This is a genomic window from Lysobacter sp. CA199 (genome assembly GCF_052078715.1).
Classification (GTDB): domain Bacteria; phylum Pseudomonadota; class Gammaproteobacteria; order Xanthomonadales; family Xanthomonadaceae; genus Lysobacter.
Map to the genome: position 1 here is coordinate 1 of NZ_JBQJIL010000009.1, position 57,671 is coordinate 57,671.

The following is a 57,671-nucleotide window of genomic DNA, read 5'->3' on the forward strand; positions in this document are numbered from 1 at the left end:
GACCAACTTGGTCGAAGGGATCAACAACAAGATCAAGGTGATTAAACGGGTGGCCTACGGCTTCCGCGATGACTCCTACTTCTTCCTGAAGATCCGGGCGGCTTTCCCCGGACTTGGGTGAAGAACCTTTTCTTTGGGGCGGCCCGGAGGGCGGCCGGGCCACAGCTGGCGGGGCTGAGGTCCGGGGTCGCGCGGCCTTCGCCACAGATTCGGCCGGGGCCGCGTGCGGTGTGTTGGAACCGCGCTAAACTGTCCGGCTTACGACTTAACGCGACCCGGACATGCTGCAGACCCTACGCGACAAGACCTCGGGCTGGATCGCCACCGTGATCCTCGGCCTGCTGATCATTCCCTTCGCCTTCGTCGGCATCGAGCAATATCTCGTGCAGCGCGTCGACAACGCCGTCGCGCGCATCGAGATCGCTCCGTCGTGGTGGCGTTCGGCGCCGTCGTGGTGGCCGGCGTCGATGCTGTGGAAGAAGGAATCGATCGAGCGCGGCGAATTCGACGAGCGCTTCCAGCGCGAACGCGACCGTCGCCGCGCGCAGGAAGGCGAGGCCTTCGATGCGCGCGAGTTCGAAAAGCCCGAGAGCAAGCGCGAAGTGCTCGACAGCCTGATCGACGAACGCGTGCGCAAGCTCGCCGCCGAAGTCGACGGCCTGACCGTCAGCGACGCACTGGTGGTCAAGACCATCCAGGGCGTGCCGGACTTCCAGGACGGCAGCGGCAAGTTCAGCCAGGACCGCTACATTCTCGGCCTGCAGATGCGCCAGCCGCCGCAGACGCCGGTCGAGTTCGAGCAGTTCGTGCGCGACCGCCTGATGGAAAGCCTGCTGACCGGCGGCGTGGGCCAGAGCAACTTCCTGACCCAGAACGAGATCGACCGTCTGGTCAAGCTGATGGGCGAAAAGCGCGACGTCAGCCTGGTGATGATGCCGGCGCCCGCGCCCGACACCAGCGAAGTCGCCGCCGCCGACATCCAGAAGTGGTACGACGGCCATTCCAAGGATTTCCGCGCGCCCGAAAGCGTGAACATCGAGTACGTCGAGCTCAACGGCGCGGCCATGCCGCCGCCGGCGCCGCCGACCGAAGAAGCGTTGCGTCAGCGCTACGAAAGCGAGAAGAGCAAATTCCTCGCCGCCGAGCAGCGCCTGATCTCGCACATCCAGATCAACGTGCCGGCCGGCGCCGACGCGGCCGCGCAGAAGGCCGCCGAGGACAAGGCCAAGCAGATCGCCACGCAGGCCAAGGCGACGGGCGCGGATTTCGCCGCGATCGCGCGCGCCAGCAGCGAAGACCTCGGTTCCAAGGCCGCCGGCGGCGATCTGGGCTGGATCAACAAGGGCGATATCCCGGGCGCGTTCGACGAGGCCGCGTTCAAGCTTCAGGCCGGTCAGATCAGCGACCCGGTCAAGGGCGACGGCGGTTGGCACGTGATCCAGGTGCGCGAGATCAAGAGCGGCCAGCAGCAGTCCTTCGAACTGGTCCGCGACACGCTGCTGCGCGAGGAAACCCAGACCGGCCGCGAGCGCGCGTTCAACGACTTCTCGGCCAAGTTGGTCGACATGGTCTACAAGAATCCGACCACCCTGGCCGAACCGGCCAAGGCGATGGGGCTGCCGTTGCTCAAGCTCGGCCCGATCACCCGCAACGCTGCGGCCAACACCGGCATCGGCGCCAGTCCGGCGGTGATCCGCGCCGCGTTCTCCGATGCGCGCATCCAGGACAATACAGTCAGCGATCCGATCGATATCGGTCAGGACCACAGCGTGTTGATCCGGGTGGTCTCGCACACGCCCGAACGCGCGCAGCCGCTGGCGCAGGCGCGCGACAAGGTGATCGCCGCGGTGCGCGCCGATCGCAGCGGCAAGGCCGCCGAGAAGGACGCCGACGCGCTGATCGCGCGAGTCAACGCGGGCGAAGATTTCGCCGCGGTAGCCGCGTCCAGGCAATTGCCGGCGCCGGAGAACATTCCGGCCGTCGCGCGCGGCATGCCGCTGCCGACGCCGGAAGTCAGCGAAGCGATCTTCGCGCTGAAGGCGCCGGCTGCCGGCAAGGTCGCCGGCGGCAAGTCCAAGCTCGACGACGGTCGCGTGGTGTTGTTCGCGGTCAACAAGGTCGTGCCGGGCAACAAGTCGGAGATTCCGGCCGCGCAGATGGACATGCTGCGCACGCAGATCGCGCAGATGGGCGGTTACGAGGAAAGCCGCGAGCTGACCTCGGCGCTGCGCAAGCGCGTGCAGATCAAGGTGATCGAAGAGAATCTGCGCTGATACCTGGCGTATCGGCATGCGAAAGGCCCGGCATTAGCCGGGCCTTTTCGTTTGCGGCCGAAGTGTTCGCCGCGGCATGCGCGTGGACGACGCACGGTTCGATCGCGCGGCCGGGGCCCGTTACCATGAGCCGATGAAAAGCAGATTGATCGCCGTCGGCGAACGCGCGCCGCGCTGGGTGGCCGAAGGTTTCGGCGAGTACCAGAAGCGCTTGTCGCATTGGTTGCCGTTGGAATTGGTCGAAATCGAACCCGGCCTGCGTGGCAAGGGCCGCGACGCGGTGCGCGCGACCCAGGACGAAGGCGCGCGCGTGCTCGCGGCCTTGCCGAAGAATGCCTGCGTGGTCGCGCTGGAAGGGCGTGGCCGTTCGTGGACGTCGGAGCAACTGGCGCAGCGCCTGGAGCACTGGCGCGGGCAGGGGCGCGATCTGGCGTTCCTGATCGGCGGCCCGGAAGGCCATGCGCCCGAGGTGCTCGCGCGCGCGGACGAACAATGGTCGCTGGGACCGCTGACCTTGCCGCACATGCTGGTGCGGCTGGTCGCGGCCGAGCAGTTGTATCGGGCCGCGGCGTTGCTGGCCAATCATCCATATCACCGGGCGTGACGTGGCGCGGTCGATCGCTGAAGCGGTTGGCACGCGCTGCTCGATGCGCAGATGCCGGGGCTGAGATGCCGTCATTCGCGCGGAGGCGGTAATCCTAGGCCTTACCGCGAGATGGCTCTGAAGTCTCTGGATCCCCGCCTTCGCGGGGATGACGAGCAATGAGCCTAGGCGAGGAGAGCGGGTAATGAGCCTGCGCGGGGAGGGAGGGCAATGGGCCTTCGCGGGGAGGACGAGCAAAAAGAAAGCCCGGGTCTGCACCCGGGCTTTTCAGTTCTACGCGCTGTAGAGGAGTTTATTGCTGGTCGAGCTTGAACTCGATCGGCACCCGGCCGCGGGCCTGCACGGGTTGGCCGTTGCTCATCGCCGGCTGGAAGGTCCAGCGCGACTTCACCACCCGGATCGCGGCCTGGTCGAGGATGCGGTGGCCGCTGCTGCGAACGACGAGGACGTCGAGCGGTTTGCCGTCGACGCCGACCAGGATTTCCAGCTCGACCACGCCGGTGAGGTTGTCGCGCACCGCTTGCGTCGGGTAGGTCGGCGGCGGGTTCTTGAGCGCCTGCAGGGTCGCGCCGCTGAGCACCTCTTGTCCGATGTTGCTCGGCGGGGTTTCGATGGTCGGCGTGACGGTCGCTACGCGGGTATCGATCTCCGACGGTGTGGTGTTCTCGACCACGATCTCCGGTTGCGGCTGGACCGTCGGCGCGGGCTGACGCACAGGGTCGCGCTTGATGATGAGCGGCTCGTCTTTCGGCGGCGGCTGATGGGTGATGATCCGCGGAGTCTCCTTTGGCGGAATGAAGACGACGGGAGGATCGGGATCGACCTGGTCCATGATCATCTTCGGCGCGCTCAACGGCGCCAACATCAGCATCAGCATCACGCCGTTGAACAAGATCGCCCCGGCATTGCCCGCGATGCGGGTTCCGTCCAGCGGCTGGTGGGTGTGAGAGGGGAGCGCGCGAACCATGGGCCTTCTCCTTGGGGTGTCTGCACAACACATGCAACGGCTGGAAACCGCCAACGGGGTCGAAGCTGAAGACGGCGCCGTGTCACAAGTTGCGCTGGCGGCGGCGCTGAACGCAAGCGGTTCTCGTTTGCGACTTTGGTCGGGGCCGGCCCGGACCCAAATGCCATCGCGATGTGCATTCGTGTTCGCGATGCGGCGATTTTTCCCTGGAGATTGCGTCGCGTCGCGGCGCGGGGCCGTGCCGTCGATCGCCATCGATACGTGCCCGATCGCTGAATGGATGGCAACGCATCGCGGCGAGTCATGCGTTTGGCCACTTGCATCCGGCGGATGGCAGTCGCTCCAGATCTTCAGGCACTGAGAATTTCGCCACGATCCGCACAGCCAGGCGCGCGACAGGCGTGCCAAAACGAAGGCCCGCTTGCGCGGGCCTCGTCTTGGCTTGCGATACCGGGACTTCAGTCGCCGGCCGGATCCTGGTCGGGGTCGCGTCCCAGGCCGCCCTCATCGGGGTTCGGCGGCTTGCGCGGATCGGGTTTGCGCGCGTCGTCCGGATCTCGCGGCTGCGGCTCGGGATAGCCGGGATGGCGTCCCGAGCGCGGATCCGGCGCCGGCGGCGCGGTTTTGTCCGGGCCGGCCACGATCACTTGCCCAGTTCGAACACCACGTCGAGGCTCATCGACAAGGTGTTCTCGCCGGGAGAGACCGAGGTATCGGCGGCGGCGCCGGCTTTCTCCATCCGCATGGCCATCATCGGCATTGGCATCGGCGGAGCGAAACGGCCGCCCTCGCTGACGCTGACGATGCGGCGCACCTTCATGCCCAGGGTCTTGGCGTACATCTCGGCCCGCGCCTGGGCTTTCTCGATCGCGCCGCGACGGGCTTCGTCGAAGGCGACTTCCTTGTCCTTGGTGTCCAGGTCGAAGGTCGGGCCGTTGATCTGGTTGGCGCCGGTGGCGACCAGCGAATCGAGGATCTTGCCGACCTTGGAAATGTCGCGGATCACGATGTTGACGTTGTTGTTGGCCTGGTAACCGGTGATCACCGGCGGCTGGTTCTCGACGTAGCGGTACTGCGGATTGAGATTGATGCCGCTGGTCTGGATGTCGCGTTCGGCGATGCCCGCGGCCTTGATCGCGGCGACGACCTTGGCCATCTGTTCGGCGTTGGAGCGCATCGCCGCGTTGGCGTCGGCGGCCTGGGTGACCACGCCGGTGGAGACGGTGGCGATGTTGGGCGTGCGCTTGGCTTCGGATTCGGCCGAGACCGAAAGCAGGGTGCCGTCGGTGGCGACGTAGGGCGTGGTCTGGGCGGACGCGGTCATGGCGGTTGCGGCTCCGAAGGCGAGGACGGCGGCGAGCGCCAGCGGGCGCAGCGAAAGACGGGAGAAAGCCTGAGACGAAAGCGAGGACGAGGACGACAACCGGGTCATGTGCAACTCCTTGAGGGACGAGGGCTAGGGTCTTGCTGAACCGGTTAACGAACCGTGATTCGGTGCGGGGTTTGCGCCGAACGGCGTCGGCTGGCGCTCAGTCAGCGCGGGTTATGCTTTCGCGCATGCTCTATCTAGCCTCCCAGTCGCCGCGGCGACGTGAATTGCTCGGCCGCCTCGGCCTGGATTTCGGCCTCCTCGATCTGGACCTGCCCGAACAACGCCAGCCCGGCGAGCCGGCGCTGGACTACGTGCGCCGGGTGGCGCGCGAAAAGGCCGGTGCCGGTCTGCTCAAGGTGGTCGCCAACCCGTCCGCGGTGGTGCTGGGAGCCGACACCGAGGTGGTGCTCGACGATGAGGTGTTCGGCAAGCCGCGCGATCTCGCCGATGCCGCGGCGATGTTGCGCAAATTGTCGGGCCGGACCCACCAGGTGATTTCCGCGGTGTCGCTGGTTTCGCCGTCGCGCGAGGCGCAGGCGGTGTCGGTCTCCGAGGTCGGTTTCGCCGAACTCGATCCGGCCACCATCGAGCGCTACCTCGCCACTGGCGAGTCGATGGGCAAGGCCGGGGGCTATGCCATCCAGGGCTTTGCCGAGGTGTTCGTCAGCCGGCTGACCGGCAGTTACTCCGGGGTCATGGGTCTGCCCTTGCACGAAACCGCGCGATTGTTGCGCGAATTCGGCCTGGACGTTTGATCGGCGCGGCGCGGTCCGCGCATGCGCGGTTTCGACCGCGTTGAACTTAAGCTACGCAGTCGATTCCATTACCGGGTATCGGCGGTCGGCCCGTCCGCTTCGCCGTTTGCCCAGACCTTCAACCGTTCCGCTTCTTCGCCTCCGCTCACCGCCGGACCATCGCTTAGGGATCAGCGCCGCCTCATGACTGAAGAAATCCTGGTCAACGTAACTCCGCGCGAAACCCGCGTCGCCGTGGTCGAGAACGGCATGCTGCAGGAACTGCACATCGAGCGCGGTTGGCGCCGGGGCGTGGTCGGCAACATCTACAAGGGGCGCGTGCAGCGGGTCATGCCGGGGATGCAGGCGGCGTTCGTCGAGATCGGGCTGGAGCGCGCCGCGTTCCTGCACGCGGCCGACATCGTCAAGCCCAACCAGAGCGGCGAAGGCGAGGGCGACGAAGCGCCGCTGCCGCCGACCCCGACTCGGCCGATCGCCGAGTTGCTGCGCGAAGGCCAGGAGATCGTGGTCCAGGTGGTCAAGGACCCGATCGGCAGCAAGGGCGCGCGCCTGACCACCCAACTGAGCATTCCCTCGCGCTATCTGGTGCTGCTGCCGCGCACGCGCGTGGTCGGCGTGTCGGCGCGGATCGAGGACGAGGGCGAGCGCGCGCGCTTGAAGTCGCTGGTGACCACGCTGGCCCCGGCCGGCGACAACCACGGTTACATCGTGCGCACCAACGCCGAGGGCCAACCTAAGGAGGCCTTGGCCGAGGATATCGCCTATCTGAGCCGGGCCTGGGCGCTGATCGCGGAGAAATCGCAGAGCAGCAAGATCGGCGAGCGCGTCTACGAGGACCTGAGCCTGCCGCTGCGCGCGGTGCGCGACCTGATCCGCCGCGATGTGGAGAAGGTCAAGGTCGACTCGCGCGAAACCTGCGAGCGCCTGCGCAGCTTCGCCGCGCAGTACATGCCCGGCTTGGCCGAGAAGATCGAGCACTACACCGGCGCGCGGCCGATTTTCGATCTGTACGGGGTCGAGGACGAGATCCAGCGCGCGCTTGATAAGGAGGTGCCGTTGAAGTCGGGCGGCTACCTGGTCATCGATCAGACCGAGGCGATGACCACCATCGACGTGAACACCGGTTCCTTCCTGGGTCAACGCAACCTGGAGGAAACCGTTTATCGCACTAACCTCGAGGCGGCTCAGTCGGTCGCCCGGCAACTACGGCTGCGCAATCTGGGCGGGATCATCATCATCGATTTCATCGACATGACCGATCTGGAGCACCGCCGGCAGGTGCTGCGGCAGTTGGAAAAGGCGCTGACCCGCGACCACGCCAAGACCACGGTCTACGAATTCTCGCCGCTGGGCCTGGTGGAGATGACCCGCAAGCGCACCACCGAGAGCCTGGAGCGCCAGCTCAGCGAGGCCTGCCACGAATGCGGCGGCCGCGGCACCTTGAAGACGCCGGAGACGGTGACCTACGAAATCTTCCGCGACATCGTGCGCCAGGTGCGCCAGTTCGACGCGGCGCGGTTGTTGGTGATCGCCTCGCCGAAGGTGGTCGCGCGGATCACCGACGAGGAGTCGGCGGCGGTGGCCGAGCTGGAGGAGTTCCTCGGCAAGTCGATCCGGTTCCAGGGAGACGATCAGTACGCGCAGGAGCAGTTCGATGTCGTGTTGCTTTAAAGCATCGCTTTTCGCCAACTCCCTTCTCCCGCCTGCGGGAGAAGGTGGTCCGAAGGGCCGGACGCCCCGCAGGAAGCACCCTTGGGGTGTGAGGGCGCGCGAAACGCAATCGCCGTCGCAGGCCGTCACCGCGCTCGCCTTCACCCCAACCCTCTCCCGTAAGCGGGAGAGGGAGCTGAGCCAGCGCTGATGCCCACCCCGCTGCGCCGCCGTTTGCGCATCGCCCGCCGTGGCGCCTTCTATGGCGTCGCGGTGGTGCTGGTGCTGGTGGCGTTGTTGTTGGCCGCGGCCAGCCAGGTGCTGCCGCTGGCCGAAAGCCATCCCGATCAAGTCGCCGCCTGGCTCAGCAAGCGCGCCGGCCGGCCGGTCGCGTTCGACAAGGTGGAAACCCAATGGACCCGGCGTGGCCCGTTGCTGCGCTTGGACGGTTTGCGCGTCGGCGAAGGCGCGCAGGCGTTCACCATCGGCGATGCTGAAATGCTGGTGTCGATCTACGCCGGCCTGTTGCCCGGGCAGGCGTTCTCCGAACTGCGGCTCAAGGGCTTGGACTTGACCTTGGAACGCGCCGACGACGGCCGTTGGAAGGCGCGCGGTCTGCCGGGCCAGGACGCCAGCACGCAGCGCGATCCGCTGTCGTCGCTGGAAGGCTTGGGCGAGTTGCAGGTGATCGACGCCAAGCTGGCGGTGATCGCGCCCAGCCTGGGCATCGATGCGCGGGTTCCCAAGATCGATCTGCGTCTGCGCGTGGACGGCGACCGCGTGCGCGCGGGCGCACGCGCCTGGCCGACGGTCGGCGTGGCTGGCGCGCCGTCGACGCCGCTCGACGTGGTGCTGGATTTCGATCGCAAGCGCGGCGACGGCCGCGCTTACGCCGGCGCCACCCGCGCCGATCTGGCGGGTTGGTCGCCGCTGCTCAAACTGGTCGGCATCCGGATCGAATCGGGGCAGGGCCGCGCCGAGGCCTGGGCCGATCTGCGCGGGCATCGCGTCGCCGGCGTGACGGTGTCGGCCGCGCTCGACCGGGTCGGGTTGCGCGGCGAGCGTCCGCTGCCGACACCGGCGGCCGCTCCGGTAAACGCCGCGGTCTCCACGCCCACCGCTGCCGCCGGAGCGACTTCGGCACCGGTTCCGGCACCCGCGGCTGTCGCCGGCGTTCTGCCGGGCGCCGCCGCCCGGATCGAATTCGAACACGTCGAAACGCTCTCCCATTGGCGCCTGACCGACAGCGGCTGGCGTCTGGATGCGCCGACGCTGCGCATCGGCAGCGGCGAGAACGTACAGAAGCTCGACGGCTTGGCCGTGGCCGGCGGCGAACATTACGCGCTGCGCGCCGATCGCATCGACGCCGGTCCGTTGATCGCGGTCGCCGCGCTCAGCGATGCGCTGCCCGAGCGCCTGCGCCATTGGTTCGAAACCGCCAAGCCGCGGGTGTCGTTGAGTTCGATCGCGCTCAACGGCCGTCGTAACGGGCCGATGTTCGCCAGTGCGCGCATCGAGGCGATGGGCTTCGACGCGGTGGGCACCTCGCCGGGCCTGAGCGGACTGGCCGGCGATCTGCAGGCCGACGGCGATGGCTTCACTCTCGATCTGGACCCGAATTCGCCGATGCGTTTCGACTGGCCGACCGGTTTCGGCGTGGTCCACACGATCAAGCTCGACGGCCGCATCGGCGGTTGGCGCGAAGGCAACGGTTGGCGGGTGGGCACCACCGCGTTGCGCCTGATCGGCGACGGCGGCGCGTTCGGCGTCAGAGCGCGCGGTGGCATGTGGTGGCAAGGCGACGGCACGCGGCCGTGGATCGACATCGCCGTCGATCTGGACGCGACCCAGGTGCCGGTCGCGAAGGGCTTCTGGATCCGTAACCAGATGTCGCCGAACCTGCTGCGCTGGCTCGATACCGCCCTGGTCGCCGGCCGGCTCGACAATGCCCGCGCGGTGATCTCCGGCGATCTGGACGAATGGCCGTTCAACCGCAACAACGGCCTGTTCCAGGCCAGTGCGCGCCTCAACGGCGCGGTGGTCAAGTTCCAGCCCGAATGGCCGGCGGTGGAAGCGCTGGATGCGGACGTGAATTTCGTCGCCGACGGTTTCACCGTCGAAGGCGCCGGCAAGATCGCCGGCGTGAGCATCGGCAAGATTCAAGCCGGCATCGATCATTACAAAGAAGGCTCGTTGAGCGTGAAAGCCGGCGCGGCCGCCGATGCGACCCAGTTGCTGGCCCTGCTCAAGCAAAGTCCGCTGCGCAAGGATCACGCCGATACGTTCGAGAATCTGCGTGCCAGCGGCGCGGCGACGGTCGGTTTCGGCATGCAATTGCCCTTGCGCCGCGGCGCGCAGACCCAGATCGCCGGCACCATCGACCTGGACAACGCCAAGCTCGGCGATCCGCGCTGGAAGCTCGCGTTCGAGCAAGTGCGCGGCCGCGCCGAGTACGGCCGCGGCGGTTTCCGCGCCGACGATCTGGCGGTCATGCACGAAGGCGCGCCGGGCAAGTTGTCGCTGCGCGCGGGCGAGAATTTCGTGCGCGATCGCGGCAATGCTTTCGAAGCCGGACTGGATGTGATGTCAGGCGCCGATGAACTGATCGCGCGCGGTCCCGACGAGTTGGCCTGGCTGAAGTCGTATCTGGACGGGCGTTCGTTGTGGACGGTGGGGATCTCGATCCCGAGGTCGTCCAGCGCCAGCGTGGTCGCCGCGCCGGGCTCGGCCCCGGCGTCGGTGGCATCCACCGCGACCCCGACGATCCTGCATCTGCAATCCAATCTCGTCGGCACCGCGATGACGCTGCCGCCGCCGTTGGACAAGGCCGCCGGCGTGTCGTTGCCGACCACCGTCGACACGCCCTTGCCGCTCGGCAGCGGCGATGTGCGGGTCGCGCTCGGCAACACCCTGGCGCTGCGCGCGCGCACCACCAACGGCAAGACCGGCGTACGCGTGCAACTGGGCAGCAACCGGGTCGACGAGGCGCCGCCGACCAGCGGCCTGATCGCCACCGGCCGCGCCAACACGCTCGAGGCGATCGATTGGATCGCGATCGCGCATGGCGGCGGATCCGGCGAGGGCGTGGCCTTGCAACGCATCGACGTCACCGCGCAACGCCTGCAATTGCTCGGCGGCGTGTTCCCGAATACGCGGGTGATCGTCGCGCCGGCCGCGCGCGGCGCCACCGCGGTGCGCGCCGAGGGCGCCGCGCTGGAAGGCGCGCTGATGGTGCCCGGCGGGGAGGGCGGCGCGATCGCCGGAAAGTTCGCGCGGTTGCACTGGCGTTCGGGCGCGACGCCGAACGCACCGGTCAACGCCGGCGCCAACGGCGTCAACGCGGCCACCGCCGCGGCCGCGAATACCGTGCAAGCCGCGGCGCAGCCGGCGCCGGATGCGGCGATGGACCCGGCCAAGATTCCGGCGTTGAATCTGGACATCGCCGATCTGCGTTTCGGCGACGCCGCGCTCGGCGCCGCCAGCCTGCGCACGCGGCCGACGCCGGCGGGTATGCGCATCGATCAATTCAGCGCGCGCGGCAACAAGCAATCGATCGAGGTCAGCGGCGATTGGACCGGACGCGGCGCGGCCGCGCGCACCCATCTGAGCGTCGCGCTCGACAGCGGCGACGTCGGCGGCTTGCTCGGCGGTTTCGGCCTGGGCGGTCAGATCGGCGGCGGCAAGGGCAAGGCCAAGCTCGATGCCGGCTGGCCCGGCAGCCCGGCGGGTTTCGCGTTGGGGACGCTGGAGGGCAGTTTGAGCCTGGACGTGCGCGACGGCCGCCTGATCGAGATCGATCCGGGCGCGGGCCGGATGCTCGGTTTGCTCAGCGTGGCCCAACTGCCGCGGCGCTTGACCCTGGACTTCCGCGACCTGTTCTCCAAGGGCTTCGCCTTCGATCGGGTCGGCGGCACGGTGCGCTTCGGCAACGGCAGCGCGCGCAGCGACGATCTGGTGATCGACGGCCCGGCCGCCAATATCTCCATCCGCGGCGCCACCGACCTGCGCGCGCAGAGTTACGACCAGACCATCGAAGTGCGGCCCAAGGCCGCCAACGTGCTGACCGCGGTCGGCGCGCTCGCCGCCGGGCCGATCGGCGCGGCGATCGGCGCGGCCGCCAATGCGGTGCTGCAGCGGCCGCTGGGCAGCCTGGCGTCCAAGACGTACCGGGTCACCGGGCCGTGGAAAGAACCCAAGGTCGAGGTGGTCACGCGTGAGCAGACCCGATTGACGCCGAAGACGCCGCCGCCGGAGGGCTGAGTCGGCTGCGGGGGGCATGCCCGCGGATCGGTCGGGTCTTGATTCACGCGGGCGGCTTGCGGCGGCGCGGCTTGCGCCGGTCGGGGCTGAAAGCCCCTCCCACAATAGATTTCGCCGCCACGAGGTATTTTGTGGGAGGGGCCTTCAGCCCCGACCGCGCGACCACCCGATCGCGGTGGCCCGCCGATTCCAACGCCATACACGGCTCGCGCCCCGATTGCGCAAGCCCAACCCATTGATCGGCCGCGCCGCCGCCACCATTTCCTTGTTCAGCCGCGTTATCGCGCCGCAGGTCCGGGAATCCGCCGGACAGGCGCGCGCCGGCCGCCTAAGATGACCCTTCCACGCCGCCACGGTTCCGACATGACCCTACCGATCCAGATCGCCGAATCCCGCCTTCTTCTGCCCGCCGGGCTCGACGCCGGCGGCCTGGAGCGCAGCTTCGGCACCTTGCTGGGGCCGGGCATCGATTTCGGCGATCTCTACTTCCAGCATTCGCGCCGCGAAAGCTGGAGCGTGGAGGACGGCATCGTCAAGGACGGTTCGCACTCGATCGAGCAGGGCGTCGGCGTGCGCGCGATCAGCGGCGAGAAAACCGGTTTCGCTTATTCCGACGAGATCAACAGCGACGCCTTGCTCGGCGCGGCCAAATCGGCGCGCGCGATCGCCCGCGAAGGCAACGCGCAGCAAACGCGTTCGCTGGTGCGCGGCGGTGGCCGTTCGCTGTATCCCAGCGACGATCCGATCGATTCGATCGCCAACGAAACCAAGGTCGAAGCACTGCGCAAGCTCGACAAACTGCTGCGCGCGGCCGATCCGCGGGTCCAGCAGGTGATGGTCAGCCTCAGCGGCGGCATCGACACCGTACTGGTCGCGCGCAGCGACGGCGTGCTCGCCGCCGACGTGCGCCCGCTGGTGCGCCTGAACGTGCAAGTCATCGTCGAACAGAACGGCCGCCGCGAGAGCGGTTACTCCGGCGGCGGCGGACGCTACAGCTACGCCGAACTGCTCGGCGGCGACAAGCCCGAGCGGCTTGCGCGCGAGGCGCTGCGTCAGGCGCTGGTGAATCTGGAGGCGATCGACGCGCCGGCCGGCGTGATGCCGGTGGTGCTCGGTTCGGGTTGGCCCGGCGTGCTGTTGCACGAAGCGGTCGGTCACGGCCTGGAAGGCGATTTCAATCGCAAGGGCACGTCGGTCTATGCCGGCCGCATGGGCCAGCGGGTGGCGTCCAAGGGCGTGACCATCGTCGACGACGGAACCTTGGAAGGCCGCCGCGGTTCGCTCAACGTCGACGACGAAGGCACGCCGACCAACTGCACCACGCTGATCGAAGACGGCGTGCTGGTCGGTTACATGCAGGACACCCTCAACGCGCGCCTGATGGGCATGGAGCCGACCGGCAACGGCCGCCGCGAATCCTTCGCGCACTTGCCGATGCCGCGCATGACCAACACCTACATGCTGGCCGGCACCCACGATCCGGAAGAGATGATCCGCTCGGTGAAAAAGGGCCTGTACGCGGTCAATTTCGGCGGCGGCCAGGTCGACATCACCAGCGGCAAATACGTGTTCTCGGCGACCGAGGCGTATCTGATCGAAGACGGCAGGATCACCGCGCCGGTCAAGGGCGCGACCTTGATCGGCAACGGCCCGGAGACCATGCAGAAGGTCAGCATGATCGGCCACGACCTGGCCCTGGACGAAGGCGTGGGCGTGTGCGGCAAGGACGGGCAGAGCGTTCCGGTCGGCGTGGGCCAGCCGTCGCTGTTGATCGATGGGTTGACGGTGGGCGGCACCAGCGCGTGATGCGGGGCCTCGGCTTTTCCCTTCTCCCGCTTGCGGGAGAAGGTGGCCCAAAGGGCCGGAAGAGGGCGCGCGGAGTAACGAATTACGGCGCGACCTTGTGTGCCCTCACCCCAACCCCGCCCCGGCCCGAACGCATAGCGTTCGGGCGTTCACGGACGCGCGAGCCAATGGCTCGCAAGCGGCGTGCGTTCACCCCGCAAGCGGGAGAGGGACTAAAGGCAGCAGGCGAAAATCATTCTTGTTCGTCGTCGAACTCGTCGTCGCCCGCTTCATTCGCCCCCAACATCACCGTACGCAACTCGCGATACAACTCGCGGAACGAATGCGGCGGCTTGTTGCGCTTGCGCTCTTCCAGCGTATTGCGCGCCAGTTGGCGCAGACGCTGGCGGTCGGCGGTCGGGTACTCGGTGAGGAAATCCGCCAGGGCGCTGTCGCCGTCGATGAGCAAGCGCTCGCGCCATTGCTCGATCCGATGCATCGCGGCGATCTCGCGCCGTGCGGTTTCGCCGTTTTCGTCCAGCGCATCGCGCAGCGCGTCCATCGCCGCTTCGTCCTCGCGGCGCATCTGCTTGGCCAGGAACGCCAGCTGGCGCTTGTGCGCGACGTGCGCAGTGATGCGCTTGCAGTCGCGGATGTGCGGCAACAGCGCTTCGGGCACCGGCAGCTTGGCCAGCTGGGCCTCGGTCAGCGACACCAGTTTTTCGCCCAGGGCCAACGTTTCCAGCGCTTCGCGCCGGTTCTGGCTCCGGCTGGGGCTCAGGAATTCGCCGGTTTCCTCGTCTCTGCCGCGCATCGCAAAACACCTCTATAGCCTGCAAACTGAACATTACGACGGCGGCGCCACGGCGCCGCACACCACTAGGATAAGCCATTGAACGCGTCAGCCCTCAGCCAGGCCGCTCCGGCCCATACATTCGCCGACCCCGAAGCGCGTCTGGACGCGCTGTCCGACCTGTCCCAGCGCCTGCTCGCGGCCGCGCGCGCGCGCGGCGCGACCCAGGCCGAGGTCTCGTGCTCGGAGGAGACCGGCCTCAACGTGAACGTGCGCATGGGCGAGGTGGAAACGGTCGAATCCACCCGCGATCGCGGCATCGCCGTGACCGTCTATTTCGGCCAGCGCAAGGGCAGCGCCAGCACCGCCGATCTGCGCGAAGAAAGCCTGGAATCCACGGTCGAACAGGCCTGCGCGATCGCCCGCTACACCGAGGACGACAGCGCCGCCGGCCTGGCCGAGGCGACCCTGATGGCCACCGATCTGCGCGATTTCGATACCTGGCACCCCTGGTACATCGACGCCGACCGCGCGATCGAACTGGCCCTGGCCAGCGAGGCGGCCGGCCGCGAATTCGACGCGCGCATCGAGAACTCCGACGGCGCCTCGGTCGGCACCGGCTGCAGCCTGGGCGTGTACGCCAACTCGCACGGCTTCGTGGGCCGCGAGCGCAGCAGCCACCACAGTCTGGGCTGCGCGCTGATCGCCGGTCGCGGCGACAGCATGCAGCGCGACGGCTGGTACACCTCGGCGTTGATCGCCGACGAACTCGAATCGGCAGCCAGCGTCGGCCGCAAGTCGGCCGAGCGCACGATCGCGCGACTGGCGCCGCGGCAATTGACCACCGGCGAATACCCGGTGCTGTTCGCCGCCGAAAGCGCGCGTTCGCTGGTCGGCCACCTGCTCGGCGCGATCAGCGGCGGCGCCTTGTACCGGCGCGCGAGTTTCCTGGTCGACAGCGTCGGCACGCAACTGTTTCCGTCGTGGTTCCGCATCGAGGAACAACCGTTTCTGCATCGCGGGCTGCGCTCGACCTCTTACGATGCCGAAGGCGTGGCCACGCGCGAATCGGCGCTGATCGAAGGCGGTGTGCTGCAGCATTACCTGCTCGGCAGTTACTCCGCGCGCAAGCTCGGCTTGCAGACCACCGGCAACGCCGGCGGCGTGCACAATCTGCAGGTCGCGGCCAACGCCGGCGACTTCGCCTCGATGCTGCAGCAGATCGGCCGCGGCCTGTTGGTCACCGAGCTGATGGGGCAGGGCGTCAACGCGGTCACCGGCGATTACTCGCGCGGCGCGGCCGGTTTCTGGATCGAGGACGGCGAAATCCAGTACCCCGTCGACGGCATCACCATCGCCGGCAATCTGCGCACGATGTTCCAGGCCATCGAAGCGGTCGGCACCGACGTGGATTACCGCTCGCATGTGCGCACCGGTTCGATCCTGGTCGGCCGTATGACGGTGGCGGGCGAAAGCGCGGAAGATTGATCGTGCGTGGACGAGCGACGCGCGGTTCGATCGCGAACGCGTTCGGCCGATGAAGCTCCGTTCGATTTCTCGAAATGCGACATCGGCGCCTGAACGGGCGTCGATTGTTGTCAACCTGCGAGGTGCGCGTCCGTTTCCGGGGATATCTTATTGTCCCGGAGAACCCGATGAGCGCAAGCAAAGCCACTGCTGCCAATCGTTTCGGACTCGGCGCGCGCCCCGGCGAGATCGATGGCGGCGGCGACGGGCGTGAGATTCTGCTCGCGCAATTGCGGCAACCCGTATCGCTGAGCGCATTCGACGGTCTGCCCGGCAGTGCGGCGATCATGCGCAACGAGTACGAACTGCAACGGCTCAGGCGCGCAAGCGATGCGATGAGCACGCCGCAGGCCGCCGCCGCGCCGGCCGGCACGGACGGCATGGCCGCCCCGGCGATGGACGCACGTCGCGGCAACGGCGAGGCTCAGCCCATGCCGGCCGTCGCCGATCCCGCCGCCGACAAACTCCGCGAGATGCGCAAGCAGCAGCTCAACGAATTCGGCGCGCGTTATCGCCATGCCGCGCGCACGCCGGCGCCGTTCGTCGAACGTCTGGCCCAGTTCTGGTCCAACCATTTCGCGGTGTCCATCGACAAGTCCAGCGCGAGCCGGTATGCGGCGTCGATGGAGCGCGAAGCGATCCGGCCGCACGTGACCGGACGTTTCGAAGACATGTTGTTCGCCGTGGAAACCCATCCGGCGATGCTGCGTTATCTCGACAACACGGTATCCATCGGCGATGCCTCGCGCGCGGCGCGCAAGGCCGAACTCACGAACCGTCGCAAGCGCGGGCTCAACGAGAACCTCGCGCGCGAGATCCTGGAACTGCATACCCTAGGCGTGGACGGCGGCTATCGCCAGAACGATGTGACCGAACTGGCGCGGGCGATCACCGGCTGGAGCACGCTGGGGCCGAACGAAACCCAATCCGACGATCCGTTCGCGTTCCGCGTCAACGCGCACGAACCCGGCGCGCGGCATGTGCTGGGCCGCGACTACGCCGAAGGCGGATTGGAGCAAGGGCGCGCGGTACTGGCCGACCTGGCCCGGCATCCGGCCACCGCGAAGCATCTGAGTTTCAAGCTGGCGCGCCATTTCGTCGCCGACGAACCGCCGCCGGCCTTGGTCGAGGCCATGGCCAAGGCGTACCTGCGCAGCGACGGCGACTTGCGCGCGCTCTACGCCAGCCTGGTCGAAAGCCCGCTGGCGTGGAAACCCGATGCGCGCAAGTTCAAGACGCCGAACGATTTCGTGATCTCGGCGCTGCGCGCGGGCGAACTGCCGGTGGACAGCGACGCGCGCGCCCTGGTCGCGCTGCTCGCCAATCTCGGCCAACCCATATTCACCCCGCGCTCGCCGGCCGGTTTTCCCGATACCACCGCCGATTGGAGCAGCCCCGACGGTTTGTTCAAGCGGATCCAGGCGGCGCAATTGTTCGCCGATCGCGTCGATGCGAGCGGTTCCACTCCGTACGAGCGCGCGGTATCGGTGCTCGGCAGCGAAACGGTCAGCGGCGATTTCGCGATCGGCCTGCGCCGCGCCGGCTCGGCCAGCGACGGCTATTCGTTGCTGTTCGCCAGTCCCGCATTCCAGTGGAGAGCGTGACCGATGGAGGGGAATGAAATGATCGACGCTCAACGACGTGGCCTGTTGGCGGCGTTCGGCGCGAGCGCGCTGTTGACCTTGTTCCCCGGCGTGACTCGCGCGGCCACCGGACACGACACCCGGTTCCTGCTGGTGCTGCTGCGCGGCGGACTCGACGGCCTGCATCTGTTGCCCGCGTTCGGCGATCCGGCCTATGCGGCGTTGCGCGGCGACGGTGCGATCGCCGATCCGATCCGCATCGACAGCCAGTTCGGCCTGCACCCGGCGATGCAGCAGGCGGCGGCGATGTATCGCGCCAAGCAGTTGTTGCCGATCGTCGCGATCGCGCCGCCGTACCGTCAGCGTTCGCATTTCGATGCGCAAGATTGCCTGGAGAACGGCACCGCCACGCCGAACGGCGCGCGCGACGGCTGGCTCGGCCGCTGCGTGCGCGCGCTGCCCGGCGATTCCGCGCTCGCGGTGGCGGCGGTGATGCCGTTGGCGCTGCGCGGCAGCGATCGCGCCAGCAACTGGTCGCCGCCGCTGTCGAAGAAGGTCGACCCGTTGTTGCTGCAGCAATTGCAGCCGCTGTACGCGGCCGATCCGCGGCTCAACGAACTGTTCGAGCGCTCGACCCAGACCGCGGCGATGCGGCGCGAAGGCAAGGGCGCGTTCGCGCTGCCAGAAGCGATGCGCGTGGCCGCGCAGCGCATGGCCGTGGCCGACGGTCCGCGCATCGGCTTCGTCGAGGACAGCGGCTGGGACACTCACCGCAACCAGGCGCCGCTGCTGCAGCGCAAATTGGCCCAGCTCGACGAGGGCCTGGCCAATGCGCGCGACGGATTCGGTGCGGCATGGTCGCGCACGGTGGTCGTGGTGGTCACCGAGTTCGGCCGCACCGCGGCGATCAACGGCACCGGCGGCACCGATCATGGCACCGGCGCCGTCGCTCTGTTGTGCGGCGGCGCGGTGGGCGGCGGCCGCATCGGCGGCGATTGGCCGGGGCTGGCGCCGGCGCAGCTCAACGAAGGCCGCGATGTGCGCGCCACCAGCGATCTGCGCGCCTTGTTCAAACGCGTGCTGATCGAACACGTCGGGCTGGCCGATGCGGCGGTGGAGTCGAAGGTGTTTCCCGGCAGCCGGGCGGTCGCGCCGATGCAGGGCCTGCGTCTGACCTGAACGCCGCTGCCCGGTGCTCGATACCGACGATGCGGTAGCGCATTGTCATGACCCTCGCGGGCGACCGGGACCGAAGCGTTTCCGACATATCCGAGCGCATCGCGTGGCCGGAATCGTGCCCTCCCTACGTGGACCGGGGGCGGTAAAACTTGCGCGTCGGCATTGTTATTCTGTGATGAATAAAGGTTTATGATGCCCGCAAGGGAGCCGGGCCACGGGCGCGGCTACTTGCACCGACACCATCCAACACGTAGGGGAAGCGTAATGAACGATATCAGTCAGGACGAGAAGACTTGGGGCATGCTGGCTCATCTGAGCACGTTGGTCGGTTTGCTCATTCCCTTGGGCTCGGTGCTGGGGCCGCTCGTAGTGTGGCTGATCAAGAAGGACACCATGCCCTTCGTCGCCGACCAGGGCAAAGAAGCGCTGAACTTCAACATCACCGTGCTGTTGGCGATCATCGTCAGCGTGGTGCTCAGCATCGTGCTGATCGGTTTCCTGCTGATGGCCGTGGTCGGCATCGGCTGGCTGGTGCTGACCATCATGGCTGCGCTCGCCGCGAACAAGGGTGAGGAATACCGTTATCCGTGGACGCTGCGTCTGGTCAAGTAAGACGCGCGCCATGACAAGAAAAAAGCGGGCTTCGGCCCGTTTTTTTTGTTTTGGAATAGCGCGCGACAATTGCGGAGCGCGGATCCGCCTCGTATTTCGGCAACGCGGTAACGCGTTGCTCACGCCAGACGTCGGACCTGCACAGCATTCGACGCGAATACGTGCGTCGCTTCGCTTCCGACTCAACGATCGCGTTCGATCGCCAGCCGTCCCAGCGCGCGCAGCGCGGCGGCGCGTTCGCCGAACGGCTCCAGCGCCTGCGTCATCGCCTGCGCGAGTTCGCTCAGCCGCGCGCGCGAATCGTCCAGGCCGATCAGCGCGGGGAAGGTCGATTTGTCCTGGGCGATGTCCTTGCCGGCGGTCTTGCCGAGGGTCTGGCTGTCGCCTTCGATATCCAGGATGTCGTCGCGCACCTGGAACGCCAGGCCCAGCGCCTGCGCGTAACGGTCCAGCGATTCCAGCGCGGACAGATCGGCGCCGCCGCACAAGGCGCCCATCCGCACCGACGCGCGGATCAGCGCGCCGGTCTTGAGCGAATGCAGGCGTTCCAGCGCGGCCACATCGAGCCGCACGCCGGCGCCGGTGGCGTCGATGTCGAGCGCCTGGCCGCCGCACATGCCGGCCACGCCCGCGGCCTGGGCCAGGGTGCGCAGCAGATCGACCCGGATCGGATCGGCGACCTGGGTGTCGGCGAGCACGCCGAAGGCCAGCGATTGCAGCGCGTCGCCGGCCAGGATCGCGGTGGCTTCGTCGAAGGCCACGTGCACGGTGGGTTGGCCGCGACGCAGTGCGTCGTCGTCCATCGCCGGCAGATCGTCGTGCACCAGCGAGTAGGCGTGGATGAATTCGACCGCCGCGGCCGGCGCGTCGAGCACCACCGGTGCGACTTCGAACAACGCGCCGCTGGCGTAGACCAGCAGCGGGCGCATGCGCTTGCCGCCGAGCAGCACCGCATGGCCCATGGCCTGATGCAGCCGGCGCGGTTCGGCGTCGGTGGCCGGCAGCGCGTGCGCGAGAGCGGCGTCGGCGCGTTCGCGCCACTCGCTGAGAATACGGTCGAGCATGAGCGGATCGGGCCTCGGTGAGCCGGACGGAGCGGGGCGGGCCATGGGTCAGCGCACGCTCGCGCAGGCTGTCGTGACACCGGCTGTCGCGGCGCGACCGGCGGACGGGTCAGGCATCGACTTCGCTGCCGGGCGGACCGGCATTGCCGAACGGTTCGGCGCTGCCCGGTTCCTGCGGGTCGGTGAGCAGGCGCACGCGCAACTCGGCCTGCTCCAGCGCGGTCTGGCAGCGGCGGTACAGCCCGACGCCGCGTTCGTAGGCAGCGAGGGAATCTTCCAGGCTCATCTCGCCGTGTTCCATTTTCTCGACCAACTGTTCGAGCGCGTCCAGCGATTGCTCGAAATCGGCGACCGGCGAGGCTTCTGTGGTGGCGGCTTCTGTGGTGGATTTACGGGCCATGGGAGAAGTGTGAGCCGGGGGGCGGGCGGGGTCAATGCGTGGACGCGGGCACGAATGCGACAGAGCGTCGCGGGGCTTGTGCCGTCGGTTGCGCGGGGCGCTGCGGTGGCGCGGTCGCGGCTCGCGCCGCTCCTACAGTCGGATTGCGCGGTTTCGGTCTCGCCTTGTAGGAGCGGCGCGAGCCGCGACCTCGTTCACGCGCACATGGCGCAAGCACCGATCGCTACGACACCCATTCCAATCGCGCCCCGCGTTCGCGCAGCCAGGCGTCCATCCGCGCCGAATACAGCAGATCGCCCGCCGCCAGCAGTTCGCCGTCCGACGACGAGAGCAGCGGCAAGCGCAGGCGCTCCCACGGCGGCACGCCCAGTTCCTGCAGCGCGTGCTTGAGCGCGTGACGGTGCGTGCGGCCGGGCAGGGCGATGCGTTCGCCTCCGCGCCGCGCGTGCGCCACGCAGGGCATGTCGAAAGCGTCGGCGCCGTCCAACCGCCATTGGCCGCCGTCGGGCAACGACAGCGGTTCGCGGCCGTCCCAGTCGTGGTTCCAGTCCTTGGGCAGGGCCGGACGCAACGGTTGTGCATGCAGCAGATCGCGCCAGGCGCGGATCACCGCGCCGTGCCAGACGAATTGCGCTTCGGCGTCGGCGCGAGCCGACAGCAGTTCCGATTCGATCCGCAGCACGCCCTGCGCCGGCAATGGCGGCAGATCGAGCGCGGCGATCCAGCGACGCAGCACGCGCGCGCGTCGCGCCTGCGGCAGCGCGAGCAGGGCCGAGCGCGACAAGGCCTGCGGATCCAGGCTGCGGGTCTGAGCGAGCGCGAGCGCATCGTCGGCGTCGAGCAAGCCGCTGGCCTGGCCGCTCAGTTCGGCCGACACGGCGAAGGCGGCATCGGCCTGCGGCCAGCGTTCGCGCAGCAGCGGCAACACCCGATGGCGCAGGAAATTGCGGTCGTAGCGCTGCTCTTGATTGCTGGGATCGTCGATCCAGCGCAAGCCATGCCGATGCGCGTAGGCCTCCAGCGCGGCGCGCGGCAGATCCAGCAACGGCCGCCATAACTGTCCGCGGCCGCAGTCGCGCCAGCGCCGCATCGCCGCCAATCCATCGGGACCGGAGCCGCGCAACAGCCGCAGCAGCAGGGTTTCGGCCTGATCGTCGCGGTGATGCGCCAGCGCCAGCACTTCGTTCTCGCCCAGGCCGGCCTCGAACGCGGCATGGCGCGCGCGCCGCGCCGCGGCCTCGGGGCCGTCGCCGCCGTCGCGCGCAACCGATACCGGCGAAACGCTCAGTTCCAGACCATGAGCGTCGCAGAATTCCCGGCAATGCCGCGCCCAATCGTCGGCCTGCGGGTGCAGTCCGTGATGGATATGCCAGGCCCGCAGCCCGCGTTCGCGGCGTCGCGGCGAGGCCGCCAAAGCGTGCAGCAGCACGGTCGAGTCCAGGCCGCCGCTGTAGCCCACCCACAGCGGCGCATCCGGCGCTTGCGCCAGGGCCCGGGTGATCGCATCGCTGTCTGATACGGACATGCGCGCATGTTGCCACGGCGGCGGGACGCAGCAACCCATGCGTGATGCTGCATCGGGCGCGGGCCGGCACTACCTTGATCCGCAATCGCCCCTCGCAGAGATTCCACCGTGTCCCGGCTTTTCGCCCCGCTTTCGCAACGATCCCTGACCCTGCGCAACCGCCTGGTGGTGTCGCCGATGTGCCAGTACTCGGCGGTCGACGGGCTGCCGAACAACTGGCATCTGGTGCATCTGGGCAGCCGCGCGGTCGGCGGCGCGGGCCTGGTCATGACCGAGGCCAGCGCGGTGTCGCCGGAGGGCCGCATTTCCGCTGCCGATACCGGTCTGTGGAACGCCTCGCAGGCCGAGGCCTGGCATCGGATCACCTGTTTCCTGCGTGCGCGCGAAGCCGTGGTCGGCGTGCAGCTCGGCCACGCCGGGCGCAAGGCCAGCGTCGAACCGCCGTGGTTGGGCGGCAACGCGGTGCTGCCGCAGGAGGGCGGCTGGTTGCCGGTGGCGCCGTCGCCGCTGGCGTTCCGCGAAGATTTCGCCGAGCCGCGCGAACTGCAGCCGATCGAGATCCGCACCGTGGTCGACGATTTCGCCGCCGCGGCGCAGCGCGCGCTGGATGCGTGTTTCCAACTCGTCGAGATCCATGCCGCGCACGGCTATTTGTTGCATCAGTTCCTCTCGCCGTTGTCGAACCGGCGTAAGGATCGTTACGGCGGCAGTTTCGAAAACCGCACGCGCTTGCTGCGCGAAGTGCTGGCCGCGGTGCGCGAGGTGTGGCCGGAGCGGTTGCCGTTGTGGCTGCGCATTTCGGCGACCGATTGGGCCGATGGCGGTTGGGATATCGAACAGAGCGTGGAGCTGGCGCGGGTCGTCAAGGCGCTGGGCGTGGATTTGATCGACGTGTCCAGCGGCGGCCTGGTGCCGCATGCGCGGATTCCGGCCGAGCCGAATTATCAGGTGCCGTTCTCCGCGCGCATTCGCCGCGAAGCCGGTATCGCCACCGGCGCGGTGGGCCTGATAACCCAGGCCGCGCAGGCCGAGAAGATCGTCGAGGCCGGCGAGGCCGACGTGGTGCTGCTTGCGCGCGAGTTGTTGCGCGACCCGTACTTCCCGCATCGCGCCGCGCGCGAGTTGGGCGCGGCGATGCATGTGCCGGAGCAGTATCAGCGGGCTTGGGGTTGATATCGCGATTGCGGGAAAAGCGTTGGGCCTGAAGGCCCTCCCACAAAAGACTTCGTGCTTTAAGGCTCTTTCGCAGAGTCTTCGTGCCCGAAGGGTTTCTCAGAACAGCGATCGAACGAAGCAGCAACCGACAGTCTGAAGTCTTTTGTGGGAGGGCATTCAGGCCCGACGCTTTGCTCCCCGGTCGCGTTGCCGCTTCACGATCTGGGTCGGCAAACCCCGATACGCATGTTCGCCGGAGGCCGCAGCGCGTCTAGCGCCAAGCCGGCGCTGTCCACAAGCAACGCATAGCGCCGCGCGAATCTGCCCGGCTCGCAAGCCGGATCGTGCGACTTGCCGCGCATCGCAACCAACAGCGCGATCAGCTCGCGCGTTTGCAATGCCTCCACCGGCTGCGCGAAGTAGCGCTTGGCCGCCGCATCGATGCCGCGTACCGGCGCGCCGTTTTCGTCGATGCCGAAGGACGCCTGTTCGAGCGCGTAATCGATGAGCTGCTCGCCGCTGCGTTCGCGGCTCAGCCGGATGCTGAGCGCGGCGTTGGTCAAATGCCAGAGCGATATCCGGCGTCGTTGCGGCAGCAATCGCATCTGCAGGTGGCTTGCGACGCGGTCGCGCAGCAGACGGCCCGCGAGCGCGCGCGTGTTGCCGTTGGGCTCGGTGAGGGTATCGATGACGAAACCGACCGGATTGCTCGGGCGTACTTCGATAGGGCCTGTGCCGCCGACCTCGAGCGTCCAGTACAACTGCCGCAGCGGCTCGGAGTAAGCGCGCTGCGCTTGCGGCAGCTGTTCGGGAATTCCGCGCAGCCCGTACCAGTACAAGCCGTAGATCAGCGCCAGCAGCAGGGTCGCGAGAACGACCAGCACCCCTGCGATGTATTTGAGCAGGACGTCCATGTCTGCGATGTCCGATTAGGTGCGCTCAAGCCGCCTCGTACGCCCCATATCCACGCAACCGCTCATACCGCCGCTGCAACAACTCATCGCTCGGCACGCCTTCCAGCGCATCGAGTTCGTTGAGCAGCACGGCCTTCAGACGCGTGGCCATCTGTTTGGGATTGCGATGCGCGCCGCCGATCGGCTCGCGCACGATCTTGTCGATCAGGCCCAACTCGAACAGGCGCTTGGCGGTCAGGCCGAGTTGTTCGGCCGCGTCCTTGGCTTTCTCGGCGGTCTTCCACAGGATCGAGGCGCAGCCTTCCGGGGTGATCACCGAGTAGGTGCTGTATTCGAGCATCAAGGTGCGGTCGCCCACGCCGATGGCGAGCGCGCCGCCGGAACCGCCTTCGCCGATCACGGTGCAGATCACCGGGATCTTGAGTTCGGCCATTTCCAGCAGGTTGCGCGCGATGGCTTCGGACTGGCCGCGTTCTTCGGCGTCGATGCCGGGCCAGGCGCCGGCGGTGTCGATGAAGGTCAGCAGCGGCAGGCGGAAACGTTCGGCCAGCTTCATCAGGCGCAACGCCTTGCGGTAGCCCTCCGGACGCGGCATGCCGAAGTTGCGCTTGATCTTGCTCTTGGTGTCGCGGCCCTTCTGGTGGCCGACGATCACCACGCTGCGCCCGGCGATGCGCGCCAGGCCGCCGACGATGGCGGTGTCGTTGGCGAAGGCGCGGTCGCCGGCCAGTTCCTGGAACTCGTCGCACGTCACCCGGATGTAGTCGAGCGTGTACGGCCGGGCCGGGTGGCGGGCCAATTGCGAGATCTGCCAGGACGACAGGTCGCGGAAGATCTGCGCGGTGCGCAGGCGCAGCTTATCCTGCAGGGCGTGGATTTCGGCGTCGATGTCGACCGCCGGGCCGCTGCTGGCGTGGCGCAGTTCCTGGATTTTGGCTTCCAGGTCGGCGATGGGCTGCTCGAAGTCGAGGTAATTCGGATTCATTCGGGGGCCGTGAGCCTTGGTCAACCGACAGTCTAGCCCAGTGGGGCGGACCGTACCGAGGGGGATGGCGGAGTCTGGAGGAGAGCTGGGTCAAATGGTTTCTCCCGCGTATGGGAGAAATCAGAGTGCTTGGGGATTTTGGCGCGGGACGATGTCGGCGATGCCGGATCCAGCGGGCCCTCACCCCAGCCCTCTTCCGCAAGCGGGAGAGGGAGAGGGAGCGAAGAGCGCGTGGGCAGCGAGCGACGTGCGAGCGCTGCGTTTGCTGAATTCAGGCCGATCAGCTCCTTCTCCCGCTTGCGGGAGAAGGTCGGGATGAGGGCGCTTTTGCTTAGTTAGCCCAGGGCTTGGACAGGCTCAGCTTGACCGCTTTCACGCCCGGCTGAGATCGAAGCATACCGACCAAGTCCGCATCCACCCGCACCGACTGCGGACCGTTGAGGTCGAGCATGCCGGCCGCGCCTTCGCGCAGCAGATCCAGGCGGATCGGGGTCGGGCCCGGGCGTTGCTTGGCCAGCAGCGCGTCCACGCGTTGCCAGGTGCCCGGCACGCGCAGGTCCAGGCGCAGCGCCAGGCGTTGCGCGTGTTTGGCGCAGACTTGCGCGTAATCCCAGCAACGCGCCGCGCGCAGGGCGAAGCCGCCGCTGAACGCGTCTTCGCGCAAGCCGCCCTGGATCACCAACAGGCGATCGCGCGCCAGCATCGAGGCGAACTCGCTGTAGGTTTCGGAGAAGAACGCGCACTCCAGGCGGCCGCGGCCGTCCTCGATCTGCACGAACATCTGGCTGTCGCCCTTCTTGCGGAATCCGACCACTTGTCCGGCGACGATCACTTCCAGTTCCGGGCGCCAGCCGCTGCGCGCGCTTTCCGGGCGTTTTTCCCAGATGCTTTCCAGCTCGCCCAGATCGGTGCCGACCAGGCTGCGCAATTCGTCGCGATACGGATCGAAGGGATGCCCGCTGAGGTAGTGGCCCAGGGTTTCGCGTTCGCCGTGCAGGATCTGGCTCAACGGCCATTCGTTGGCTTCGGGCAGATCCAGATGCAAGGCCGGCGCGGCGGTTTCGAAGCCGCCGAACAACGAGACCTGGCCGGCCGCGCGTTCCTTGGCCAACTGGTCGGTGACCTTGAGCACTTCGGGCAATTGCAGCATCAAGCTGGCGCGGTTGCGGCCCAGACCGTCGAGCGCACCGGCGTGGGTCAGCGCTTCCAGCGCACGGCGGTTGAGCTTGCCGGTGTCCACGCGCTTGCAGAAATCCAGCAGATCGGCGAACGGGCCGGCGCGGCGCGCCTCGACGATCGACTCGCACACGCCGCGGCCGACGCCCTTCACCGCGCCGATGCCGTAGCGGATGGTGTTGGCGTCGATCGCCTCGAACATGTATTCGGATTCATTGACGTGCGGCGGCAGCACGGTGATGCCCATGACCCGCGCTTCGTCGAGGAAGTTGACCACCTTGTCGGTGTTGTCCATGTCCGACGAACAGGTCGCGGCCATGAACTCGGCGCCGTAGTGGCGCTTGAGCCAACCGGTCTGGTACGCGACCAGCGCGTACGCGGCCGAGTGCGACTTGTTGAAGCCGTACTCGGCGAACTTCTCCATCAAGTCGAAGATCGGGCTGGCCTGCCTGGCCGGAATATTGCGCTCGGCGCAGCCGGCTTCGAACTTGGCGCGCTCCTTCGCCATTTCCTCCGGTTTCTTCTTGCCCATCGCGCGGCGCAGCATGTCCGCGCCGCCGAGCGTATAGCCGGCCAGGACCTGGGCGATCTGCATCACCTGTTCCTGGTAGACGATGACGCCGTAGGTCGGCGACAGCACCGGTTCCAGGCTGTCGTGCGGATAAGTGACTTCCGCGTTGCCGTGCTTACGGTCGACCCAGTCCTTGTCCATCCCCGAGCCCAGCGGGCCGGGACGGAACAACGCGGCCAGCGCGATGATGTCTTCGAAGGTGTCGGGCTTGGCGCGCTTGAGCAACTCGCGCATGCCGCGCGATTCGAACTGGAACACCGCGACGGTATCGCCGCGCGCGAACAGCTCGTAGGTGGGTTTGTCGTCGAGCTCCAGCGCGGTGATGTCGAGCGGGCTGCGCTCTTGTTCGTCTTTGCCTTCCTTCGCCCGGCGCTTGTTGATCGCCTTGACCGCCCAATCGATGATCGTCAGCGTGCGCAGGCCGAGGAAGTCGAACTTGACCAGGCCGACGGCTTCCACGTCGTCCTTGTCGAATTGGGTGACCGGGCTCTTGCCGCGGCCTTCGCCGTCGTGTTCGGCGAACAGCGGGCAGAAGTCCGACAGCGGGCTCGGCGCGATCACCACGCCGCCGGCGTGCTTGCCGGCGTTGCGGGTCAGGTCTTCGAGTTCGCGCGCCAGATCCAGCAGGTCGCGCACGTCGTCTTCGCTGCGGTAGCGCGCGATCAGATCGGCCGAGGCCAGCTCCGGATTCTTCGCCGCCGCTTCGGATTCGCCCAGCGCGTCGTCCAGGCTGATACCGAGCGTGAGCGGAATCAGCTTGGCGATGCCGTCGACGAAGCCGTACGGGTGGCCGAGCACGCGTCCGGCGTCGCGCACCACCGCCTTGGCGGCCATGGTGCCGTAGGTGATGATCTGCGAAACGCGGTCGCGGCCGTACTTGCGCGCGACGTAGTCGATGACTTCGTCGCGGCGGTCCATGCAGAAGTCGATGTCGAAGTCGGGCATCGACACGCGTTCGGGATTGAGGAATCGCTCGAACAGCAGGTCGTAGGGCAGCGGGTCCAGATCGGTGATGCCCAGCGCCCAGGCGACCAGCGAACCGGCGCCCGAACCGCGGCCCGGGCCCACGGGAATGTCGTGGTCCTTGGCCCAGTTGATGAAGTCCGCGACGATCAGGAAGTAACCGGGGAACCCCATCTTGATGATGACGTCCAGCTCGGTTTCCAGACGCGCGTCGTAGATCTCGCGGGTCTTGCCCGGCGCGATCGGATTTTTTTCCAGGCGCTTGATCAGGCCTTCGCGCGATTGCGCGCGCAGCCACGACTCGATGGTGTGATCGCTCGGCGTGGGAAACGCCGGCAGCGCGTATTCGCCGAGCTTGAGTTCGACGTTGCAGCGCTTGGCCAGCGCCAGCGCGTTGTCGATCGCGTCGGGCACGTCGGCGAACAGCGCGTGCATTTCCTCGCTGGACTTGAGGAACTGCTCGGCGCTGTAGTCGCGCGGACGCTTGGGGTCGTCGAGCACGCGGCCCGAGGCGATGCACACGCGCGCCTCGTGCGCCTCATAGCCTTCGGCGTCGATGAAGCGCGCGTCGTTGCTGGCGATCACCGGCAGGCCGCGCTTGCTGGAGGCCTGCAGGGCGAAGGCGTTGAAGGCGTCCTCGCCGTCGCGCTGGGAGCGGGTCAGTTCCAGATGCAGACGGTCGCCGAACACGCCCTGCCAGTCGACCAGCCAGGCGTGGGCGAGTTCATCGCGATTGCTCGCGGCCAGGCGGCCGGCCAGGCTGTGGCGGCCGGCGAGCGCGAACAGGCCTTGGTTGTCCTCGCGCAGCCATTCCGGACGCAACACCACGCCTTCGGTGCGGTGGCCTTCCATCCAGGCGCGGCTGAGCAGGCGCGACAGACTCAGGTAACCGCCGCGATCGCGGCACAGCAGGGTCAGGCGCGAAGCGGTTTCGTTGCCGTCGGCCAGATGCACGTCGGCGCCGAGGATCGGCTTGATGCCGGCGCCTTCGCAGGCTTTGTAGAACTTGACCGCGGCGAAAATATTGTCGACATCGGTCAACGCGACGGCGGGTTGGCCGAGCGCGACACAGCGCTTGACCAGATCGCCGATGCGGATCGTCGAGTCGGCCAGCGAGTACTCGCTGTGCAAGTGGAGATGAACGAATGGAGCGGACATGCGTACCGGTTCTGCGGCCGTGCCGATGGATACTCAAGCCGGGGACGGCTGGCGGCGTGCGAGCCGCATTGCAGGGTATCAGCCCGGCGGGCTGGGGCAAGCCTTGACAGCGCGGGAATGGCGGTCGCGGCGGAATCTCACCACGTTGCGAACAATCTTCGGGCGCTGTGGCTGACGGGGCCGCCACGGTGAGGGCGATGCATCAGGGGCGAGACGATCAGTGCGGGGCGTTCGCCATCGCCGCTCGCCGGTGCGTGCTTCGAGTCGTGGTGACGCGCGCCGTCGTGCGGTCGGATCCATGAGTGTTGCGGCAGTGCGCGGCGGCGCCGACAAGAGGGACGAGGTGGGCCGCAGTCGGCGATCGGAGCGGCCGATGCACGAAGGGAGTCCGCGGCGGAGCCTGCCTGCCGCGACAGACGAATTCCCGGCCGGCAGGGACCGGCCCGTCCGTCGTCGGTGAGGGTATTGCGGCGTGTGCGACATTTGTCGTATGTTTGCGACATCGGAAACAGGACCGCGCCCCGCCCATGATCCGCCCCTCGAACGCAGAGCTCGAACTGCTCAAATGCCTGTGGCGCCACGAAGCCTGCAGCGCGCGCGAACTGCATAACCACGTGGCGCCGTCGCTGGAGTGGTCGTACTCGTCCACCCGCAAGACGCTCGAACGCATGCTCGACAAGGGCCTGGTCGAGGAAACCAACTTGCACGGGCTCCACGTCTACCGCGCCGCGGTCGGCAAGGTCTCGACCCTGGCCGCGCTGAGCGCCGATTTCGCTCGCCGAGTGCTGGAGATCGACGGTCCGCTGCCGACCCAGGCCTTCGCCGACAGCCGTCTGCTCAGCGAGGACGAGATCGGAGAACTGGAGGCGCTGTTGCGCGGCGCGGAGCCGCACGATTCCAACCCGGACAAGCTCGCATGACGCTGCCCACGCCGAGCGCCTGGGCGCTGCACGCGGCCGCCTGCCTGCTGGCCGGCCTGTTGGCCTGGGCCGTGGGCGTGGGCCTGCACCGCGGGCTGCGCCTGTCGCACGCCGCGCGCGGTTACTGGCTGGGCGTGTGGGCGCTGGCTGCCGTGCCCGCGGTGTTGGCGATCGCATGGCAATGCGCGGCGCCGGCGCAAGCGGCCTGGCCGCTGCCGGTCGCGCTGCCGCTGCCGGCGATCGATGAATTGGCGGGAATGGCAACGGGCGCGTCGCAGGCGATGCGGACACCCGCCGCCAACCTGTGGATCTGGCTGGGGCCGGCGCTGGCGGCGTTGTATCTGAGCGGCGCGGCGATCGCTTCGCTGCGCTGGGCGCGCGGTGCGTTGGCGGTGGGCCGGATCGTGCGCGCCTCGGTTGCGTGCGATCCCGGTTCGCTGCCGGGCCCGCTCAGCGCGGCCGTGTATCGGCGCCTGCGCGGCCGTGGAGTTTCGTTGCGGGTGAGCGCTTTGCCGATCAGCCCGTTCGCGGTGGCGTGGCCGCGGCGCGCGATCGTGCTGCCGTCGGCGCTGCTCGCGCGGCTGAGCGATCGTCAGCTCAAGATGGTGCTGCGCCACGAGGCGGCGCATCTGGCTCAGCACGATCCGCAACGCGCCGCGTCGATGCGCCTGGTGGCGACGGTGTTCTGGTTCAATCCGTTTCTGGGTTGGATCGCCGATCGTGTGCAGTTGGCGGCCGAGTTGCGTTGCGACGCCGCGGCGATGGGCGCGGGCATCGGTGCGCGCCACGGCTATGCCCGCGCTTATTTGGAAACGGTGCGGTTGTCGGCCGCCGCGCCGATGCCGGCGCAGGTGGCGGCGTTCACTCGTCGCGATCCGGGCAATCACAAGCTGCGGATCGGCCACATGCTGCAAGGCGACACCCGCCGGCGCATGCCGGCGCCGCTGCGGCTTGCGTTGAGCGCGTTGGCGCTGTTGGCCGGCAGCGCATTCGCGGCGGTGCAACTCGGCGCGACCCAGCGCTCGGTTCCCGATGCATCGCCGGCGGTTTCGGCGATCGTGCAAGCCAAAGCGGCCGGCGACGAGATATCGCTGGACTCGGTCGACGCGGCGACGCCCGCGCGTACGATCGACTGGCGATTCCCGGTCGCCCAGCCGCGCATCATCAGCGCTTACGGCGCGCTCGGCGGTCCCTACGTGCGTCCGCATCGCGGTCTGGATTTCGCCGCCAAGCGCGGCACCCCGGTCTATGCGCCGGCCGACGCCACCGTCGTCGCGGCGACCGAGCGTTATCCCGGCGGCGCGCAATACGGCAAGGTGGTCGTGCTCGATCACGGTGGCGGTTGGCAGTCGTTGTACGCGCACCTGGACGGGTTCGACGTGACCGTCGGGCAACACGTGTCGGTCGGTACCCAGATCGGCCGCGCCGGCCGCAGCGGCAAGGTGACCGGGCCGCATCTGCATGTCGAAATGTTGTTCGACGGCCACCGTGTGGATCCGCAAACCTTGCTGCGATGAGCGGATAGCTTCTTCGCCGATGCCGATGCCGGCGCGCACGTCCGCGCCGCGCTGACCGCGCACATTTCATTCCCGCGTTTCCTGACACCCAGGAGGGCGGCGCTTGTCCGGCGCATGCCGCGGCCAGCGTCGGACGCGGCCACGTTTCGTCTCGACAAAGGAATCTGTCGCGTTCCATGACTATCGCCCGTATCGCCAATGCATTCGTTCCGAACGTTCGCGCCGCCAAGCCGCCGGGTCGCGCCTTGTTATGGGTCTGCATCCAGGCCGGCGTGATCGCCATGGCCATGGCCACGGCCGCGCGCACCGCCGCCGCGGCCGAGAACCCGCCCGCGCCGGTCGTCGATCTGCAGCAGGTGCAAGTGCGGGCCGAGCGCTACGATGCGCGCCGCGACGACACCGCCGCGCGCATGGTCGTGGCCAAGGACGAACTGCTGCGCTTCGGCGACAGTTCCCTGGCCGACGCGATCAAACGCCTGCCCGGGGTCAGCGTTTCCAGCGCCGCGCCGGGCGCGGCCGGCGCCATCAGTCTGCGCGGCATGGGCAAGGGCTATACCCAATTGCTCGTGGACGGACAGGCCGTGCCGCCCGGATTCGATCTGGGCTCGTTGTCGCCGGACATGGTCGAACGGATCGAAATCCTGCGCACGGCGACCGCCGACATGCGCGCCGAGGCGATCGCCGGCACCATCAACATCGTCCTGGCCAAGAGCGCGCGCGCCGATTCGCGCGAACTCAAGCTGAGCCTGGGCCAATCCGACGGCCAATCCACGCCCGGCATCCATTGGAGCCAGTCGCATCGCGGCGAGCACCGCGGCTACGCCTTGAACGCTTCATGGACGCGTCGCGAATTCGAAGTGCGGGAAACCGGAGTCGAAACCGGCCACGACGCGCGCGGCGTGCAGGAACTGCATCGCGACACCGATCTGCGCTTCAATGGATTCCGCGATGCCATGGCGCTGGCGCCCGGTTTCGACTTCACCTTGGACAACGGCGACACGCTGAACTGGCGCAGCGCCCTGGACGCGAGCAAGCTCAATCGCCGGGGCGATATCGCCTGGCGTACCCAGGCCGGACAGCAGTTGCAGCATGCGCGCTATCGCCAGATCACCGGCATGGAGGTCGCGCAGCTGCGCACGGAACTCGAATGGGGCCATCCGTTCGGCGAGTCGGCGAAGTTTACCGGCAAGCTCAATCTCGGCGGCAATCGCGAACGCTCGCGTTTCCGCGAGCAGGGTTACAGCGTCGACGGCGAACACAATCTCGACGACGTCACCGACGGCGCCTTGCGGGTTCGCAACATCGCGACCCACGGCAAGTACGCGTGGTCCGGCGGCGAGCGGCATACGCTGGAGGCCGGGTGGGAGGGCAGTCAGGACCGCCGGCGCGAATCGCGCGTGCAGCGCTTGCGCGGTTTCGACGGTGCGGCGGACAGCGTCAGCGATCTGTCGTTCGACGCGCGGATCCGGCGCATCGCGCTGTACGCGCAGGACGAGTGGACGGCGACGCCGCGCTGGTCGCTGTACCTGGGCGCGCGCTGGGAGCGCATCGAAACCTTCAGCGAAGGCGACCGTTTCGCCGCCATCCGCCATCGCGCCGGCGTGCTCTCGCCGGTGTTGCAGTCGCGCTGGAAGCTGTCGGGTTCCAAGGACCAGATACGCCTCGGGCTGAGCCGCAGTTATCGCGCGCCGGAACTGCGACTGTTGATTCCCCGGCCGTACACCTCGACCAATAACCGCGAACTCAATCCCGACCAGATCGGCAATCCGGCCTTGAAGCCCGAATTGGCCACCGGCCTGGATCTGGCCTACGAAAAGTACTGGGACGACGGCGCGATGTTCAGCCTGGGCGGGTATGCGCGCCGGATCGAAGCGGTGGTGCGCACGCAGACCGTCCGATCCGGCGATCGCTGGGTCGCCACGCCGGTCAACGGCGGCACCGCCACCGCCTGGGGCATCGAATTCGACAGCAAGTTCTCGCTCGCGCGATGGCTCGGCGTGCCCGGTTTCGACGTGAGTTTCAATCTGACCCGCAACTGGTCGCGCATGGACGACCTGCCCGGGCCCGACGATCGCATCGACAAGCAACCGCGGCTGATATCGAGCGTAGCCGCCGATTACCGCATCGACGATGCCTGGACGGTGGGCGCCAGTTACAGCTATCGCAGCGGCGGGCCGGTGCGCAGCGGACCGATGCAGATCGACAGCGAATCGGCGCGGCGCGAACTGGATATGTACGGCTTGCGGCGGCTGTCGCCCAAATCCAAGCTGCGCTTGAGCGCGGGCAATGTGTTGCGGCAACCGATCCTCACCGGTTCGCAGTATTTCGACGAGAACGGCAGCCAGCAGATCGAGCGCCGGCGGCCGTCGCACGCGAACCTGCGCGCGAGTCTGGAGATCGCGTTCTGAGGTTCACGGCTGCTGCGACGACCACGACCGCGCCGAGCCATGCGTCACTACCGGCGCGCGCGATCCGAGCCCCGCCCGCGATGCGGCTTTCGCGCATACGGCGAAAGCCACGCGGCGATCACGCCACCCGGAACACCGGCTCGGGCGTGCGACCGTTGACGTAGTGGCTGTCGCTGACCCGCGCGTGGTGTTGCAGCAGCGCCAACTCGGCCAGACGGTCGCGGACCCAGGCCGCGCGCTGTTGCACGGCGTCGCCGGGCGGATGCTCGATCCGGCGGTAGGCGCAGAAGTCGCGGAAATCCTCGGCTTCGGCAGCGAACGCAGGCCAGGTCAGCTCGATCAGCAGCACATCGTCGAGCAGGCCGAACAACGGCGTGCGATCGGGAATCAGACCCTCGTCCTCGTCGACGTAGGCGAACAAGCGATCCAGGCGCCGGCGCATCGCCGGTTCGCAGTCCCAGGCCGGATCGGCGGCCATCGCGCGCAGATCCTGCAGGCACTGCAGACGCTCGTCGATCGCGCGCCGCGCTTCGCTGGCCGGAAGCGAGGCCAGCCAGCCGGCGAGGCGTTGCAACCGGGTGGTGTCCACGCGCGCGGCATCGGGATGAAGTTCATGAACCAAGGCGTCGAAGGCGGCGATCGCCGCCGGGCCGACCGCCATCGCCGGTTCGTACGCAGGCGGATAGGGCAGCGCGCTGTCGCGTTCGAACGGGAAGGGTTCGGGCGTGGGCGTGGGGTGAGGCATGCGCATGGAGCACCTCGTGGCCGGCCGATGAGGCGGGGGCGGCGCGCGTCGCGGGCCGGAGGCGACGCGGGACCTGTGCGGGTCGATGTCGGAACTATGCGCCTGACCGAAGTGTGGGCGCGCCGGTATGAAGTCGTTGTGACCTGTGGCACGGGTTACGCGTTCAGCCGATCGAAGCGCGCGGCGGCGCGGAACTTCGCGGTCAGAACAGACTCAGGGTCTGCTCGGCGGTGCGCACTGGCGCGAAGCTGCGGCGGTGCTGCGGGCAGGGGCCGTGCAGGTTCAGCGCGGCCAGATGCGAAGGCGTGGAATAGCCCTTGTGCTGATCGAAGCCGTAGTGCGGGAAGCGTTCGTGCAGGCTGCGCATCAGGCGGTCGCGCGCGACCTTGGCCAGGATCGAAGCGGCCATGATCGCAGGCTCGATGGCGTCGCCGCCGATCAAGGCCTCGCCGCCGCAAGGCAGGCCCTTGGGCAGGTGATTGCCGTCCACGCGCACGAACTGCGCTTGCGGCGCCAGCGCCTGCACCGCGCGGCGCATGCCGAGCATGGTCGCCTGGAAGATGTTGACCCGGTCGATCTCCTCGACCTCGACGAACTCGATCCGCCAGGCCACGGCGCGCTCGATGATCAGCGGGTACAGCGCTTCGCGCCGGGCTTCGGTGAGCTTTTTGGAATCGTCCAGGCCGTCGATGCGGCGGCGCGGGTTCAAGATCACCGCCGCGACCGACACCGGTCCGGCCAGCGGGCCGCGGCCGGCCTCGTCCACGCCGGCGATCAGCCGCGGCTTGGCGCGCGGCTGGGGCGGGGCGGGGGCGATCAGCGAATCCACGGTGCGGGCGTTCTCTTCGGGCGGGCCCGGCCAGTGTAGGCCGGGCCCGCGGTTCGCGTCAGGCTCAGCCGGCGGCTTTTTGCCCGATCAGTTCGACCACCGCCTCGGCCGCGCGCGCCGAAGCGTCGCGCTTGAGCTCCAGATGGATGCGCTGGAACTTCGGCAGCAGCGCCGCGCTCGCGGCCGGGTCGCGCAGCCAGCGCAGCGTCGCCCCGGCCAGGTTTTCCGGCGTGCAGTCGTGCTGCATCAGTTCGGGCACCACCGGTTCGCCGGCCAGCACGTTGGGCAGCGCGTAGTGATCGACCTTGAGCATGCCCATGCGCTTGACCAAGGTGTAGGTCAGCGGGGCGATCTTGTAGGCCACCACCATCGGCCGTTTGGCCAGCATCGCCTCCAGGGTGGCGGTGCCGGAAGCCAGCAGAACCACGTCGCTGGCGACCATCACCGTGCGCGCGCCGCGATCGACGATGCGCAGCGCGCGTCGGACCCGCTCGCCGTCGGCATGGCCGGCCAGCACCCGTTCGAACGCCGCGCGCGCGGTGGCGCTGGCCATCGGCGCGACGATGCCGAGCTTGGGTTCGGCGGCCAGCAGGATCGCCGCGGCGGCGATGAAGTCGCCGGCCAGAGTTTCGATCTCGCCTACCCGTGAGCCCGGAAGCATCGCCAACACCGGCGCCTCGTCGTCCAGGCCCAGATTCATGCGCGCCGATTCGCGGTCGGGATGGATCGGCATTTCGTCGGCCAGCGGATGGCCGACGAAGCGCGCGTCCACGCCGTACTCGGCGTAGATCGGCGGTTCCATCGGGAACAGGCACAGCACGCGGTCGGCGCTGAGGCCGATCTTGCGCGCGCGTTTCTTGCGCCAGGCCCACACCGACGGACTGACGTAATGCACGGTGCGCACGCCGCGCTGTTTGAGCCAGCGCTCCACCCCGAGATTGAAGTCGGGTGCGTCGATGCCGATGAAGGCATCGGGTTTCCAATCCAGGATGCGCTGGCGCACATCGCGACGCAGGCGCAGCAGCCGCGGCAGGTGCTTGAGCACCTCGACCAGGCCCATCACCGCCAACTCGCCGGCATCGAACCAGGTCTCCATGCCGGCCGCGCGCATCTGCTCGCCGCCGATGCCGATGAACTCGGCGCCCGGATAACGGCGTTTGAGCTCTTCGATCAGGCCGGCGCCGAGCAGGTCGCCGGAGGCTTCGCCTGCGATCAGGGCGAAGCGCGGCGGCGGTGGAGGTCCGACGGGGAAAATTTCATCGATCGGGCGGGTCGTCGCGGCGTTCATAGGGCGCTGTAACGCTCCAGTGCTTGCTCGTATTGCGCGCGGTCGAAGACGAGGCGGGCGACGGGCGTCAGTGTGGGAAGCGAACTGTCCGCCGCATTGTGCTCCGACACGGGGCCAGCGTCGTCTTCGAACGTCACATCCTGCCAAATCGCGTGATCGGGGCCAAGTTTCAGGCGGCAGCAGATCACGTCGCAGTCGTCGCAACCGCAGTGGCGCCGGTATGGCGCCCGGGGTTTGCTGCCGAACTGATGGTTTGCCGCGATGCGGCCGAGGAACGCGTCGACCCCGCGGCCGCGTATCGCCTCAGCGCAGCAGCGGCCGCTCGCCGTTGCCGATGAAATCCAGCAGCGTGCGCACATCCACGCTGGTCGCGGCCTGTTCTTCCAACTTGATCCGCGCTTCGTCCAGCGGCGCGCCGGATACGTACAGCGTGCGGTAGGCGCGCTTGATCGCGCCGATCCGCTCGGCGTCGAATCCGCGCCGCTTGAGGCCTTCGCTATTGATGCCGCGCGGGCGGCCGTAGCCGTCCTGGGCGACCATGACGAACGGCGGCACATCGCCGTTGACCAGCGCGCCCATGCCGATGAAGGCGTGCGCGCCGATCCGGCAGAACTGATGGATGCCCGAGAAACCGCTCATGATCACCTGGTCTTCCACGACGACGTGGCCGGCCAGGGTCGAGTTGTTGGAGAACACGCAGCCGTTGCCGACCTGGCAATCGTGGGCGACATGGGTATACGCCAGCAGCCAGTTGCCGTCGCCGATGCGGGTGATGCCGCCGCCGTTGCCGGTGCCGCGGTTGACGGTGACGAACTCGCGGAACACGTTGCCCTCGCCGATATGCAACTGCGTGCGTTCGCCCGCGAACTTCTTGTCCTGCGGGTCGCCGCCGATCGCGCACTGCGCGTAGAAGCGGTTGTCGCGGCCGATCTTGGTCGGGCCGTGGACCACGCAATGCGGACCGAACACCGTGCCTTCGCCGACTTCGACTTCGCCGCCGATGTAGGTGAAAGCGCCGACCACGACTCCGTCGGCGAGTTTCGCGCCGGGCTCGACGAAGGCGCTGGGATGGATGCTCGCGCTCATCGAATCATTCCTTGGCCTCGGCGCACATGATGTCGGCGCAGGCGGCGATTTCGCCGTCGACACGGGCGACGCCGGTGTACATGGCCATGTTGCGGATCATGCGTTTGAGGGTGACTTCCAGTTCCAGCTTGTCGCCCGGGGTGACCATGCGCGAGAAACGCGCGCCGTCGATCTTGACCAGGTAGAACGAACGGCCGGCGGCGACGCCGCCGTGCGAGATCTGGGTCAGCAGGCCGCCGGCCTGGGCCAGCGCCTCGACCACCAGCACGCCGGGCATGACCGGGTTGCCGGGAAAGTGGCCGTTGAAGAAGGGCTCGTTGCAGCTCACGTTCTTGTAGGCGAGCACGCGCTTGTTGGGCTCGAGCTCCACCACCCGGTCGATCAGCAGAAACGGATAACGGTGCGGCAGCAGTTTCTGGATCGCCGGTATATCGAGCGGGAGTTGCAGGGTCTGGCTCATGTGCTGGTTCGTCCTGTGTCCATCTGTGTCGCGCGGGTCAGGCGCCGCGGCCTGCGTTCGGGCGCGTGTTCGTCGAAATCCGCGTTCCGTCGCGTCCCATCGAGGGTGGCGCGTGCTTGCGTCTATTGTCCCGCAGTTTCCCGTGCGGGTGTGGCGGGGCCGTATGGATCGCCCCGATGCGCCGCTCCCCACGGGCGTCGGGACCGGCCCCGACCGGCAAGGCCGGGCCGAAGCGAGCGTGGATCAGCTTTCGGTGTCGGGTTTGGGGTCGGCCGCGCGCGCGCCGCTGCGCCGTGCCAGTTGATCGAGTTGCTTGAAACGCACCGCGTTCTTGCGCCAACTGCGGCTGTCCATCAGCGGCGTGCCCGAGGAGTACTCGCCGGGTTCGTGGATCGAGTGGGTGACCAGGCTCATCGCGGTGATCGTCACCTTGTCGCACAGCTCCAGGTGGCCGAGCACGCCGGCGGCGCCGCCGATCAGGCAATAGCGGCCGATCTTGGCGCTGCCCGCGGCGGCCGAGCAGCCGGCCATGGCGCTGTGCGCGCCGATGTGGACGTTGTGGCCGATCTGGATCTGGTTATCCAGGCGCACGTCTTCCTCGAGCACGGTGTCCTCGATGGCGCCGCGATCGATGGTGGTATTGGCGCCGATCTCGCAGTCGTCGCCGATCGTCACCCCGCCCAGCTGAGGCACCTTGAGCCAGCGGCCGGCTTCCATGGCGAGGCCGAAGCCGTCGGCGCCGAGCACTGCGCCGGGGTGGATCAGCACCCGCTGGCCCAGACGCACGCGGGTCACCAGGGTCACCCGGGCGATCAGTTCGCTGCCGGCGCCGACCACGCAGTCCTCGCCGATCACGCACCCGGGGCCGATCATCGCTCCGGCCTCGATGCGGCTGCGCGCGCCGATGCTCACGAACGGGCCGATATGCGCGTCGGGCGAGACCTGGGCGCTGGGATCGATCACGGCCAAGGCGTGGATGCCCGGTGCGCGGACCGGCCTGGGATCGAACAGGGCGGAGATCTTGGCGAAAGCCGAATAAGGGTCGCGCGCGATCAGCGCGGTGCCGGCGTAACCGGTGGCGTCGTCCTCGCGCATCACCACCACCGTGGCCCGGCTGTCTGCCAGCTGCGCGCGGTACTTGGGATTGGCGAGGAACGCCAACTGGCCGGGAGCGGCCTTGGCCAGCGTGCCGACGCCATCGACTCGGGCGTCGGCGTCGCCATGCAGGCCGAGCGAGAATCGCTCGGCCAGTTCGCGTGCGCAGTAGGAGGGAGTGTCCACCGGTCGGGGCTGGGCAGCCGCGCTCAGAACGTGCCGCCGAAGGTGAACTGCAGACGCTCCAACTCGTCGCCGCGGTCGAGCTGGGTCTTGCCGTCGGCGCTGTAGATCGGGCCCTGCTTCTTGAACGGGAAGGCGTAGCTGATCGAGATCGGGCCCATCGGCGAGCGCCACATCATCGCGATACCGGTCGAGGCGCGCAGCTCGCCCGCGTCGAAGGCGTCGTAATCCTTGTAGACGTTGCCGAAGTCGACGAACGCCGAAATGCGCGCGGCCGGCGTATCGAGCAAGGTCGGGAAGTACATTTCCAGCGAGCCGGTGGTCTTGAACGAACCGCCCAGGGGCTGGCTGTAGCTGCCCTGGGTAGCCCTTTCGCGCGGACCCAGGGTGTTGTCGGTGAAGCCGCGCACCGAACGCACGCCGCCGGCGTAGAAGTTCTCGAAGAACGGCAGGCCGGTGGCGGTGATGGTTTCCGGCAGCATCGGGCCGTTCGGACCGTCGCGATCGATCACGCGGGTGGTGTCCTTGCCGTAGCTGTCGCCGTAACCCAGTTCGGCGCGGGTGTTGAGCACCAGGTGGCGCGACAGCGGCCAGAACTTGGAGAAGCTGTAGTTGAGCTTGTAGTACTCCACCGTCGAACCGGGCAGGGTCGCTTCCAGCCACACGCGCTGCTGGGTGCCGGCGGTCGGCGTCAACGCGTGGTTGAGGCTGTTGCGGCCCCAGCCGATCTGCGCGCGCCAGGCGTGGAAGGTGCGCGCCCCCAGGGCATCGAGGTAATCGATGATGCTTTGCGGAGTGAAGCCCTGGCTGACCAGGATCTCGTTGCTGTCGATGCCGATCAGGCCGGTCACCGAGTCGGTTTCGGTCAGCGGAATGCCGAGCACGACCTGACCGGTGCCGTTGGTGGTGGAGTACTGCGCGGTGTTGAAGTCGGAGTAGTCCAACTCGCGCCACGACAGGTTGTAGCCCAGCGACACGCCTTCGTCGGTGAAATACGGATTGGTGTAGGAGAAGTCGAAGCGGCGCTGGTAATAGCTGCGCTGCGCCTGCACCGACACGCGGTTGCCGCTGCCCAGGAAGTTGTTCTGCGACAACTGGATCTGCGTGGTCAGCTTGCCCAGCTGCGAATAGCCCAGGCCGAACACGAAGCTGCCCGAGGTGGTTTCCTTGAGGTTGTAGATCACATCGACCTGGTCGTTGCTGCCGGGCACCGGCTTGCTTTCGACGTCGACGGTTTCGAAATAACCCAGGCCCTGCAGACGGATCTTGGAGCGGTCGATCGCGGCCTGCGAGTACCAGCTGCCTTCGAACTGGCGCATTTCGCGGCGCAAGACTTCATCGCCGGTGCGGGTGTTGCCCTTGAAGATCACCCGGCGCACGTTGACGCGCGGGCCCGGCACCACCTGCATGTTGATGCCGACGGTCTTGTTTTCGCGGTTCACTTCCGGAATCGGATTGACCTGGGCGAAGGCGTAGCCGACGTTGCCCAGCGTGGCGGTGATCGATTCGGAGCTGATCTCGAGCAGGCGGCGCGAGAAGATCTGCTCGGGCTTGACGATGACCAGCTTCTCGATCTGCTCCTTGGGCAGGATCGTGTCGCCGGTGACCTGCACGGTGGAGACCTTGTACTGATCGCCCTCGGTGACGCCGGCCGACAGGAACATGTCCTGGCGGTCCGGGCTGATCGCGACCTGGGTCGAGTCGATGGCGAAATCGACGTAGCCGCGGTCGAGATAGAACGAGTTGAGCTTTTCCAGATCGCCGGAGAGTTTCTCGCGCGAGTACTGGTCGTCGCGGCGGTACCAGCTGAGCCAGTTGTGCTCGCGCGATTCCCAGCCGTTGAGGATGTCCTTCTGCTCGAACTTGTCGTTGCCGATCAGATTGATGTGGCGGATCTTGGCGGCCTTGCCTTCCTTGACGTTGATGGTCAGGTCGACGCGGTTGCGGTCCAGGCGGGAAACGGTCGGGGTGATCTCGACGTTGTACTTGCCGCGGTTGTTGTACTGCCTCGCCAAGTCCTGGGTGACCTTGTCCAGCGCCAGACGGTCGAAGGTTTCGCCTTCGGCAAGACCGATCTCCTTCAGGCCCTTGAGCAGATCCTCGGACTTGATGTCCTTGTTGCCGCTCAGGGTGAGTTTGTTGATCGCCGGACGCTCGGTCACGGTGACCACCAGGATGTTGTCCTGGCGTCCGAGCTGCACGTCTTCGAAGAAACCGGTCTTGTACAGCGCGCGGATGGCGTCGCCGGCCTTGGCCGTGTCCATCGTGTCGCCGCGCTCGATCGGCAGGTAGGTAAAGACGGTGCCGGCGGAAATGCGCTGCAGGCCGTCGATGCGGATATCGCTGACGGTGAACGAACCGGGGCCCGGCGCGTTCGGGGCGGCGCCCCCGAGGGAGAACGGATCGGCGGACTGCGCCAACGCCGGAATCGCCGGGGCCGAGGTCATTGCCGTGGCAAGGGCGAGGGCGAGCAGGCGGCGATTAGGAATTCGCGTCATCATTACGTCCGTTGGGGGCTGGTCTGCCAGCGCTCGCGGAGCGGGCTGGCGTGGGTCAAAGCGACAGGTTTGGCGGCTGGTGGTTGGAGCTAAAGCGTTCGATCGAGCGTCAGGCCGGCATCAGCGCACCAGGTTGTTCAAGATGTCGTTGTAGAACGCCAGGCCCATGAGGCTCGCGATCAACGCCAGGCCGACGAAATGCCCGGCCGCCATCACGCGCTCGCTGACCGGGCTGCCTTTGACCAGCTCGATAAGGTAATACAGCAGGTGTCCGCCGTCCAAGATCGGGATCGGCAGCAGGTTCAGGATTCCCAGGCTCAGCGACAGCATCGCCAGCAGCTGCAGATACCAGGCCGGACCGTTGCTGGCGTAGGCGTTGGCGGCGCGGCCGATGGTCACCGGGCCGGCCACGGTGTTCTGCAGCGAGACCCGGCCGGTGAACGCGCGGCCGATCATCGCGAACAGTTCGCGCGCCTGATGCACGCTTTCGCGCAGCGCCGCCGGAACCGCGTCGACCGGGCCGTAGCGCAGCACCGCGTCGCGCTGCGGCGGCTTGGATTGGGCCGGAGTCACGCCCAGACCCCAGAACTCCGCGCCGTTCTCGCGTTTCATGCGCCTGGGTTGGATTTCCAGGGCCAGACGGTCGCCGTTGCGGATCACTTCGATCATGGCCGGACCGCCGTGCTCGCCGAGCCGGTTGATCGCCGCGGGCAGGTCGTTCCAGTTGGCCAGCGGGACGCCGTCGAGCGCGGTGACGCGGTCGCCTTCGGCCAGCACGCCCCAGGCGGCGGAATCCGGGGTGATCCGGCCGGCCACGGCCGGGATCAGCTCGTGGCGCGCGCCCAGGCCGATGACCTCGACCGCGCGGCGTTCGTCGAAGGCGGCCGGCAGTTGCGAGAGGCGCAGGTGGCGGGTCAGTTCGCTGCCGTTTTCCGCGCGCACCTTGACCGCCACGTCCTCGCGATCGAGCGCGTACGGAATCAACGCCATTCGCACCTCGCTCCAGGTCGGAGTGGCGCGCTCGCCGATCTGCACGATGGTGTCGCCGCGACGCAGGCCGGACTCGGCGGCGATCGCGGTCGTGCTGCCGACCACCGGGGCGAAGTCGGGGCGGCCGATCACGAACATGCCCCACAAGAACGCCACGCACAGGATCAGATTGGCGACCGGGCCGGCGGCGACGATCGCCATGCGCTGCCACACCGACTTGCGGTTGAAAGCCTGCGGCGCCAGCGCTTCGCTGACTTCGTACTCGCGCTCGTCGAGCATCTTGACGTAGCCGCCGAGCGGGATCATGCCGATCGCGTAGACGGTGCCGTCCTTGCCGGTGCGCTCGTACAAGGCCTTGCCGAAGCCGACCGAGAAGCGCAGCACCTTGACCCCGCAACGGCGGGCGACCCAGAAATGGCCGAATTCGTGGAAGGTCACCAGCACGCCGATGCTGATGATGAGCCACCACAACGAGCCCAGGATTTCGCTCATGGCTGTATCAGGCTCTGTAGGCTTGGGCTGCGTGACCGATCGCCTGTTCGGCGTGGCGGCGGGCCTGGGCATCGGCCTCGCGCAACGCCGCCAGCGAACTGGCCGGGGTGGGCGGGAGCGCGGCGAGGGTGTCCTCGACCAGCGCGGGTATCGCTAGGAAACCCATGCGCCGCTGAAGAAAGGCTGAAACGGCCACTTCATTGGCGGCGTTCAGTACCGCCGGAGCGGTGCCGCCGGCGGCCAGGGCCTCGAAAGCCAGGCGCAGGCAGGGGAAGGCTTCCAGGTCGGGGCGTTCGAAATCGAGCCGGCCGTGCGCCAGCAGGTCCAATCCGGCCACGCCCGAGTCGATCCGCTGCGGCCAGCCGAAACCCACCGCCAGGGCGGTGCGCATGTCCGGCAGACCCAGTTGGGCGAGGGTCGAGCCGTCGACGAATTCGACCAGCGAATGCACCAGGCTTTGCGGGTGCACCAGCACTTCGATGCGCTCGCCGTCCACGCCGAACAGATGGTGGGCTTCGATGACTTCCAGGCCCTTGTTCATCAGGGTGGCCGAGTCGACCGAGATCTTCGGGCCCATCGACCACTTCGGGTGGGCGACGGCCTGCTCGGGCGTGACCTGGGTCAGGTCCGAACGTGTACGGCCGCGGAACGGACCGCCCGAGGCGGTCAGCAGGATCCGCTTCAAACCGGCCTGGACGGGGTTGTCGGAGGCCCGCGCGGCACCGTCATGCGCGGCGCCGTGGCCCTCGACCCGCGCTTGCGCGGCCGGCAGGCACTGGAAGATCGCGTTGTGCTCGCTGTCGATGGGCACGATGCAGGCGCCGGCTTCTTGCGCGGTCTGCATCAGCAGCTCGCCGGCCAGCACCAGGGATTCCTTGTTGGCCAGCAGCAGGCGCTTGCCGGCGCGCGCCGCGGCCAAGGTCGAAGACAGCCCCGCGGCGCCGACGATGGCCGCAACGACGGTGTCGCAGACCTCGGAGGACACCAATTCGACCAGGGCCTGCTCGCCGCAATGCGCCTGGGTGGCCAGGCCGCGTTCGCGCAGGCCCTCGCGCAGCGCGGGGTAGGCGGTTTCGTCGGCGATCACCGCGTGATCGGGGCGGTGCCGTTCGCACAGCGCCAGCAGCGCGTCGACCTTGCCGCCGGCGGCGAGCACGCTGGCGCGCAGCTGCGGCTGGTGGCGGGCGATCACGTCCAGCGCAGAGCTGCCGATCGAGCCGGTAGCGCCGAGCACCGCGACATTGCGGGCAGGGGCGGTCATGCGTGGGCTCCGCGCGCGCTCATCATCAAAACCCGAAAATCGCCTTGCCCAGCGCGAACACCGGCAACGCAGCGAGCACACCGTCGATACGGTCGAGAATGCCGCCGTGGCCCGGAATCAGATGCCCGGAATCCTTCACCCCGACGTGGCGCTTGAGCAGGCTTTCGAACAGATCGCCGACCACCGAGAACAGCACGGCGGCGAAGGACACCAGCGCCACCCACGGCAACTGCGACAGTTGCAGCGCAGGATGCTCGGGCAACAGCGCCAGACCCGCGCCACCGGTGACACCGACGGCGACGCCGGCGAACACGCCGCCGATCAGGCCTTCGACGGTCTTGTTCGGACTGACCCGCGGCGCGAGCTTGAGCATGCCGAACTTGCGTCCGGCGAAATACGCGCCGCTGTCGGCGGCCCAGACCACCGACAGCGCGGTCAGCAGCCACCAGTGGCCGTAGGCGCCCTCGGCATGGATCCATACCAGCGCGCACCAGGCCGGGATCACGCTCAGCGCGGCCGCGGCGAGCTTGAACATGCGCGCATAGGTGCGATGGTCGCTGGCGAAATTGAAGCGCTGCAGCCACAGCAGAGCCAGCAGCCACCAGATCACCCCGACCAGCGAGGCGATCTTGAACAACACCATCGGCGCCTGGGTCGCGCCCAGGCCGCCGGTGCGCGAGGCCCACACGATCGCCACCATCAGCGCCGCATGCACCACCAGCAGCACGGTGCGCGACAGGGTGTCGTCGATTTCGGCCAGATCGAACCACTCCCACAGCCCGATCAGGAAGATCACCGCGGCCAGCGCGGTGATCCAGGGCGTGGACAACAGCAGAATCGCCGCGATCGCGACAGGCGCCATGACCAGCGCGGCAAGCAGGCGGGTTCGGGTCATTCAACGGTCTCGTTGGGCTGGGCCGCGATCTGCGCCCCGGTCAGGCCGAAGCGGCGCTCGCGGCTGGCGAAATCGTCCAGCGCCTGCTGCAGCAAGGTCGCGTCCAGTTCCGGCCACAGCGCTTCGGTGAACCACAGTTCGGTATAGGCCAGCTGCCAGAGCAGGAAGTTGCTGATCCGGGTGTCGCCGCCGGTGCGGATGAACAGATCCGGCGCCGGCAGGTCCGACAGCGACATGCGCGAGGCCAGCAGGGTCTCGTCGACGTCGCGCGCGTCCAGGCGCCCGGCGGCCACGTCCTGGGCCAGCGAACGCGCGGCCTGGGCGATGTCCCAGCGGCCGCCATAGCTGGCGGCGATGCTCAGGTGCAGGGTGTCGTTGTTCTGGGTCTGGCGCTCGGCGGTGGCCATGCGTTCGCGGATCTTTTCCGAGAACCGGTCGCGTTCGCCGATGAAGCGCACGCGCACGCCGCGGCGGTCGAGTTCCTCGACTTCGCGGTCCAGCGCATTGAGGAACAGCTTCATCAGCGCGCCGACCTCGTCCTCGGGCCGGCCCCAGTTTTCGCTGGAGAACGCGAACAGGGTCAGCGCGCGGACGCCGCGGGCGATGCAGAAGTCGATGCAGATGTTGACCGCGCGCGCGCCGGCGCGGTGGCCGATGATGCGCGGTCGGCGGCGGCGCTCGGCCCAGCGTCCGTTGCCGTCCATGATGACGGCCAGGTGGCGCGGGATGCGTGCGGGCGCGGTATGGGCGGGCTCGGAAGGCATGGCGCCGATGATGGGGACCTCAGGCAACGGATGGGGCGATGGACGAGGGTGAAAGCCGCTGCGTCCATCGTGCGGCGCGGTGGTTGCGGCGGGCCGGTCGGGGGCAGTGCCCGTTGTGGACCCGCACGATACGCAGAAGTTCAGCGCGGCTGGAACCCGGGCGCATGCGCGCGGTCGCCGCGATGGCCTGCGTTCAGACCGCCATCAGTTCCTGTTCCTTGGCCTTGACCACGCCGTCGACGTCCTTGATCGCGCCGTCGGTGACCTTCTGGATGTCGCCTTCGAAGCCGCGAAACTCGTCTTCGGTGACCTTCTTGTCCTTGAGCAGTTCCTTGGCCTGATGGTTGGCGTCGCGGCGGATGTTGCGGATCGCGACCTTGGCGTCCTCGCTCTGGCTGTGGACGACCTTGGTCAGTTCCTTGCGGCGTTCTTCGGTCAGCGCCGGCAGGTTGATGCGGATCACGGTGCCGGCGGTGTTCGGGGTCAGGCCCAGGTCGGAGGCGAGGATGGCCTTCTCGACTGCGCTGACGATCTGCTTTTCCCACGGGGTGATGGTCAGGGTGCGCGCATCGCTGACCTGGACGCTGGCGACCTGGCCCAGCGGCATGTCGGAGCCGTGGTAGTTGACCTTGAGGTGGTCGACCAGCGCGGTCGAGGCGCGGCCGGTGCGGACCTTGGTGAGGTCGTGGCGGAAGGCTTCGACGCTCTTGGCCATGCGGTTCTGTGCGTCTTTCTTGATGTCGTTGAGCATCGCCGGCTCCGATCCTGTAGCGGTAATCGCGGGATTATATGGGCTCGGGCAGGTTTTGCGGACCACGAGCGCCGCCGTGACGGCGGATCGGGGCGCGATTGCGGCCCGATCAGCGCGATTTCGCCGGCCCGCGACGCAAGCGGCGCGGACGCGGGCAGGGGCGGCCTGCGTAGGCGTCGGTCACGTTTTGCGTGGGCAGGCGCGGGTTTGCGCAAGCGGGTGTCGGGCTCGGGCGGCGCCCGCGAGCGGTTTCGTTGCGCTGCAGCATGAGGCGCTGTCGCGGCGCCGTTCAGGGCCGATGGAGGCGGCTGTGTTCGCGCGGGTGGTCGTGCGGCTCGGTTTCGCGCTCGCATGCGTGGGGCTCGGCCGGGCGATGCGCTTGCGCGGGTTCGTCGTGGCCACGGTCATGCGCGCACGCCTCGTGCTCGTGCGCGTGCTCATCATGATCGCCGCGATCGTGGTGATGATCGTGCCCGTGCGCGTGGCCTCCGTGCGGCGCGCGATCGTGGCGGTCGTGCTCGCAGGCGCGGCCGTGTTCGACCTGCAAGGTCGGGTGATTGATGCCGAAGCGGTGGTCCAGTTCGCGATTGAGCCGGTCGATGAAGGCATCGTGGTCGCTGTCGTCGGGACGCACGATATGCGCGGTCATGGCGATCTCGCCCGCGCCCAGCGACCAGATGTGCAGATGATGGATCGCGACCACGCCCGGCTGCGCGCGCAGCAGCGTCTCCACCTCGCTGCGATCGATCCCGCGCGGTACCGCGTCCATCGCCGCGTTGAAACTCTCGCGCAACAGGCCGAACGCGCCGATCGCGACCACCGCGCCGATCAGCAGCGCGATCGCCGGATCCAGCCATTCCCAGCCGGTCAGCAACATGCCCGCGCCGGCCAGCACCGCGGCCAGCGACACCGCCGCATCGGCCATCAAATGCAGGAACGCGCCGCGCCGGTTGAGGTCGTGTTCGTGGCCGTCGCGCACCAGCCAGGCCGCGCCCAGGTTGACGACGATGCCGAGCGCGGCGACCACGATCACCGGCAAGGCGGGAATTTCCGGCGGCGCGCTGAAGCGGCGGATCGCCTCCCAGGCCAGCGCGCCGGAGAAACCGACCAATAGCAGCGCGTTGGCCAGCGGCGACAGCAAGGTCGCGCGGCGCCAGCCGTAAGTGTGGCGGTCGGTGGGAACGCGCTTGGCCAGCGCCGCCGCGCCCCAGGCCAGGCCTAGGCCGAGCACGTCGCCGAGGTTGTGCAGGGCATCGGACAGCAGCGCCAGCGAATTGGTCATGAAGCCGTAGCCGGCTTCCAGCGCGGTGTAGGCCAGGTTGATCAGGGTCACCGCGGCGAACGCGCGGGTGCCGCTGAGGCCGTGATGGTGGCCGTGATGGTGGCTGTGTGAGTGCATGGGCGAATGCTGTCACGGGCCCGCCCACGAACACTATTACAGGGGCTTGCGATGGGGTTTAAACCGCGACGGCGGTTGGCGAATCCCAATGGCGTGAAGCGGGAACAGGGAATGAGAGGAACAGGGAATGGCAGCCCGACAAACCCGTCCATTCCCTGTGCCCCTCATTCCCCAATCCCTGCTGCTTCCATGACTTCAGTCACGTTGACTACGCCTGTAGTCACAAGCATTCTGACTACAGCTGTAGCCATGAGAGACGAGATGAGCCGTAAATCGATAGGCGACCAGGAACTGGCGCTGCTGCACTACCTGGCCGAACAGGGCGAGGCCTCGGTCGGCGACGTCGCCAGCGGTTACGGCGAGCCGCGCGGGCTGGCCCGTTCGACCGTGCTGACCATGATGGAACGGCTGCGCGCCAAGGCCTATCTGCGCCGGCGGAAGGCCGGCGGGGTGTACCGCTATTCCACCGCGACCGAGCCCGACGACGTCAAGCGTTCGGCGGTCGCCAGTTTCGTCGCCAATACGCTGCAGGGATCGGTGTCGCCGTTCGTGGCCTGGATGTCCGAACGCGCCCAGGTCAGCGACGAGGAACTGGCCGAGCTGGAAAGCCTGGTCGCCGATCTGCAATCGCGCCGCAAGGAGAATTGAGATGAGTCTGGATTGGATCGGCGAGACGTTGTTGCCGCGTCTGCTCGCGGCCGGGGTGCAATCGCTGCTGGTGGTCGCCGCGGTGTGGGCGCTGTGTCGCTACCTGCGCTTGAGCGCGAGCGTGCGTTGCTGGCTGTGGTGGTTCGCATCCTTGCAACTGCTGGTCGGCGCGTTGTGGCCGACGCCGTTGAGTCTGCCGCTGCTGCCGGCCTCGTGGAATCAGGCCGCGATCGCCGAGCCGGCGTCGGCGCAATTGTCGGCGAGCGCGCAGTTGCCGTTCTTCGCCACCCGCGGCGATCTGGCGGCGTCGGCCGCGGCCGACCCGATATCGGCATCGGCGCTGGATTGGCTGTCGTGGCCGCTGGCGTTCGCGGCATTGTGGCTGTCGGGTTTCGCGCTGGTCGCTCTCGCCAGCGCGCGCGGCTACGCGTCGGCGCGCCGCCGGGTCGCCGATTCGCAGCCGTGCGAACAGCCGCATGTGCTGCACGCCTATCGCACGCTCGGCGATGCCCTCGGGCTGAGCCGTTTGCCGCCGCTGCGGCTGTCGGCGCAGATCGATTCGCCGCAACTGATCGGCCCGCCGGCGACGGTGCTGTTGCCGCGCGAGCGCATGGCGCAATTCAGCGCCGAGGATTTGGCGATGGCCTTGCATCACGAACTGGTCCACGTGCGCCGCCGCGATCTGTGGTGGGGCTGGGTGCCGGCGATGGTGCAGCATCTGTTCTTCTTTCATCCGCTGGCGCATGTGATCGCGCGCGAGTACTCGATCGCGCGCGAAGCGGCCTGCGATGCGGCCGTGCTCGAAAGCCGGCGCTACGCCGCGCAGGACTACGGCCGCTTGCTGCTGCGTCTGGGCGTCGCGCCGCGGCCGGCATCCGGCGTCGCCAGCGCGTCGCCGACTTACACCGCACTGAAGCGGCGTTTGCTCCTGCTGCAGAACGCGACCTCGTCTTCGCAATGGATCGCATTGGTGCTGACTGCGGCGGTCGTGCTGCTGGGGCTGGTGCCGTACCGGGTCACCGCGGCGGCCAGCGAGCGCGCGCCGAAGACCGAATCGCATTCGGTGTCGATCCATTCCTCGGATCGGCGCGGAGGCGAAACCCGCATCACCGAATTGAGCAACGGCGGCCAGCCGGCGGTGTGGGCGATCAAGGGCGATCAGTACTACCGCGTGCGCGACGACGGAAGCTACGAAGCCGTGCGCGACAGTGCGATCCGCGCGCGATTGCAGCAACGCATGCGCGACGCCAGACAGGCCGGAATCGATGCCGAACGCGCGGCCGCAACGGCCGAGTTGGCGGCACGCGAGGGCGAACGGGCGGGGCGCGAAGCCGAGCGGGCCGGTCGTGCCGCCGCGCTCGAAGCCGAACGCGCGGGGCGTACCGCCGAGCAGCACGCCGAGCGTCACGCCGAACATGCCGCTCGCACGGCCGAGATAGAAGCCGAGCGCGCCGGTCGTGCCGCCGAGATCGAAGCCGAACGCGCCGCGCGCGCCGCGGAAACGCAAGCCGAGCGAGCCGCCGCGCTCGAAGCCGGGCGCGAAGAAAGCGCGGCCGCTCGAGAGGCGGTACTGACAGCGCAGCGCGCCAACGAACACGGCCATCGCGCCGCCGAACAGGCGACCCGGCTGGCGGCGAGTCAGGCCCAGAGCGCGCGCCTGCAGGCCGAGCGCGCCGCGCGCGAGGCCGGGCTGCGGTCGCGCGAAGCCGCGCGCCGCGCGGCCCGCGAAGCCGAGGCGGCTCGCGACCAGGACCGCCGCGATGCCGAGCAAGCTCGCCGCGACGCCGAGCAGGCCCGACGCGACCGCGATCAGGACCGTCGCAATGCCGAACAAGCCCAGCGCAACCGGGCGCAGGCTCAGCGCGATGCCGAACAAGCGCGCCGCGATGCCAGGCAGCAGGCGCTCGATGCCGAGCAGGCCGGTCGCGATGCGCGCCAGCGCGCGATCGAGCAGGCCCGTCGCGCCCGCGAACAGGCCGCGGCCACGCCGTATCGTTATCAGTCGTCCAGGAACAGCGAAGAAACCAGGCTGTGGCTCGTGCAGATTCGGCGCAACGCATCGCAGGTGGCGAGTATCGCGATCGCGCACTCGCGCATCGATCGCGAGGCCACGGCGTCGGTCGTCGCCGCAGCCCGGGTGGTCGCCGAGCGCTGAGCGCGGGCGAGGCCGGCGGCATCACCGGTGGATGGCCGCAGCGGCAAGCGCATGGGCGGGCGCGCCGATGTTCGCGCGGCCAGCGGAAGTTCGAACCGCGCGGGTGTTTGGGCGTTGCGATAAAAGCGCCGCCGCGATCGTTCGGTTTACTCAGCGGCCACCGTGTCGCAGCGGGCGGATGAGCGCACGCGCATGCGGCGCGACCGCAGTAGTGCGCGTGCGTCAGCGTGTCGGATCGGTATCGCCCGCGTCGCCGCAGGCGCGGATTCAGCCGCGGCCTTGCACCAAGGTGCCGATGTTCTCGCCGCGCAGGATCTTCAGCAGCACGCCCGGCTGGCCCATGTCGAAGATGCGCAGCGGCAGCTCGCTGTCGCGGCACAAGGCGAACGCGGCGGTGTCCATCACCTGCAGATCGCGGCTGATGACCTCGTCGTAGCTGAGCTTGTCGAAGCGCACCGCGTCGGTGTGCTTCTTGGGGTCTTTGTCGTACACGCCGTCGACCTTGGTCGCCTTGAGCAGCAGGTCGGCGCCGATTTCGATCGCGCGCAGCGCCGCGCCCGAGTCGGTGGTGAAGAACGGGCTGCCGACGCCGGCGGCGAAGATCGCCAGACGGCCTTTTTCCAGATGGCGGATGGCGCGGCGGCGGATGTAGTCCTCGCACACGTCGTTGATCTTGATCGCGCTCATCACCCGCACCTTGGCGCCGAGCTTTTCCAGCGAATCCTGCATCGCCAGCGCGTTGATGACGGTGGCCAGCATGCCCATCTGGTCGCCGGTGACCCGGTCCATGCCGCCGGCCGCCAGGCCCGCGCCGCGGAAGATGTTGCCGCCGCCGATCACCAGCGCGATTTCGGCGCCGGCCTGCTGGACTTCGATGACTTCGCGCGCCAGTCGGCCGATGACCTTGGGGTCGATGCCGTAGTCCTCATCGCCCATCAACGCCTCGCCGGAGAGTTTCAACAGGACACGGCGATAGGCGAGCTGGGACATGGGGGATCTCGGGGGAGGCGGAAAGCGGGTGGAATTGTAGCTCAAGCGCCTACCGCTGAGGCACGCGACGGCGGCGATGGCGGCGTTGAAACATCCCGCGGACCCTGAATTCGCATGGCCGCGCGCCGGTGCCGCCGGCCGATGCGATGTCGACGGCGATCACGTTGTCGCGGTCGGACGGTATGATCCGCCCGCCGGTCCAGCCACTGGAACCGCCGCCGCGCCCCACCGGGCCGCGCACCACCCAAGGAGATGGAAAGTGTCGATCAAGAATCTCAATGAATTCGTCGAATCGTCCAAGCAGAAGGACCTCAGCCAGGACGTGTTCGAACTGGAAAGCTCGCACCTGCTGGAGGTCAAGCTCAACGGCCGGGTCTGGGCCAAGGCCGGCTCGATGGTCGCCTACCGCGGCGGCGTGAAGTTCGTGCGCCAGGGCATGATGGAGCAGGGCCTGGGCAATCTGCTCAAGAAAGCGATCAGCGGCGAAGGCACGCAGCTGATGAAGATGGAAGGCCAGGGCCGCGTCTACATCGCCGACGCCGGCAAGAAGATCACCCTGCTGCGCCTCAACGGCGAGTCGATCTTCGTCAACGGCAACGACGTGCTGGCCTATGAGGACGGCGTCGCCTCGGACATCAAGATGATGCGCAAGGTCTCCGGGATGATGTCCGGCGGCCTGTTCAACATCAAACTCAGCGGCAGCGGCGTGGTCGCGATCACCTCGCACTACGAGCCCTTGACCCTGGCGGTGACCCCGGACCAGCCGGTGTTCACCGATCCGAACGCCACCGTGGCCTGGTCGGGCGGACTGAGCCCGGACATCGTCACCGACATCTCGCTGGGCACCCTGTTCGGCCGCGGTTCGGGCGAGAGCGTCCAGCTCAAGTTCGCCGGCACCGGCTGGGTGGTGGTGCAGCCCTACGAGGAAGTGTATTTCCAGCAGCAGGGCTGACCTGTCTATGCCGCCTGCCTCGATTCGGAGGCGTCGGCGGTCGGGTGGCGAGGGCCGGAAGCGATTCCGGCCTTCGTCGTTTCCGGGGGCGGTGGTGTCAAAACCGACAGGTGCCATCTCGGCCTCCGGGCCGGCCGGTTCTATGATGGAAACGGCGAGATCCTCGCCGCCAAACCCAGGAAGGGTTCCATGAACATGTTGAGCAAGACGCTGTGCGCGCTGACCTTGTCCGGCCTGCTGCTGACGCTGCCGATCGCCCAGGCCGATCCGGTCGAGGGCTCGTTCTACACCGAGACCACTTGCGAGTATGTCGGCTGGGCCTTCGAGATCGTGCTGACCAAGTACCGGTACACCGGCGGGCAATGGACGGTGATCTCGCAGACCACGAGCTATTCGGAGTCCTGCCCGCCGATCGATTGACCGGCCGCGCGGCGGCGGATGAAGCTCCGCGCTTTTGCAGGGTCGAAATCCATGCCCGGTGCGAAAAGGAGGGCGGCGACAAGCGAATGTGCGCGCAGTCGTTCTGGCGGCGTCAGCAGCATTCTCGCATGAGCCGGCACGAGGCGAACGGCGCAGGAACACGGTGCGGGCTTGCCGGCCCATGAAATTCTTCTGCAACGGCGGGCTTTCGAAACGCCGGCCGACCGAAAGGCCGGCAACAAAAAAGCCACGGAAATCCGTGGCTTTTTCGTTGCCGCGATGAGAGGGGACGGCTTACGCCAGACCCGCCTGCTTCATGACTTCGGCGGCGAAGTCGTCGACCTGCTTCTCGATGCCTTCGCCGACGGCGATGCGCTGCATGCTGACCACATCGGCGCCGGCGGCCTTGACCACCTGCTCGACGGTCTGGTCGGTGTTGAGCACGTAGGGCTGGCCGTACAGGGTGACTTCGTTGACGATCTTGGCGATCTTGCCGCCGATGATCTTCTCCAGGATGTCGGCCGGCTTGGACTTGTCCTTGTCGGACATCTTGGCCAGTTCGATTTCCTTTTCCTTCTCGACGAAGGCGGCCGGAACGTCGCTGGCCTTGATGTGCGGCGGATTCATCGCCGCCACGTGCATGGCCAGACCGCGCGCCAGTTCGGCGTCGCCGCCCTTGAGCTCGATCAGCACGCCGATCTTGCCGCCGTGGACGTAGGCGGCGATGTTGTTGGCGCTGTCGATGCGGACCAGGCGACGGACCTGCAGGTTCTCGCCGACCTTGGCGATCACCGCGGCGCGGGTTTCCTCGATGGTCTCGCCCGACGGCAGCTTGGCGGCCTTCAGAGCTTCCACGTCGGCCGCACCCGAACTCAGCGCGGCCTGGGCCACGGCGTCGGTGAAGGTCAGGAAGTTGGCGTCCTTGGCGACGAAGTCGGTCTCGGAGTTGATCTCGACCAGCACGGCCTTGCCGCCGTCCTGAGCGACCGCGATGCGGCCTTCGGAGGCGACGCGGTCGGCCTTCTTGATCGCCTTGATGGCGCCCGACTTGCGCAGCCACTCGGCCGCCGCCTCGATGTCGCCGTTGGTTTCGGTCAGGGCCTTCTTGCACTCCATCATGCCGGCGCCGGTGCGCTCGCGGAGTTCCTTGACCAGGGAAGCGGTGATTTCAGCCATGTGAATTACCTCAGGTGTACGTGTTGCCCAAGTAGGAGCGGCGCAAGCCGCGACAAGCGAACAGGCCGAATGCCACGGAGGCGGCCGAAGCGATGAACCTTCGGCGAGCTTTTCGCATTGAGCGCGCGGGCTGCATGGACTTGGGCAGCAACGCTCGCGGACGTGGCGTTGGTTGGTCGCGGCTTGCGCCGCTCCTACAGGGGTCGGATGGTGCGTGTCGCAGCCGCGCACTATGGCGCGGCTGCGTTACGGGACGCTGACGGCCGCGATTACTCGGCGGCCGGAGCTTCGCCTTCGACCGCCGGAGCGGCTTCGGTCTTCGCGGCAGCAGCCGGAGCCGGGCCCTTCTTGGCCGGTGCGCGACCGCGCGGAGCGGCCTTGCGGTCGTCCTTCGCGGCGCCTTCGCCTTCGCCTTCGGCGAAGTCTTCCTCGCGCACGCCACCGACCTGCGGAGCCGCCGCCTTGCCTTCCAGCACGGCGTCGGCCGCGGCACGGGCGTACAGCTGCACGGCGCGGATGGCGTCGTCGTTGCCCGGGATGGCGTAGTCGACCAGGGCCGGATCGTAGTTGGTGTCGACCACGGCGACGACCGGGATGCCGAGCTTCTTGGCTTCCTTGATCGCGATGTCTTCATGGCCGATGTCGATCACGAACAGCGCGTCGGGCAGACGGTTCATGTCCTTGATGCCGCCCAGCGAGGCTTCCAGCTTGTCGCGCTCGCGGCGCAGGCCCAGCACTTCGTGCTTGACCATCTTCTGGAAGGTGCCGTCGGTTTCGCCGGCTTCCAGTTCCTTCAGGCGCGAGACCGACTGCTTGACGGTGCGGAAGTTGGTCAGCGTGCCGCCCAGCCAACGCTGGGTCATGTACGGCATGTTGCAACGCTCGGCCTCTTCCTTGATCGACTCGCGCGCCGAGCGCTTGGTGCCGATGAACAGGATGGTGCCGCGCTTCTGCGCGATGCCCGAGATGAAGTTCATCGCGTCGTTGAACAGCGGAACGGTCTTCTCGAGGTTGATGATGTGGATCTTGCCGCGGGCGCCGAAGATGTACTGGTCCATCTTGGGATTCCAGTAACGCGTCTGGTGACCGAAATGGACGCCGGCTTCCAGCATCTGGCGCATGGTGATCTGAGGCATTGCGAAACTCCGAGGAAAAGGAACCGACGCCGAATGAGTGATGGCGTTTCATCCGAAGCCGAAGCGTTCGGACGATGGTTCCGGGGTTGGGCCTCCCTGTCGCTTTCGTGACCGAACCGCTGGTCCTGTACTGAAGCCTTGGCTCCAGACTGGCACGCGGCACCCCGGCACGGGCTGTGGCGGCAGGTGTGTATTCGCCGGTGACGTCCGGCGTGGACGGCGATGCGGAGCGGGTCGAAAACGAACGGCCCATCCACAAAGCCGGCGGATTGTAGCCCGGGCGCGGGCTTGGAGCAATCGCTGGGGGGTCGAGGTCTATTGTGGGAGGGTCTTCAGGCCCGACGCCTTTTGCTCAGGTCGCCTGACTGCCTCGCTGCGGAGAGCGTCGGGCCTGAAGGCCCTCCCACAACAGACCTCGCGGCGCTGGAGGATCTGTCGTATCCGACCGGCAGGTTCAGCCTACGGCTTGGCGGGCAAGGAATCGTAGACCGAGCCCACGATCTGGGCCGGCGTGACCCAGTCCTGGCCCCACTTCGCGTCCAGGTCCTGGGTCGGTGCCGCGGCCAGGGTTTGCTCGCGGGTCTTGCCGGCGCGCTTGCGCCTGGCGACGCGTTCGCGCACGTCGACCAGCATGTCTCGCGCCGCTTTGAGATCGTTCCGCCCGCCGATCGGCCCATGACCGGCGACGATCCGGGTCTTGCCGTCCGCCAGGGTCAGCCCGCGGTCCAACGCCGCGATCAGGCCGTCGACCATCCCGCCGGTGCCGGTATCGATGATCGGGTACAGGCCGTTGAAGAAGCAGTCGCCCATGTGCAGCACGTTGGCCGCGGGGAAATGGACCAACAGATCGCCGTCGGTATGGGCCTGAGGCACATGGATCAAGCGCGCCTCGAGCGTCCCCAGGCGCAGCTTTCCGTCGCCCTGGAGCGTGAGACTTGGACGGGCTGCCATCGGCAGGGCCGGAATCGTGCGGTTCAAATGCTTGAGAAAGGTGTCTTCCGAGACCCGGCGCCAGGCGTTTTCGTGCGCGACCACCACCGCCCCGCGTTCGGCCAGGGCCTGGTTTCCGCCGACATGGTCCAGATGCCAATGAGTGTTGACCACGTAGCGCAGGGGTTTGCGGCCCTCCAGTGCCTTCATCAGGGCCGGCGCGGTCTTGGGCAGTTCGCTGTCGACCAGGATCGAGGCGTCCTCGGCCTGCGCCAGCAGGACCGTCGTGGCCGGTCCGCGCAGCACCGACAGGCCCGGGACCAGTTCGACGAAGGCCGGCTCGGTCGCGGCCGGCGGTTCGGCGCGCGCGGGCGAACCGGCCAGGACGGCCGAACCGCCCAGCAAACCGCCC

At 67.9% G+C, this 57,671-nt stretch carries 46 protein-coding genes (1 of these 46 running past the window's edge); 19 read left to right on the plus strand and 27 right to left on the minus strand.

Going from position 1 to position 57,671, the window contains the following annotated elements; translation table 11 throughout:
• From ACTOWJ_RS16935 to rlmH, 3 genes are all read left to right on the plus strand, one after another.
• Nucleotides 1-121, plus strand: a 121-nt coding sequence (locus tag ACTOWJ_RS16935; RefSeq protein WP_441336093.1) for a transposase, incomplete at its 5' end; no start/stop codon positions are given.
• 160 nt (nt 122-281) lie between these two features.
• Nucleotides 282-2,273, plus strand: a complete 1,992-nt coding sequence (locus ACTOWJ_RS16940; protein ID WP_441335798.1) for a SurA N-terminal domain-containing protein — start codon at nt 282-284, stop codon at nt 2,271-2,273.
• A gap of 133 nt (nt 2,274-2,406) precedes the next feature.
• Nucleotides 2,407-2,877, plus strand: a complete 471-nt coding sequence (gene rlmH, locus ACTOWJ_RS16945; RefSeq protein ID WP_441335799.1) for a 23S rRNA (pseudouridine(1915)-N(3))-methyltransferase RlmH — start codon at nt 2,407-2,409, stop codon at nt 2,875-2,877.
• Between the two features lie 292 nt (nt 2,878-3,169).
• Here rlmH and ACTOWJ_RS16950 read toward each other — a convergent pair whose 3' ends face one another.
• The 3 genes from ACTOWJ_RS16950 to ACTOWJ_RS16960 form a co-directional block, all read right to left on the minus strand.
• Nucleotides 3,170-3,844 (minus strand): energy transducer TonB, encoded by a 675-nt coding sequence (locus ACTOWJ_RS16950; protein WP_441335800.1) that lies wholly within the window; start codon nt 3,842-3,844, stop codon nt 3,170-3,172.
• 458 nt (nt 3,845-4,302) lie between these two features.
• On the minus strand, nt 4,303-4,491 hold the full coding sequence (locus ACTOWJ_RS16955) for a hypothetical protein (RefSeq protein WP_441335801.1): 189 nt from the start codon (nt 4,489-4,491) through the stop codon (nt 4,303-4,305).
• On the minus strand, nt 4,488-5,276 hold the full coding sequence (locus tag ACTOWJ_RS16960; protein WP_441335802.1) for an SIMPL domain-containing protein: 789 nt from the start codon (nt 5,274-5,276) through the stop codon (nt 4,488-4,490). Before ACTOWJ_RS16960 ends, ACTOWJ_RS16955 begins: the two co-directional genes overlap by 4 nt.
• A 125-nt stretch (nt 5,277-5,401) precedes the next feature.
• On the opposite strand from ACTOWJ_RS16960, the gene ACTOWJ_RS16965 reads away from it, so the two are divergent.
• From ACTOWJ_RS16965 to tldD, 4 genes are all read left to right on the plus strand, one after another.
• Nucleotides 5,402-5,971 carry a Maf family protein gene (locus ACTOWJ_RS16965; RefSeq protein ID WP_441335803.1) on the plus strand — a complete coding sequence of 190 codons (570 nt, stop codon included), beginning with the start codon at nt 5,402-5,404 and terminating at the stop codon, nt 5,969-5,971.
• Nucleotides 5,972-6,154: 183 nt separating this feature from the next.
• Nucleotides 6,155-7,642, plus strand: coding sequence for a ribonuclease G (gene rng / locus ACTOWJ_RS16970; protein ID WP_441335804.1), 1,488 nt, complete (start codon nt 6,155-6,157; stop codon nt 7,640-7,642).
• Between the two features lie 189 nt (nt 7,643-7,831).
• Complete coding sequence (locus tag ACTOWJ_RS16975; protein WP_441335805.1) at nt 7,832-11,881, plus strand: YhdP family protein; 4,050 nt, start codon at nt 7,832-7,834, stop codon at nt 11,879-11,881.
• A gap of 363 nt (nt 11,882-12,244) precedes the next feature.
• On the plus strand, nt 12,245-13,687 hold the full coding sequence (gene tldD / locus ACTOWJ_RS16980; RefSeq protein WP_441335806.1) for a metalloprotease TldD: 1,443 nt from the start codon (nt 12,245-12,247) through the stop codon (nt 13,685-13,687).
• A gap of 232 nt (nt 13,688-13,919) precedes the next feature.
• On the opposite strand, the gene yjgA is transcribed toward tldD, so the two are convergent.
• Complete coding sequence (gene yjgA / locus ACTOWJ_RS16985; protein ID WP_441335807.1) at nt 13,920-14,480, minus strand: ribosome biogenesis factor YjgA; 561 nt, start codon at nt 14,478-14,480, stop codon at nt 13,920-13,922.
• Nucleotides 14,481-14,558: 78 nt separating this feature from the next.
• Between yjgA and pmbA the strand changes: the two genes are divergently transcribed.
• The 4 genes from pmbA to ACTOWJ_RS17005 all read left to right on the plus strand — a co-directional run bounded on the left by pmbA (nt 14,559) and on the right by ACTOWJ_RS17005 (nt 19,360).
• The gene (gene pmbA, locus ACTOWJ_RS16990) at nt 14,559-15,947 is read left to right on the plus strand and encodes a metalloprotease PmbA (RefSeq protein ID WP_441335808.1); all 1,389 of its coding nucleotides are present in this window, start codon (nt 14,559-14,561) and stop codon (nt 15,945-15,947) included.
• A 167-nt stretch (nt 15,948-16,114) separates the two neighbouring features.
• Nucleotides 16,115-17,590, plus strand: coding sequence for a DUF1800 domain-containing protein (locus ACTOWJ_RS16995; protein WP_441335809.1), 1,476 nt, complete (start codon nt 16,115-16,117; stop codon nt 17,588-17,590).
• An 18-nt stretch (nt 17,591-17,608) separates the two neighbouring features.
• Entirely contained in the window at nt 17,609-18,748 is a 1,140-nt protein-coding gene (locus ACTOWJ_RS17000; protein ID WP_441335810.1) for a DUF1501 domain-containing protein, read from the plus strand.
• Between the two features lie 264 nt (nt 18,749-19,012).
• Complete coding sequence (locus tag ACTOWJ_RS17005; RefSeq protein ID WP_441335811.1) at nt 19,013-19,360, plus strand: DUF4870 domain-containing protein; 348 nt, start codon at nt 19,013-19,015, stop codon at nt 19,358-19,360.
• A 182-nt stretch (nt 19,361-19,542) separates the two neighbouring features.
• Here ACTOWJ_RS17005 and ispA read toward each other — a convergent pair whose 3' ends face one another.
• The 3 genes from ispA to tilS form a co-directional block, all read right to left on the minus strand.
• Nucleotides 19,543-20,424: a (2E,6E)-farnesyl diphosphate synthase gene (gene ispA, locus ACTOWJ_RS17010; protein ID WP_441335812.1), complete on the minus strand. Its 882-nt coding sequence runs from the start codon at nt 20,422-20,424 to the stop codon at nt 19,543-19,545.
• A gap of 109 nt (nt 20,425-20,533) precedes the next feature.
• Nucleotides 20,534-20,824, minus strand: a complete 291-nt coding sequence (locus tag ACTOWJ_RS17015) for an exodeoxyribonuclease VII small subunit (protein WP_441335813.1) — start codon at nt 20,822-20,824, stop codon at nt 20,534-20,536.
• Nucleotides 20,825-21,047: 223 nt separating this feature from the next.
• On the minus strand, nt 21,048-22,349 hold the full coding sequence (gene tilS / locus ACTOWJ_RS17020; protein WP_441335814.1) for a tRNA lysidine(34) synthetase TilS: 1,302 nt from the start codon (nt 22,347-22,349) through the stop codon (nt 21,048-21,050).
• A gap of 108 nt (nt 22,350-22,457) precedes the next feature.
• Here tilS and ACTOWJ_RS17025 point away from each other — a divergent pair, with 108 nt between their 5' ends.
• The gene (locus ACTOWJ_RS17025; RefSeq protein ID WP_441335815.1) at nt 22,458-23,522 is read left to right on the plus strand and encodes an NADH:flavin oxidoreductase/NADH oxidase; all 1,065 of its coding nucleotides are present in this window, start codon (nt 22,458-22,460) and stop codon (nt 23,520-23,522) included.
• A 197-nt stretch (nt 23,523-23,719) separates the two neighbouring features.
• On the opposite strand, the gene ACTOWJ_RS17030 is transcribed toward ACTOWJ_RS17025, so the two are convergent.
• The 3 genes from ACTOWJ_RS17030 to dnaE form a co-directional block, all read right to left on the minus strand.
• Nucleotides 23,720-24,418 carry a transglycosylase domain-containing protein gene (locus tag ACTOWJ_RS17030; RefSeq protein WP_441335816.1) on the minus strand — a complete coding sequence of 233 codons (699 nt, stop codon included), beginning with the start codon at nt 24,416-24,418 and terminating at the stop codon, nt 23,720-23,722.
• A gap of 25 nt (nt 24,419-24,443) precedes the next feature.
• A complete protein-coding gene (locus ACTOWJ_RS17035; RefSeq protein ID WP_441335817.1) occupies nt 24,444-25,403 on the minus strand; it encodes an acetyl-CoA carboxylase carboxyltransferase subunit alpha in 960 nt (319 codons plus the stop codon).
• A 331-nt stretch (nt 25,404-25,734) separates the two neighbouring features.
• Entirely contained in the window at nt 25,735-29,271 is a 3,537-nt protein-coding gene (dnaE, locus tag ACTOWJ_RS17040; RefSeq protein WP_441335818.1) for a DNA polymerase III subunit alpha, read from the minus strand.
• A 527-nt stretch (nt 29,272-29,798) separates the two neighbouring features.
• Here dnaE and ACTOWJ_RS17045 point away from each other — a divergent pair.
• The 3 genes from ACTOWJ_RS17045 to ACTOWJ_RS17055 all read left to right on the plus strand — a co-directional run bounded on the left by ACTOWJ_RS17045 (nt 29,799) and on the right by ACTOWJ_RS17055 (nt 34,116).
• The gene (locus tag ACTOWJ_RS17045; RefSeq protein WP_441335819.1) at nt 29,799-30,191 is read left to right on the plus strand and encodes a BlaI/MecI/CopY family transcriptional regulator; all 393 of its coding nucleotides are present in this window, start codon (nt 29,799-29,801) and stop codon (nt 30,189-30,191) included.
• Nucleotides 30,188-31,708, plus strand: a complete 1,521-nt coding sequence (locus ACTOWJ_RS17050) for a M23/M56 family metallopeptidase (protein ID WP_441335820.1) — start codon at nt 30,188-30,190, stop codon at nt 31,706-31,708. Before ACTOWJ_RS17045 ends, ACTOWJ_RS17050 begins: the two co-directional genes overlap by 4 nt.
• Nucleotides 31,709-31,884: 176 nt before the next feature.
• Nucleotides 31,885-34,116 carry a TonB-dependent receptor plug domain-containing protein gene (locus ACTOWJ_RS17055; RefSeq protein WP_441335821.1) on the plus strand — a complete coding sequence of 744 codons (2,232 nt, stop codon included), beginning with the start codon at nt 31,885-31,887 and terminating at the stop codon, nt 34,114-34,116.
• A gap of 118 nt (nt 34,117-34,234) precedes the next feature.
• Here the strand turns inward: ACTOWJ_RS17055 and ACTOWJ_RS17060 are convergent, their stop codons facing one another.
• The 13 genes from ACTOWJ_RS17060 to ACTOWJ_RS17120 form a co-directional block, all read right to left on the minus strand.
• Entirely contained in the window at nt 34,235-34,867 is a 633-nt protein-coding gene (locus ACTOWJ_RS17060) for a hypothetical protein (RefSeq protein WP_441335822.1), read from the minus strand.
• A 196-nt stretch (nt 34,868-35,063) separates the two neighbouring features.
• On the minus strand, nt 35,064-35,690 hold the full coding sequence (gene rnhB / locus ACTOWJ_RS17065; protein ID WP_441335823.1) for a ribonuclease HII: 627 nt from the start codon (nt 35,688-35,690) through the stop codon (nt 35,064-35,066).
• A 64-nt stretch (nt 35,691-35,754) separates the two neighbouring features.
• Nucleotides 35,755-36,978 (minus strand): lipid-A-disaccharide synthase, encoded by a 1,224-nt coding sequence (lpxB, locus tag ACTOWJ_RS17070; protein WP_441335824.1) that lies wholly within the window; start codon nt 36,976-36,978, stop codon nt 35,755-35,757.
• 303 nt (nt 36,979-37,281) lie between these two features.
• Nucleotides 37,282-38,064 carry an acyl-ACP--UDP-N-acetylglucosamine O-acyltransferase gene (lpxA, locus tag ACTOWJ_RS17075; RefSeq protein ID WP_441335825.1) on the minus strand — a complete coding sequence of 261 codons (783 nt, stop codon included), beginning with the start codon at nt 38,062-38,064 and terminating at the stop codon, nt 37,282-37,284.
• 4 nt (nt 38,065-38,068) lie between these two features.
• Complete coding sequence (fabZ, locus tag ACTOWJ_RS17080) at nt 38,069-38,524, minus strand: 3-hydroxyacyl-ACP dehydratase FabZ (RefSeq protein WP_441335826.1); 456 nt, start codon at nt 38,522-38,524, stop codon at nt 38,069-38,071.
• A gap of 243 nt (nt 38,525-38,767) precedes the next feature.
• Nucleotides 38,768-39,805: a UDP-3-O-(3-hydroxymyristoyl)glucosamine N-acyltransferase gene (gene lpxD, locus ACTOWJ_RS17085; protein WP_441335827.1), complete on the minus strand. Its 1,038-nt coding sequence runs from the start codon at nt 39,803-39,805 to the stop codon at nt 38,768-38,770.
• 23 nt (nt 39,806-39,828) lie between these two features.
• Nucleotides 39,829-42,300, minus strand: coding sequence for an outer membrane protein assembly factor BamA (bamA, locus tag ACTOWJ_RS17090; protein WP_441335828.1), 2,472 nt, complete (start codon nt 42,298-42,300; stop codon nt 39,829-39,831).
• 120 nt (nt 42,301-42,420) lie between these two features.
• The gene (gene rseP, locus ACTOWJ_RS17095) at nt 42,421-43,782 is read right to left on the minus strand and encodes an RIP metalloprotease RseP (protein ID WP_441335829.1); all 1,362 of its coding nucleotides are present in this window, start codon (nt 43,780-43,782) and stop codon (nt 42,421-42,423) included.
• A 7-nt stretch (nt 43,783-43,789) separates the two neighbouring features.
• Nucleotides 43,790-45,043 (minus strand): 1-deoxy-D-xylulose-5-phosphate reductoisomerase, encoded by a 1,254-nt coding sequence (locus ACTOWJ_RS17100; protein WP_441335830.1) that lies wholly within the window; start codon nt 45,041-45,043, stop codon nt 43,790-43,792.
• A gap of 25 nt (nt 45,044-45,068) precedes the next feature.
• Nucleotides 45,069-45,938: a phosphatidate cytidylyltransferase gene (locus ACTOWJ_RS17105; RefSeq protein WP_441335831.1), complete on the minus strand. Its 870-nt coding sequence runs from the start codon at nt 45,936-45,938 to the stop codon at nt 45,069-45,071.
• Nucleotides 45,935-46,702 carry a polyprenyl diphosphate synthase gene (gene uppS / locus ACTOWJ_RS17110; RefSeq protein WP_441335832.1) on the minus strand — a complete coding sequence of 256 codons (768 nt, stop codon included), beginning with the start codon at nt 46,700-46,702 and terminating at the stop codon, nt 45,935-45,937. Before uppS ends, ACTOWJ_RS17105 begins: the two co-directional genes overlap by 4 nt.
• 193 nt (nt 46,703-46,895) lie before the next feature.
• Nucleotides 46,896-47,453, minus strand: a complete 558-nt coding sequence (frr, locus tag ACTOWJ_RS17115) for a ribosome recycling factor (protein WP_441335833.1) — start codon at nt 47,451-47,453, stop codon at nt 46,896-46,898.
• A gap of 289 nt (nt 47,454-47,742) precedes the next feature.
• Nucleotides 47,743-48,852, minus strand: coding sequence for a cation diffusion facilitator family transporter (locus tag ACTOWJ_RS17120; RefSeq protein ID WP_441335834.1), 1,110 nt, complete (start codon nt 48,850-48,852; stop codon nt 47,743-47,745).
• A gap of 261 nt (nt 48,853-49,113) precedes the next feature.
• Here ACTOWJ_RS17120 and ACTOWJ_RS17125 point away from each other — a divergent pair, with 261 nt between their 5' ends.
• Both ACTOWJ_RS17125 and ACTOWJ_RS17130 read left to right on the plus strand, forming a co-directional pair.
• Nucleotides 49,114-49,500: a BlaI/MecI/CopY family transcriptional regulator gene (locus tag ACTOWJ_RS17125; protein WP_441335835.1), complete on the plus strand. Its 387-nt coding sequence runs from the start codon at nt 49,114-49,116 to the stop codon at nt 49,498-49,500.
• A 1-nt stretch (nt 49,501) separates the two neighbouring features.
• Complete coding sequence (locus ACTOWJ_RS17130; protein ID WP_441335836.1) at nt 49,502-51,655, plus strand: M56 family metallopeptidase; 2,154 nt, start codon at nt 49,502-49,504, stop codon at nt 51,653-51,655.
• A gap of 267 nt (nt 51,656-51,922) precedes the next feature.
• Here the strand turns inward: ACTOWJ_RS17130 and pyrH are convergent, their stop codons facing one another.
• The gene (gene pyrH / locus ACTOWJ_RS17135) at nt 51,923-52,645 is read right to left on the minus strand and encodes a UMP kinase (protein ID WP_441335837.1); all 723 of its coding nucleotides are present in this window, start codon (nt 52,643-52,645) and stop codon (nt 51,923-51,925) included.
• Between the two features lie 259 nt (nt 52,646-52,904).
• On the opposite strand from pyrH, the gene ACTOWJ_RS17140 reads away from it, so the two are divergent.
• Nucleotides 52,905-53,597 (plus strand): AIM24 family protein, encoded by a 693-nt coding sequence (locus ACTOWJ_RS17140; RefSeq protein ID WP_441335838.1) that lies wholly within the window; start codon nt 52,905-52,907, stop codon nt 53,595-53,597.
• Between the two features lie 189 nt (nt 53,598-53,786).
• Complete coding sequence (locus ACTOWJ_RS17145; RefSeq protein ID WP_441335839.1) at nt 53,787-54,017, plus strand: hypothetical protein; 231 nt, start codon at nt 53,787-53,789, stop codon at nt 54,015-54,017.
• Nucleotides 54,018-54,311: 294 nt separating this feature from the next.
• Here ACTOWJ_RS17145 and tsf read toward each other — a convergent pair whose 3' ends face one another.
• From tsf to ACTOWJ_RS17160, 3 genes are all read right to left on the minus strand, one after another.
• Nucleotides 54,312-55,193, minus strand: coding sequence for a translation elongation factor Ts (gene tsf / locus ACTOWJ_RS17150; RefSeq protein WP_441335840.1), 882 nt, complete (start codon nt 55,191-55,193; stop codon nt 54,312-54,314).
• Nucleotides 55,194-55,462: 269 nt separating this feature from the next.
• The gene (rpsB, locus tag ACTOWJ_RS17155; RefSeq protein ID WP_441335841.1) at nt 55,463-56,329 is read right to left on the minus strand and encodes a 30S ribosomal protein S2; all 867 of its coding nucleotides are present in this window, start codon (nt 56,327-56,329) and stop codon (nt 55,463-55,465) included.
• Between the two features lie 459 nt (nt 56,330-56,788).
• Nucleotides 56,789-57,671, minus strand: partial view of an MBL fold metallo-hydrolase gene (locus tag ACTOWJ_RS17160; protein ID WP_441335842.1) — the 3' portion only. 26 nt of this gene lie beyond the right edge of the window; 883 of the gene's 909 nt are visible here — the last part of the coding sequence; its start codon lies beyond the right edge, outside the window; it ends in the stop codon at nt 56,789-56,791.

Bases quoted from the DNA above. Each gene is read 5' to 3' on its own strand.
- ACTOWJ_RS17130 (WP_441335836.1), top strand. From the start codon at position 49,502: ATGAGTCTGGATTGGATCGGCGAGACGTTGTTGCCGCGTCTGCTCGCG.
- ACTOWJ_RS16995 (WP_441335809.1), top strand. From the start codon at position 16,115: ATGAGCGCAAGCAAAGCCACTGCTGCCAATCGTTTCGGACTCGGCGCG.
- frr (WP_441335833.1), bottom strand. From the start codon at position 47,453: ATGCTCAACGACATCAAGAAAGACGCACAGAACCGCATGGCCAAGAGC.
- tldD (WP_441335806.1), top strand. From the start codon at position 12,245: ATGACCCTACCGATCCAGATCGCCGAATCCCGCCTTCTTCTGCCCGCC.
- tsf (WP_441335840.1), bottom strand. From the start codon at position 55,193: ATGGCTGAAATCACCGCTTCCCTGGTCAAGGAACTCCGCGAGCGCACC.
- ACTOWJ_RS17000 (WP_441335810.1), top strand. From the start codon at position 17,609: ATGATCGACGCTCAACGACGTGGCCTGTTGGCGGCGTTCGGCGCGAGC.
- rng (WP_441335804.1), top strand. From the start codon at position 6,155: ATGACTGAAGAAATCCTGGTCAACGTAACTCCGCGCGAAACCCGCGTC.
- ACTOWJ_RS17055 (WP_441335821.1), top strand. From the start codon at position 31,885: ATGACTATCGCCCGTATCGCCAATGCATTCGTTCCGAACGTTCGCGCC.
- ACTOWJ_RS17060 (WP_441335822.1), bottom strand. From the start codon at position 34,867: ATGCGCATGCCTCACCCCACGCCCACGCCCGAACCCTTCCCGTTCGAA.
- ACTOWJ_RS17005 (WP_441335811.1), top strand. From the start codon at position 19,013: ATGAACGATATCAGTCAGGACGAGAAGACTTGGGGCATGCTGGCTCAT.
- rpsB (WP_441335841.1), bottom strand. From the start codon at position 56,329: ATGCCTCAGATCACCATGCGCCAGATGCTGGAAGCCGGCGTCCATTTC.
- rlmH (WP_441335799.1), top strand. From the start codon at position 2,407: ATGAAAAGCAGATTGATCGCCGTCGGCGAACGCGCGCCGCGCTGGGTG.
- dnaE (WP_441335818.1), bottom strand. From the start codon at position 29,271: ATGTCCGCTCCATTCGTTCATCTCCACTTGCACAGCGAGTACTCGCTG.
- ispA (WP_441335812.1), bottom strand. From the start codon at position 20,424: ATGCTCGACCGTATTCTCAGCGAGTGGCGCGAACGCGCCGACGCCGCT.
- bamA (WP_441335828.1), bottom strand. From the start codon at position 42,300: ATGACGCGAATTCCTAATCGCCGCCTGCTCGCCCTCGCCCTTGCCACG.
- ACTOWJ_RS17050 (WP_441335820.1), top strand. From the start codon at position 30,188: ATGACGCTGCCCACGCCGAGCGCCTGGGCGCTGCACGCGGCCGCCTGC.
- ACTOWJ_RS17145 (WP_441335839.1), top strand. From the start codon at position 53,787: ATGAACATGTTGAGCAAGACGCTGTGCGCGCTGACCTTGTCCGGCCTG.
- ACTOWJ_RS17125 (WP_441335835.1), top strand. From the start codon at position 49,114: ATGAGCCGTAAATCGATAGGCGACCAGGAACTGGCGCTGCTGCACTAC.
- ACTOWJ_RS16950 (WP_441335800.1), bottom strand. From the start codon at position 3,844: ATGGTTCGCGCGCTCCCCTCTCACACCCACCAGCCGCTGGACGGAACC.
- tilS (WP_441335814.1), bottom strand. From the start codon at position 22,349: ATGTCCGTATCAGACAGCGATGCGATCACCCGGGCCCTGGCGCAAGCG.
- pyrH (WP_441335837.1), bottom strand. From the start codon at position 52,645: ATGTCCCAGCTCGCCTATCGCCGTGTCCTGTTGAAACTCTCCGGCGAG.
- ACTOWJ_RS17105 (WP_441335831.1), bottom strand. From the start codon at position 45,938: ATGACCCGAACCCGCCTGCTTGCCGCGCTGGTCATGGCGCCTGTCGCG.
- ACTOWJ_RS17030 (WP_441335816.1), bottom strand. From the start codon at position 24,418: ATGGACGTCCTGCTCAAATACATCGCAGGGGTGCTGGTCGTTCTCGCG.
- ACTOWJ_RS16965 (WP_441335803.1), top strand. From the start codon at position 5,402: ATGCTCTATCTAGCCTCCCAGTCGCCGCGGCGACGTGAATTGCTCGGC.
- uppS (WP_441335832.1), bottom strand. From the start codon at position 46,702: ATGCCTTCCGAGCCCGCCCATACCGCGCCCGCACGCATCCCGCGCCAC.
- ACTOWJ_RS17015 (WP_441335813.1), bottom strand. From the start codon at position 20,824: ATGGCCCGTAAATCCACCACAGAAGCCGCCACCACAGAAGCCTCGCCG.
- yjgA (WP_441335807.1), bottom strand. From the start codon at position 14,480: ATGCGCGGCAGAGACGAGGAAACCGGCGAATTCCTGAGCCCCAGCCGG.
- ACTOWJ_RS17045 (WP_441335819.1), top strand. From the start codon at position 29,799: ATGATCCGCCCCTCGAACGCAGAGCTCGAACTGCTCAAATGCCTGTGG.
- rseP (WP_441335829.1), bottom strand. From the start codon at position 43,782: ATGAGCGAAATCCTGGGCTCGTTGTGGTGGCTCATCATCAGCATCGGC.
- lpxA (WP_441335825.1), bottom strand. From the start codon at position 38,064: ATGAGCGCGAGCATCCATCCCAGCGCCTTCGTCGAGCCCGGCGCGAAA.
- ACTOWJ_RS17120 (WP_441335834.1), bottom strand. From the start codon at position 48,852: ATGCACTCACACAGCCACCATCACGGCCACCATCACGGCCTCAGCGGC.
- ACTOWJ_RS17100 (WP_441335830.1), bottom strand. From the start codon at position 45,043: ATGACCGCCCCTGCCCGCAATGTCGCGGTGCTCGGCGCTACCGGCTCG.
- ACTOWJ_RS16940 (WP_441335798.1), top strand. From the start codon at position 282: ATGCTGCAGACCCTACGCGACAAGACCTCGGGCTGGATCGCCACCGTG.
- lpxB (WP_441335824.1), bottom strand. From the start codon at position 36,978: ATGAACGCCGCGACGACCCGCCCGATCGATGAAATTTTCCCCGTCGGA.
- ACTOWJ_RS16960 (WP_441335802.1), bottom strand. From the start codon at position 5,276: ATGACCCGGTTGTCGTCCTCGTCCTCGCTTTCGTCTCAGGCTTTCTCC.
- ACTOWJ_RS17035 (WP_441335817.1), bottom strand. From the start codon at position 25,403: ATGAATCCGAATTACCTCGACTTCGAGCAGCCCATCGCCGACCTGGAA.
- fabZ (WP_441335826.1), bottom strand. From the start codon at position 38,524: ATGAGCCAGACCCTGCAACTCCCGCTCGATATACCGGCGATCCAGAAA.
- ACTOWJ_RS16975 (WP_441335805.1), top strand. From the start codon at position 7,832: ATGCCCACCCCGCTGCGCCGCCGTTTGCGCATCGCCCGCCGTGGCGCC.